The organism is Bacteroides sp. L10-4, assembly GCF_013373675.1.
Lineage (GTDB): Bacteria > Bacteroidota > Bacteroidia > Bacteroidales > Bacteroidaceae > Bacteroides > Bacteroides muris.
Genome location: NZ_JABXJH010000024.1, coordinates 1 through 57,671, shown reverse-complemented (window position 1 = coordinate 57,671; position 57,671 = coordinate 1). Strand labels below are relative to the sequence as shown.

Here is a 57,671-nt window from a genome sequence, read left to right as displayed (position 1 = left end):
ATCATTTTCCAGGCTAATTCAGAGTTTCGTTTTCCGTTTTCATCTGTACTGTACAAATCTTTATTAACTTGTACTGCAAAATATTTATTGACTAATCCACTGGAAACAGTCACGTCATAGAAGGCATCCCTACGCAATGTATATGAAATAGCCTTTCGTTTATCTGTTGCATAAATTTTGGTTTCTAATGTAACGTAGCCTTCCTGCTCGCATTTCACAACTATAAATCCATCTTTTTTCTTTACATTAGCAGTCGTTACTCCGTCACCCACATAGTTCCCGTCAATGTAAATTTTAGCTGTAGAAGGTGTGACGGTGATTTTCACATCCTTAGCCTCCGTCACTCCAATAGAGAGAAGCAGTAAGGAGAACAAACTAAAGAGCAATTTTTGTCTCATATTTAATCAAAGTACCCTGACTGCCCACAAGGTCATTAGCTGTTTATAATCAGGCGCAAGAGCAGTACCAAGATGGTTTGCACCTTTTCTGCAATAAAGTATGTGCTAACCGTTCCCTGAGGAAGCATGGGCTGAATAAAGAACATATAAAAAGAGGCGTGGGAACATTGAATACTACCTTATTTGAGGCTCTCGACTGCCCTTGATTGAGTAATAAACAATGCCCACGCCAAACGATATATAGACTGCCTCTGATAAGAGGTAGGTATATAACATCAGCGTGAGCGTCTCTGTCTATTATCTTCAATCAATGAAACTGTCGAGATTTCAAATAAGAGATAATATCTTAAACGCTCTTTTACTATAAATATGTCTGCTTCCCGAACTCAGAAAGCACCGCAAAGGTATAGAAAAGGTGTTGGAACTCAAAAGAAAATACCTTGAATTTTACGAGAGTAGGTTGTAGAGCATATTTTAGGGAATATATGAATCCCCAAAGCAATCTCTTGGTATCTGTACGAGTAGCGAGCCTACAGAAGCCGAATAGGGGCGATTTCCGAACAGTTTTCAGCATTGACTATAAATGGTTACAGAGAAACAGAACTGCCTAAATCGGGCGAGAGTCAAGGGGTGGGAGAGGTTTCTTATGGCTGATTTGGAGTGAGGATGTTACGAAATCCATAGAGGCAATTAGAGGCGATTTCCGAGCTGTTTATTGGGGCGATGAAACTTTCTCAAGGCTGCTGTTTTTTTGCTACAAGGGCAAAGAAATATAGCTTGGTGATTGGGTATGCTTTATTAATAATATGCAAATCTGTGCTGTTGCCGGATGTGGTATATCTGAGGGTATGATATATATTCATATCTCAGGTAAACTGTATCAGCTAATATTTGCAAATATATTATTGTTGGTAACAAAAGAATATGTATCTTTGCATCAAAGAAAGCAGCGATAAGGTGTTTATTAATGTACCTTTTGTTACTGGTTTGTTACCAAAGACTTCTAACAATGCTGTAATCTTTTAAATTTCAGACCGTTATAAAGTCATGGGGTTGACTGGATTTGACAGCGGGCAGAAATGGTAGGTAAGCATGCAGTGCGTCGTTGATTTGCACTTTAATCTCAGTCCTCAAAATTTTATCTGGCGAAACTCGTTACGCTCTCGCTGCTTAATCGAAGTATAGTAGATTGAAGCTTAATCTCGGCACCAGGTGCTGGGACGTGACATCACTCGGAAGCTGTTGCTCCGAAGCATTCCGATAAAGTGGTGCAGTCAAATCGGGGATAGTTCGTGCCAGCCTCGTGGCGCGGATGAAACTTTAGAGGATAAGGCAACGGTTGATGGCTTTGGTTCTGCCGCTGCACGAAAATTTAGGCAAAGATAAGCATGTAGAAAGCTTATGATTTCCTCGTTTGGACGAGGGTTCGATTCCCTCCAGCTCCACTTGCTACTACGGACACTCTGTAGACTAAATCAGACAAACCGCAGACTATCAATTAGTTCTGCGGTTTTTTCGTGTCTAATCCTTTCGATTCAGGACCGAAATCAGACCAAGAAAAGACCGTTACAGACATAGTTTCGTTACTAACTCGTTACTAAAATTTTGGAAAATGAAATAGTAACGATTTAGTAACGATTACCACGATAAGATTTTAATATACACATAGTTACAAAGACGCAACTTAGTCGTAAGTCGGAAAATATCGGACATCAAACAGGTCTAATCCAACACTAAATCCGACTATAACTGCTACTATTTCAATCGAGTATTGCTGCCACCTATCAGACAAGATTGGCTTGCACCAATAAATATCGTTGTGAATCAACGAATTATCTTGTCCGATATACGTCTTTTTGTTTCTGAAAAGCGACCAATCCCACTAATTGTTTAACTCGTTTTCATATCGAAGCCGGTCAACGGCAAAGATTGATAACACAACTCTTAGAAAGGATGAAAAAGAACACATTCAAAGTCTTGTTCTACATCCGTGGTAATCAAATCAACAAGGAGGGCAAGGCTCCCATCATGATACGAATTACCATTGACGGAGAGGTAGAACAGCTCAACTCGAAGCTCACCATCGAGCCTCAGCTATGGGATGTCGCAGCATCCAAAGCAAAGGGTCGGTCAGCCAAAATACTTGAACTTAACAGTCGCCTGAATGACATTCAAGTGATAATGAAAGATCACTACTATGATATTCAGCGTCGTCATGGCTATGTTACCGCAGAGATGGTGAAAAACGCCTATATGGGTATTACAGCCCGCGAAGAATCATTGCTGAAACTTTACGAACAGCATCTTGAAGACACCAAAAAACTTGTGGGATTAAGCAAGGCGGATCCCACCTATCAGAAATACGAGCGTATGTACCGCCGTGTGGTGGAGTTCATGAAGATGAAATACAACATCACGGATATTCCGCTCCGCGAGATTAAGCTCTCCTTCATCACCGATCTGGAATTTTTCCTGCGCACGGAATACAAGTACAGCCAAAACACCACCTACAAGTGTATGAAATTCTTTAAGCAGGTAATCAACAAGGCTATCCGGGCAGGACTGATTTTTGTAGATCCCTTCAACGGCTACAAAATCTCAACAGAGCGTGTTGACCGAGGTTTTCTCACCGAAGACGAACTTGAGAAAATGATGTCAAAGAATTTCGCGTCCGCACGGCTCAATCAGGTACGCGACATCTTCATCTTCGCCTGCTTCACCGGATTGGCATATATCGACCTCGCCCACCTTCGTGTTGACAACATTCAAAAGATGTTTGACGGTCGCTGGTGGATAGTGACCCACCGACAAAAGACCAATACAAAGGTGATGGTGCCACTGCTGCCGCCTGCGATGAAGATACTCAAAAAGTATGAGGGAGAGTTTACCGATGGGAAACTGCTACCTATCATCACTAACCAGAAGCTCAACTGCTATCTGAAGGAGATTGCCGATATATGCGGCATCAACAAGAACATAACTTTCCATCTGGCAAGGCACACATTCGCAACGACCATGACACTCGGTAAGGGTGTGCCAATCGAATCTGTGTCGAAGATGCTGGGCCATACCAACATTCAGACGACACAAATCTACGCCAGAATCACAAACGACAAAATCAGTAAGGATATGGAGATTTTATCTCACAATCTCGGAGTTTTAGATTTTAATTGATATACAGGCTAACTATCTGACAAAGTGCTGGCTATATATCAATGGCCGGCACTTTGTGTCTTTTTGAAAATGTTAACGCAGGTTAAAGTCGTGGAATGTTCCATGGAACGTCCCGAATGAGCCTTTGCACGATTGCCGAACTTTGCAAGCGTAACACTAAATCCAAAAATGATTATGGAAATAACTCTTGAAACGCTTCACGATAATCAAGAAGCTCTCCGGGAACTTGTTTCTTCGGTTCTCACCCTTCTTAATAAAGAGAAAGGGAAAACAGGTCGGCAGAAAGAAGAAAAGGACAATCAGCCGACCATGCCACCAATCCCCAATTCGGTAGCGGCAGCATTGCTCCGGATTTCAACGCGCCAATTACAGCGCATAAGAAAGCAGTACAATCTTAAATGGCTCAAACGCGGACGCGAGGTGCTATACTTTCTTGGCCCACTTATCGAAGCCATCAACGTGTATCATCTTCCGTGGGATCCTGACGTGTTTGATAAAATCCGAACAAACTACAAAAACCGTCCGCGCTTATGAATGCCTACGAACTGAAACAGGTGTCGGCGATGATAAAGAGCCTTGAAAACACCTTTATGGAGCGTCTTCGCCAAATGGAGCGGTCATATCTTGATGCTCTGAAAGGCTTCGGAATCATTGACGATGAGAAGATGTGGACTGAAAAGCAGGTTTGCGAAAAGTACGGCATCGACCGCAAGACTATGTATAATTACCGCAAAATGGAACTGATTCCATTCACCCGTAAGGGAGAGCGCGGCAAAATCTATTATCTGCCCGCAGATGTAAGGGCTTTCTTTGCTGACCTGTAACCCGCATAAAATACGCACAACACACATACACCAAAATAACCGCACCGCTTGTCGGTGCAAAGTCAAACAACAAAATTTTTATTTCTATGGAACAAGACCAGACCCAAGAAAAAGATCAGGTGCTGATTGCCCGTGACAACGAAAGCGGGAAAATCGGCGCAGTGACCGGCATGAACGATGACGGCACACCCAAGATGTCCGATGTAAAATCGGCCAAGCTCTCCGACCTTGTGAAATTCAACATCCGGCAGAATCCGCTGGAAGCCTTTATGTCGAATTTCCTGCGTCAGTGCAAGAATCCCTCGATGTTCAGCTTTTTCAAGGTTGCCGCCGACAACTACGAAAAAGAGGCGCCAGTAATGGGCGAAATGCTCAAAGACCCCGAAACGCACAAGTCGATGCTTGAAGACCGCGAGGTAAAGCCGTCCGATGAAATCAGCGAAACACAGAAGAACAAGCCCGTTGACGAAAGCAAGATTGACTGGGCGGAGCTGAAAGAACGCTGGGGCGTTGACAAAGAACAGCTTGAAAAGTCGGGCGACCTGCGCGAAATGCTGTTCAACCGCAAATCAGCGCTTGTCACCATCACCACCGATGTTGGCGGCAAGGTTCAGCAGGTGGACGCCCGCCTGTCATTCCAGACCGATGAGCAGGGCAAAGTCAACCTCGTGCCCCACCTTATCCGTAAGTATCCCAATCTCAACGAGGAATACAACGGATACAAGTTCACCGACGAGGATAAGGAGAACCTGCGCACGACAGGCAACCTCGGAAAAGTCGTTGACCTTGTGGACAAATCCACCGGAGAGGTTATCCCGTCATATGTCAGCATCGACCGCTACACCCATGAAATGTATCATTTTCCTGCCTCGACGCTTGAAATCAATGATACCATCGGAAAAACGAAACTCTCCAATCAGGAGATAGAATTTCTGAAAACCGGAATGGCTATCCCCAACAAGGAGATTATCGGCAAGAACGGCAAGACCTACCATGCCACTCTCCAAGTGAGCGCAGAACGCCGCGGCGTGGAGTTTGTGCCCAAGCAGCGCACACAGAAGACCACGCAGAAAAATGAGAACAAGCAGGAGCAGAAGGCCGGTGATGGCGAAAAAACCGAAAAACGCTCCACATGGATTACCAAAGACGGCGGCATAAAGCGGCTGAAACAGTGGAACAAGATTCCGCTTACCGAACAGCAGCAGAATGACTACGTTTCAGGCAATGTCGCCAAGCTCGACCAGATGGTTGACGACAAGGGAAAGCCCTGCACCGTGTATCTCTATTTCAACAAAGAGAAGCAGCGACCCGAAACATCGTTTGACGATCCCCGCCTCGCAACCAAAATCACACCGTCAAACGAAAGCAAGACACAGCTTGCTGTCAATAATGACGGTAAGACGCAGGAAGCGACAAAATGCGTGAAAGAACCGCTCGACAAGGGTCAGACGGAACCCAAGAACGATGAGCAACAGAAACAGCAGCGTAAGCCTAAAGGCCCGAAGCTGTAATTCCGCCCCACACCACTGAATCCACGTTGAAACAGACTGCGGTTTTCTGAACCGTATCCCTCCCGGTAAAGACGCAAGGAGGTCCGGAACTCCCTGCGCCTTACCTCACCACTGAATCCATCCAAGAATTACAAACCACCAAATTCATGTCAAATATGAAAACTGAAAAGATAATCACCATAGTCGCCGACAGCCATCTTATGGCAGACAACATCGCAAGAGCAATCGGCGCAACACCCGCAGGAGAATACCACTATGCAAAGGAAGGCTATGCCGTCACATGGACGAACGGCAGCATCGTCGAGGCAAGCTACAACCCCAAGCAGCCCTTCATTCTCTCCGACACCATGACACCCCAGCAGGTGTACGCCCACAATTTCGATTTCGCCGTGCGCGACTACGACAAGGTTGTGGGTTACGACAAGAAAGCGGAAGACCTCGCCCGGCTCGACGCTATAAAGGCGCTGTTCAAAAACAGCAGCCTTGTAATCAACGCCACTATGCCGACGCCTTACTGCGACCTCGTTTTCTGGAACCTCTACTGGTATCTCGCCGTGCCGGTCAAGACCTGCCGTGCGTGGCTCCCAGTGCTGACTAACCGCGCCATCCGCGGGGCAATCTACAATCCCCGCATCGACGATGAACGCTACAAGCAATACATCAGCAAAGTCATCTACGACAAATTCCTTGAAGAAGATGAGATCTGGCGTGAAGCCGAGGCCGAGGAGCAGGCACAACAGGCTCTAAAAGCGACCGAAGGCAAAGAGGACGACGAAGAAAAGCCGGTAATCTATAACGGTCAGGAGGTCAAGTTGGTCGATTACCCTGTGTTACCCAGTTTTCTCTCGCTGCTCGTCACCGCATCCGCCGAGTTCGGTTATAACCACGACGAAACAGCCGATGCCGTGCTGCGCCTCTACCTGAAGAAACTGATTTCGTTCCCGTCCGATATTCAGAGCGGCGTACCTTACAGCGTATGGCGCAACATGAAACGCAATATGCGTATGCTACGTTACAACTCACGCTGGGGCGAACAGGCGAAAGCCCTCAAAAAGCTCAGCCGACACTGCGTAATCAAAGGTGTGCCCGAGGGTGCGTATGAAACATACGGCATAGTTACCACCGGGCTGCACCCCACTGACCTCACAGGAAAAGAGCGCATAATCTACGACCATATTGTGAAACAGGTCATCGACGCCTTTACCCCATTTGAGGGTGAATGACAGGAAAAAGCCGGATACCGATACCTCCCGTTTGCGAAAAAATTCGTAACTTCGCCACTGATTCATCGTCATAAATTGTTTTCAAATCATTTTTGACATGGATTTAGTGGTTGGACATCGGGAGGGATCCCGGTGTCCTTTTTCTTGCCTATTCCGAAAAACACCATTACAGACCCACTAAATCCATACATATTATGAAACCCAACGATGAATATTCGGAGTTGAACTATTATATAGTCTATCTCCAAGCACATCTTTCCGCCCATTATTTCCCGCAGAGCGTTGACCGCAGGTTTATCGCAGAACGGGCCGACAACGCACTCGACACTTATGTTACACTGTTCCTTCAGGGCAAGCCACAGCATATAGCCCATGAGCTTGCCATGCGCGAACTGCTTAAAGGTTTGTATGTATCGCGCTACGACGTGGTGCATACAATCATCGAGGAAGACTGTTGGCTCCGTATCCCGTCCGATGAAATGGAGGTAAAGGCGTTGTATATGCTTACCAAGCCGGTAATCCATTCCATTCTCGACCGCCACGAGGTGAACGGGGATTTTCTCACAAGAGAGGATTACCCGCCATTGCGCTATGAACTGCTTGCCGCCATAAACGAAATACTGGACGGCGATGAGTTATAACCGCAAGGAGAAACTGCGCGGCAACATCGAGGCGATACGCACGGCGTTTCAGCTTGATGTTGAGCGTAGGCCGCCTACCGACGCCGAGTGGGAACGGCTGTCAAAATATGCCGGATTCGGTGGCTTGAAATGTATATTGCAGGACGCCAACGAAATTTCCGACGCCGCAAAATGGAATAAGAGCGACCTTGAACTGTTCGCTCCCACCGTGGAGTTGCGGCAGCTTATCCACGATTTTTCAAAGGACGACAGGGAGTTTGCCCGCTATATGGATTCCTTGAAATCGTCGGTGCTGTCGGCGTTCTACACGCCGAAGCCTGTGGTTGAAGCCATATCGCAGAGCCTCCAGTTTGCCGGAGTGTCGCCCAAGCGATTTCTTGACCCCAGTGCAGGGTCGGGAGCGTTTGTCGATGCCTTCACATGGGTTGACCCGCACGCGGAGATAACAGCGTTTGAGAAAGACCTGCTGACAGGCAAAATATTGTCGAAACTCTATCCGGACTGCCATGTGAACATAGAGGGATTTGAAAAACTCGACAAATCACAGAACGGGTATTTCGATGTCGTTTCGTCAAACATCCCGTTTGGAGATTTTGCGGTATCAGATCCGGTATATGCGACAAGCAGAATAGGCGTTTACCGTCAGTCGGTGAAAATGATACACAATTATTTCTTCCTGAAAGGGCTGGAAGCGGCCCGTGACGGCGGCATTGTGGCGTTCATAACCTCGCAGGGGCTTATGAACGGCAACAACGCATTGCTCCGTGGCGCACTTGTTAACCAAGCCGATTTACTCTGCGCACTGCGTCTGCCCAACAACACATTCACCGATTCTGCCAATACCGAGGTGGGCAGCGATGTCATTGTGTTGCAGAAAAATACCGGAAAGAAAGGATTGAGCAAGTTGGAAGAAGCCTTTGTTGTCGCTGAAAAAGATGCGAGTACGGGTGTCAGCACCAACCGCTATTTCATCGACAATCCCCAGCATATCATCTGCACTGATTCCAAGCTCGACACCGACCCTTACGGAAAGCCGGCTTATGTCTATAAACATGGCGGTGGCGTAGATGGCATAGGTGACGATATGCGCAGTGCATTGGAAATGGCGTTTTCGCTCAACCTGAACATAGAGTTGTATCAGGGCAAACAGCAGACCATACATATTATAAATGATGTGACGGTTGAAAAGAAACCGGAACAGGAGCCATTGCCGCCTGAACAGCCGCAGATTGAAGATGTGGAGGCGGAGGAAATCCGGTCCGACACACCGCAGCCCTCGTCCATAAGTGACCCCGCCGAAATAGAAACCTACCAAGCCCCGACGCCGGATTATACACATAATCCCAACCCGAAAGTGATGATGTATAATCTTTTCGGTGAATTGGTGGAGATACCCGGTGCGAAGAAACGCCACAATCAACGGCAAAAAGCACAAGGGCAGAAGCCAAAAGCGGCGTCACATCCAAATCAGCCCCAATCTCCGGCCAAAAAGGGAACGATGTTGGAAACAACTGTTTCCGGCAGCAGCAACCGTAAACTCACCGACGAGGAACTGAAATTCTACGGCTCGTTGAATTGGGAGGATAACCAGCCCATCAACGGTTTTTATGAAACCATGATGTCTATCGCCCAGCGACAGCTTGAAGAAAAGAGGTTGCAGGAAGAAGCGGATAAAGCCGCGCAGCAGGCAAATTCCGATGCTCCCTATATCGAAATGACCGAAGGCGATTTCATTCCGGGTGTGCATACCGGTGTGCGGAAAACCACCGTTATCCCGCTTGAAGAAATTGAGCCGGAACCGGATCTTTCGCCGCGCCCCTTCTCCGAGGACTTGCAGACCTACCATAAGGAAGGTGCTATGGTGTGCGACAAGGGGCAGGTAGGTTTTCTTTCCGATGTCAATAAGAATGGAGCGACATTCACGCCGCTCCAGCTAAAACCGGAACAGATGAAACGTGCGTTGCTCTACATTACCCTGTCCGACACATACCAGCAGCTATATGACTACGAGGCGAAGACGCATGAGCCGAGTGAACATCTGCGCGAATACCTCAATCAGTATTATGACGAGTATGTTAAGCGTTACGGCTACCTCAATGAGAAGGCGAATGTGAAATTTATCCGCATGGACGCAAACGGCTGTGACGCACTCGCATTGGAGCGCGGTGAAAACGGAATGTTTGTCAAAGCGGATATTTTCGACCACCCGGTATCTTTCTCTATTGACGAGCTTACCTCGGTGGATTCCCCCATAGAGGCGTTATCTGCATCGCTCAACAAGTTCGGGGCCGTTGACCTCGGCTACATGAGCCGCCTTGTGGATATGACGGGAGATGAACTGGTTGATAACCTGAAAGGACGTATATTCTATAATCCGCTTGTCAACAATTATGAAATCTCCGACAAGTTCATAGCCGGAAACGTGATAGCCAAAGCGGAACAGATCGAGCGGTGGATAGCCGACCATGAGGCCGACGACACCCGCATAAATGAATCTCTTGCCGCACTCAAGGAGGCATATCCCGAACCGATACGCTTTGAGCAGCTTGATTTCAACTTCGGCGAGCGCTGGATACCGACGGGTATATATGCAAAGTACATGAGCTATCTTTATGAAACCGACATCAAGATAGCCTACTCACCGTCGCTTGATGAGTATTCCGTAACCAATGCGTCATACACCACCAAGATTACCGATGAGTTCAAGGTAAGGGGCCAATACCGCACATACGACGGTATGCACCTGTTGAAACACGCCTTGCAGAACACCGTGCCGGATATTACAAAGTCAATCGGCAAAGACGACAAGGGCAACGACATCAAGGTGCCCGATGCCGAGGCTATCCAGCTTGCCCATACCAAGATTGATGAGATACGCAACGGTTTTACCGAGTGGCTTGAACAGCAGACGGACGATTTCAAGGATAAACTTGTGGCATTGTATAACCGCAAGTTCAACTGTTTCGTGCGCCCGCACTACGACGGCTCACATCAGACGTTTCCTGACCTCAACATGAAAATGTTGGGAGAACAGTTCGGTATCAGCTCAATATATCAGTCGCAGAAAGACTGTGTATGGATGCTGAAACAGAACGGCGGAGGGATATGCGACCACGAGGTGGGTACGGGTAAAACGCTGATTATGTGTATAACAGCACATGAAATGAAACGTCTTGGCATGGCAAACAAACCGATGATTATCGGCATGAAAGCCAATGTTGCGGAAATTGCCCAGACTTATCAGGCAGCCTATCCCAATGCCCGCATACTTTATGCCGATGAAAAGTCATTCTCTATGGAGAACCGTCAGCGTTTCTTCCGCAGTATCCAGAACAATGACTATGACTGCGTGATAATGTCGCACGATCAGTTTGGCAAAATACCGCAGTCAGAGGAATTGCAGGAGCGTATATTGCAGGAGGAACTTGACACCGTGGAAGAAAACCTTGAAGTCGTGCGTCAGCAAGGAAAGGATATATCGGTGGGTATGCTGAAAGGTCTGGAAGCAAGAAAGAAAAATCTTGAATCAAGGCTGGAAACAGTGCGCTACCGTCTTGAAAGGCAGCGTGATGATGTGGTCGATTTCAAAAGCATGGGCATCGACCATATACTGGTTGATGAAAGCCACCGTTTCAAAAACCTCACGTTCAATACCCGTCACAACCGCGTAGCGGGATTGGGCAACTCCGAGGGCAGCAACCGTGCGCTTAATCTGCTGTTCGCAATCCGAACCATTCAGGAGCGTACAGGCAAAGACCTCGGCGCCACATTCCTTTCCGGAACCACAATCTCCAACTCGCTGACGGAGTTGTATCTGCTGTTCAAATACCTGCGCCCCAAAGCGCTTGAAATGCAGGATATAAGGTGTTTCGACGCATGGGCGGCGATTTTCGCCAAGAAAACCACCGACTTTGAATTTTCCGTGACAAACAACATCATTCAGAAGGAGCGTTTCCGCTATTTCATCAAGGTGCCCGAACTTGCGGCGTTCTACAATGAGATAACGGATTACCGAACCGCCGCCGATGTCGGTGTTGACCGCCCGGAAAAACAGGAGATACTGCGCAAGATACCGCCTACACCCAATCAGGAGGATTTTATTCCCAAACTGATGGCGTTTGCCAAAGACGGCGATGCCACGATACTCGGTCGTGAACCGCTGTCGGAAACGGAGGAAAAGGCGAAGATGCTGATTGCCACTGACTATGCCCGCAAAATGGCGATGGATATGCGACTTATAGACCCCGCCTATGGCGACGACCCCGGCAACAAGGCGTCGGAATGTGCAAAATGGATAGCCGACTACTATCGCCGCTTTGAGCAATACCAAGCCACGCAGTTTGTGTTCAGCGATTTAAGTACATTCCAGCCGGGGCAATGGAACGTCTATGCCGAAATCAAACGCAAGTTGATTGAGGATTACGGTATTCCGGCACATGAAATACGTTTCATTCAGGAAACGAAGACGCAGAAGGCGAAGAAAGCGGTGATTGACGCGATGCGCGAGGGTAATATCCGAGTGCTGTTCGGCTCCACTGAAATGCTCGGCACGGGTGTCAACGCCCAGAAACGTGCCATTGCAGTGCATCATCTTGATTGCCCGTGGCGACCGTCTGACCTCGACCAGCGCGAGGGCCGCGCAGTCCGCACAGGCAATATCGTTGCCAAATTCCACAACGCCAACCGTGTAGATGTCAATATATACGCTGTTGAGCGCACGTTGGACGCCTACAAGTTCAATCTTCTCCAATGGAAGCAGACTTTTATTTCCCAGCTAAAAAAGGGAGCGTTGGGAGCGCGAACCATTGACGAGGGTGCGATGGACGAAAAGACTGGCATGAGCTATTCCGAATACTCCGCCATTCTTTCGGGCAACACGGATCTTCTTGAAAAAGCCAAACTTGAAAAGAAGATTGCGGCGCTTGAAAGTGAACGGCGCTCGTTCAACAAAGGCAAAGGCGATACCAATTTCAAACTGCGCTCCATCACCGATGAGATTGAGAAAACCGAAATCATCATCGGCAAGATGGAGGCAGACCTCGCGCGGTATATGGCTGCTGTCAGGAAGGACAGTGACGGAAATCCGGTCAATGCCCTGACGCTTGACAAATGCGATGCTGCCGACGAAGAAGGAATGGGCAAGCATCTCCAAAACCTTGCAAGAACCGTCAATACCCACGGCGAATATGTGCGTGTCGGTGAAATCTACGGCTTTCCGATTTGCATAACATCGGAAAAGGCGGTTGTTGACGGCGTGGAATCCGTACAGAACCGTTTTGTTGTGGAGGGCAATTATAAATATAAGTACAACAACGGCTTTATAGCTATGGCCGACACCCATGCCGCCTGTACCAACTTTATAAAAGCCCTCGAACATCTGCCCGAAATAATCAAGCAACACCAAGAGCGCAACGAGAAGGCGAAGAAAGATGTTCCGGCGCTGCAAGCCATTGTTGCGAAGACATGGAGCAAGGAAGATGAGTTGAAAGCCCTAAAAGCGCAGCTCCTCGAACTTGAACACAAAATCGCCGCCGACCTCGCCCCGAAGCACGAGCAGCCAAAGCAAGCGGAAGATGTTGAGCAAGACACACCGCAACATCAGCCCGTAACAGTCGTAGAACCACCCGGCCAAGCGACCGACGACAAAAAGTCAATGGTGGCAGAGCCGACAACTCCCTATCGGAGTATTGATTATTTCACCAGAATCACACCTCGTTCAATCGGATTATGATTATAAATGGCAACGAATGATTTTTATTTCATTGGTTGCCATTTTTTATTTATAGATATTATACGCTTGAACATTAGTTATTTACGATATTATATCAATGTTTTGCAGTTAATTTTTTCACACATAATTTAATTTTTTACTTGTGTAGCTAAAAAATTAGCTGTATATTTGCAGCGTAACTCCAAACTAATATTGTTATGAAGAAACTTTCCGAACGTGAAGAAGAAATCATGAGCATTCTTTGGAATGATGGTAATCCACTATTTATCCGCGAGATAATAGACAGGATGGCTTCTGATGGGCAAAACCGTCCAAACTTCAGCACAATCGCCACTTTTGTGAGGGGCTTGGAAACTAAAGGATGGTTGGCACATGAGATGATAGGAAACTGCAATCGCTATTATCCAGTAAAGAGCCTTGCAGAATACCGAGCAAATTCTCTTAAGAGCATGGTAAGCCGCTTTTTTGGCGGTTCATACCTAAACCTTGTTTCTACTCTTATCGGCAACGAAAAAATTTCCTCTGATGATATGGAAAAAATCTTGGGGGAAATAGAAAGACAACGAAAGGAGGATGAATCATGATGCAGTATTTAGTTAATTATTCTTTGAATGCCGGATTGATTATCATGATATTATGGGCTGGTTATCAATTCGCGCTCTCTCGCAATACTAATTTCAAGACAAGCCGTGCAGCTCTACTTTCTATTTATCTCCTTGCTGCGCTTCTCCCATTTATGCCCATAATTTCGTTTATTCCTTCCGAGATAGCCTTGGTTGGGGGAAATGTTGAAGTGGGTAAAATCGAGGCTTCCAATAACCCAACAGTAAGCGGTATTCAATTCAATCGTATTATTGGGTTGATTTATGCTGCTGGATGTCTTGTCGTTACATTTTTTCTACTTATCGGTTGGTATAAAATAATCCGCATTATCACAAATGCCAATAAAGAAGAAAGAATCGGCTATACTTTGGCAATCAGTCCACTCTCCTCGACTGCTCCATTTAATTGTTGGAGATATATTGTTGTCAATGAGAAAGACGCATACAATGAAACAATCCTTGCACATGAATCAAAACATGTATTTTACGGTCATACTTTTGATTTGATATTAGGTCAATTTGTACTTGTATTACAGTGGTGGAATCCCGCAGCTTGGTTGATGTTCCGCAGCTTACGCACACTACATGAATACCAAGCAGATGAAGGCGTCCTGAGAGAAGGATATTCCCGGTGTGAATATGAATTACTGATGCTTAATAGAGCCATTGAAAAGCAGAACTTCTTTTTGGCTAATACATTTAGCTCCGGAAGTCTCAATGCTCGTATCACGATGATGGGCAAGCGTAGAAAACAGTCATCGAAATTAAGTTATCTGGTACTTATTCCTGTGATTTTATTGGCTGCCTTATTTCCAAAAATCCCGTTTGCCCAGACCCCAATAGAACCTACTCAAAATTTAGTTTTTGTGGAGGGTTCTGAAACGATGCCTGAATACCCCGGTGGGGAACAAGCAATGATGAGTGCTATTCTTTGGGAGGTGAAATATCCGCATGATCTACTCGAAAAGGGAGCCAGTGGTGTGGCACGTATTGGTTTTACTGTAAGTACTGACGGCTCTATGTCTGATTTCAAAGTAGTAAAATCATCGGGGTTTGATGAACTTGACAGTGAAGCTATCCGAGCTATCCAAAGTTCTCTGAAAGAATCTTGGATTTCCGGCACTGTTGATGGGAAAGCCGTAGCGAGTGCCGTTTCAATTCCTGTAACATTCTACATCGCACAATAAAACTCTATCTTAATATGTCCGCTCGTCTATACATACTTGTATTTTTTATTCTTTCGTTTGCTGTGCCAATGTCGGCACAGCAAGATGACGAGCGGCTTGACTCTTTAATCAGAACGCTCGAATTAAAAGAGGTTGTTGTCACGGCTAAAAAAATAAGACAATCGGGTGATACAATATCTTATGCTGCATCTTCATATATAAGCAAAAATGATAAGACATTAGAGGACTTACTCCGGAAAATGCCCGGTATTGAGGTAAAATCGGACGGACAAATTATATATAATGGACAATGGATTAATGAGTTCTATATCGAAGGGTTAGATATGCTTGGCTCTAACTATGGAGTAGCCACCAAAAATATAGATGCGCATGACATTGGGACTGTACAAATTCTTGAAGACCACCAAGATGTAAAAATGCTCCAAGGCGTAAGGCGCGGAGCCGCACCAGCAATGAATATACGCCTAAAGCAGAGCGCAAAGGGTATCTGGTCGTCCACTTTTGATGGTGCTATAGGAAGCCAGCCCAATATATCCTGGGACGCATCGGCCTCACTAATGAACTTCAGGCGTAATGCTCAAAATATATCGGTTTATAAAACCAATAACATCGGTGTTGATTTACGACCTGAAATCAACGCTCCATCTACATACACATCATCTTACGGAACTGGGATATTATATCCTGAAACTCCATCTTTATCTAACAAGTACACTTATAGAAACACCTCTCATAGCCTTTCAGTGAACCAGTTGCTGAAACTTAGTGAAGATAAAACATTTACGTTTAATCTAAATTATCTTTTCGACAAAGAAAAGCGTAATTCAAATGATGAAACAACGTATTTGTCTGACAGTGTGGCAAGGTATATCATCAAGGAATCTAATTCTTCTGATATACATCAGCATTTTGTTGGGACCCATGCTGTTTATAAACTTAATGGGAAGAAAATATACCTCAAAAATACTCTTTCCGCCAATGCGTCTTTTCCAAAAGGAGAAGGACTAATTAATGATTTAATTCTCCAAAAATTTTCAGCTCACTCAATAAAAATTGATGATGAATTGAAACTTAACTATAAGAAACATAATGGGGGAATTGCAGATGCTTCATTTCATATATCCTATAATGACAAGAAGGGATTATTGAATCTGCCTAATAATGATTTTTGTCAGATGGTGGATCAACGTAGCTTTAATATTGACGGGAGTGGCTCCTTGATTGCTCTTTCAATACCACACTTCATGTTTAATCTGAATGGAGAAGTAGATGCATGTTGGCAACATGCTAATACCAATCTTGATATTGACAATCAGTCAATGCCTGATGATCAACAAACATGGCAGGTTGGTGCAAGGGTTACGCCAAAAATATTTTGGCATTATGGGCAAAAATTTCAATGGCTTATATATGTGCCTGCAGGTTTTATGTATTATAAGTCTGACAATCAAACTTGGAATTATAATAAAACATTCTTCTCGATAAGACCATATTCGAACATAACATATAAACCATCAGACCGGCTTTCGTTCTCACTTACCACAATAGGTGAAGAATCCTTACCTTCTGCCATATCCCTTATGGTTCAAAAACGATTTATAGACTATCGCACAACCATCTCTAACCCGGGACATATTGAAGCGACAATGAACCGGACTCTAAAAACGGCATTCAATGCGAGCTATACAAATGTGTTGGATATGCTATTTGGTAGCCTTGCATTAACGTATGTTCAATCGCGTTATGGCAATAGTTCCGGATATGACATAACTGACGATATTATTAATTATATAAGATTGCCATATTCTACAAATAGCCGGATATGGCAACTTGATCAAACATTTTCAAAAGGCTTTTTCCGATGGAACTCAAAGGTAAGTGAGTCATTTAGTATAGGCATGAATAATAGTGAATATTATATCAATGATGAAATTCATGAAGGCAAAAGCAAGTATCTTCGGGCTAAACTTTCATATAATGCGGCGTTTACTAAATGGCTGTCTTTTGAGACCTCAAATGAATATACCCTATCCAAGAGCTTTACAGATGGCAAAGCTAATGATGGCACGAAACATACCTTTACCAATGCCACGTCCATTATACTGTCGCCGTTTAAGCAACTGAATGTATCGCCATCTGTGATGTTCTATAATAATAACTACTCTACATCATATCGAAATAATGTGTTCCTGAATTGCAATATTGAATATACTCTCGGAAACACCATATTGTCACTGCAATGCAGCAACTTGTTAAACAATAATGTTTTTCGAAGGTATAACGACAATGGAATCATTAGATACTCAAGCGAGTATCATTTGCGAGGACGCACTATTATGGTAGGCATTAGAATACGAATAACATAAATATACACCCATGAGAATTTTGATTGCACTTTTAGCATCCTTAATGATGCTTGCCGGGCCTGCGGCTATAGCACAGGTTACCGTATCGTATGCTATGGATACGCCTACGTTTACCCTCGCTCACGAGGATACTGATAAGTATGAGACATTAGATACTTGCTATCTTAACGTTTCATACCAGTTCAAGTATCGCAATTCAGAGAAAGACGATTCTTTGAGCTTCGATGACATCATGGACTTGCAAATGGGGAAAGACTACAATGCTTTCTTTAGCCGTGATTTGCGAGCTCTTGATACACAAAACACAAAAGAACTTAAATCTACAATGCAGTTCTCTACTATTCCTGAGAATTACGTTGGGTTCGACCTCCTGTTCAATCATAAGGACGCCCTGACTACAGTCACCAATCGTCTTCCATACACTTCTCAAGTCATTGAATACAGTGAATCCTCAGAATCACCTGAATGGACGTATATACCAGATGAGATTGCTACTGTCATGGACTATCATTGTCATGTCGCAACATGCAATTATGGAGGAAGAAATTGGAAAGTGTATTATACAAATGACATTCCTGTTCCTTATGGACCGTGGAAGCTGAACGGAGTAAAAGGATTAGTCCTTAAGGCTGAAGACTCTGAAAACAACTTTATTTTTGAAGCTGTAGGTTTGACACAAAAGCCACAACCTATCATTCGCTATGACTGGAGTAGAAAGAAAATGAAGAAAGAAGATTGGAAAAAATTTGAGCAGGAGATGTATAAAAACGCTGGGGCATTCGTCCGAAACACCGGGGCACGCATCCTTATTATGGATAACAGTGAACAAGGTTTTCATCGTCTCAATGAAGATTGGTCTCAATACTACAATCCATTAGAAAGATAATAAACAAACAGTTTTTTCAAAACGTAGATTATCAAGTTATACTGTGAACTCCGCCCTCGGCATAAAATGTCGGGGGCTACTCTTAACGATAATAACTCAATGTATTCATCATATTTTATAACCAGAGCAATGAACAAGATTCTCATTGTAGATGCGTCCGCATCAGACGGGAGAATTATGGCAGGCTTGTTGACACGGGCCGGTTATGATCCTGTCGTTACGGATTGCATCGAGGCCGGAAAAATTGAGGCGGCAAAGCTGCCTCCCGGCGCGGTTATCGTCACGTCAATGCGATTGTCGGACGGTACCGCAAAAGAGTTTATTAACTGGCTGAAGACCGAGGGATACAAATTCCCTGTCATAGCCATAGTGGATAACCTGCACACTGACGCTGTTGATGTGATGCGTGGCGGTGGAGCTGTCGATGTGGTTCAGCGGCTTGCGCTTGACAAGCAACTTGTGGAAACGGTTGAGAAATATGCAAAACCGGAACACGTCGTGCTGACACTGGGCAATCAACTGTTACCGCGCAAAAGCGAGGTATGGCAGAAGATTGAGGAAAAGATAACGGCTATTGCCGCTACCAACGCCAACGCAATCATCTTCGGAGAGTGCGGTTCGGGCAAGGAACAGGTGGCACACCAAATCTACCTCAACAGTTCACGGGAACAGAAACCGATAACTATCGTCGATGCCGGAGGCGCAGCTCTCGTAGGTCGGCACAATCCGGAAAATGAGCGTAGTGAAATCTACAACCGCATAGAGGGATATTTTCAAAAGTCGGCCGGAGGCACAATCATCATAAAGAATGTGCATCTGCTGACCTTTGAGAAACAATCGGTGTTACTGCACATCCTCGAAACTGAACATCCCGACGTGCGTGTAATCTGCACCGCAGAGCCGGAGTTGTTGAAGATGGTAACGGAAAAGACATTCCGCCCCAATCTGTTCTTCATACTCCGACAATCAGACATCGCTGTGCCGTCGCTGAAAGAAACGACCGAGGACATTCCAGAAATTGCCGATTTCTTTCTCAAACGCTATGCCGCCAAGACAGGCAAACAACGAAAGCACCTCGACGCATCGGCAATCAAGGCATTGAAACTCTACCCGTGGCCCGGCAACGTGCGCGAGTTGAAAGACATCGTTCTTTTCGCTGCCTTCCATGCCAAAGGCGATACCATATCCGAGGCTGACATCAATTTCAATCTCTCGGAGCCGAGGGTTGACGATGATTTAAGCCTGCGCAATCCGCAACGTGAACGTGAGAAAATACTCGAAGCGTATCGTCGCGGAGGCAGTTGGAGCGAGGCTGCAAAGCTGTTAGGCATAACCGAAAAAACGCTTTTCAATCTTCGCAATAAGTACAGAATTGAGCGAAACGGTGAAAATCAGCCTTGACATACTCGCTAAAAATGACTAACTTTGCAGTGTAAAACTGCAAAACATACGGCTGGAGAGCCAGCCCTACATACTTTTTACATATCATAACACCGCATTGTGTTCAGTGAAAAATCTGGTAAATTTTAACTGTTAGAGCAAAATGCGTGATGCTTATGCTATGCACTTGCATAGCGTGTCGTCACGTTCTCTAACAAAGGTCCTACCAGATACCTACACTGAAAGCGTGTGCGACACGCTTTTTTGTTTGGCTATAAAACAGCCTCAATTCTGATAATCTTTACCGATAGCCCGGTAATAATTACCGATGACCTTTATCAACACGCTGAATCACCTTCATTATTATATCTTTTATTTTCAGCGGAATACACACTTTTAGCCTTGCGCTGTAATCCGATTGTAACATTCGCTGGTTCTATATCCGTGATTTGAAAACAATGTAAAACGAATTAGAAACAGCCGATAAATGGATTTATTTTCACTTACCGAAACCGAGTTCTTCCAGAAGCTGACCGAGGGGAAGAACGACAACCTGCACATCGCCTACAAGGATTTTGTGCTTCAAGTCAGCGAAATGTGCAGCAAAAGCACTCACAAGGGATATGTGATAACCGCACTGCTCTATGCCGAGGTAGAGATACAGCATTTGCAGACAGCCCGTCAACGTGACGAGGTGAATCAGGAGCTTGCTGCCTTCATCAACAAGGCTCTCCATTTCGTTCATCACACCCTCAACCATTACAAGGAAATGGAAATCGCAATGATTCCGACCGATGACTGTTTCGACAGCATCAACCTTGAATGGAACGCCGACAAAACAGACTTTATGGAACTGTGCTATGCCCTGAAGATTGGCAAATGCCTCAATTCAGATGCCACAGTGACCGATATAATGAAAGCTCTTGCAAAGGCTTTCAACCTCAACGTGAACCCCAACTATCTCCACAAGAGATTCACAGAACTTAAATCGCGGGGCAAGAAAAGCCGCACGGCATTTCTCGATGTGCTCCAGCACCGCTTTAACCGTTTCCTTCACGGCTCCGACACCGGAGAATGGGAAAGTACTTGATAAAGCACCGATGTCCGACCACTAATCCACTTTATTATATATTTTCATTTGGGAGTTGAATTTACAACCAATGGGGAAAGCCCGACTGTCCGCGATGGATAGCCGGGCTTTGTCGTGTCAATGGAGCCGATTATTTGAGGTGAAGAAGATGGCGCAGAGAGGGGTCAGCCGCAATGCGCTGCTTCTCTTTTTCCACAATCTCAATTACCTCCCGCTTGATGCGGTCGTAGTTTGCCTGTATCGCTGCCTTCATGCCTTTCCGTTCAGGCGTGGGGTCTTTGAAATCAGTGATTACAGGCAGCGGTTTATAGGCTTTTGTTTCCGCCGCCACACGCTTGTTGTCAACAACAATCTCGGCGTGGAAAATCTTCTGGTCTATCCGTTCATCAAAGTTATCCGACACCGCTCCGACAAATATGCCCTGCGTCAGCGTGGATATTTTGCTCGGCGGTATCAGCGAATCCATCTGTGTGTTGAACGAGGTTGAAACATCCTGACGGTTGATAGAGATTGACTGCCGTTTCTGCAACACCTTGCCGAAACGCTCCGACAGCGACTTGGCCGTTTCGCCTACTACTTGACCTGCGAAAATATTGCCGACGGTGTTCATCACAACCGATGCCTCCTTGTCGCCATAATCGCGTTTTAGCTGGGAGAAATCCTGAAATCCGAGGCACACCGCAACCTTGTTGCTGCGGGCTGTGGCAATAAGATTGTCCAGCCCCTTAAAATATATGGTCGGCAATTCATCTATGATAACGCCGGATTTAAGCATACCTTTCTTGTTTATCAACTTGACAATTCGGCTGTTATACAGACCGAGTGCCGCGCCGTAGATATTCTGGCGGTCGGGATTGTTGCCGACGCAAAGAATCTTCGGCTCTTTGGGATTATTGATGTCGAGTGTGAAATCATCGCCCGTCATAACCCAATACAACTGCGGTGAAATCATACGGGAAAGCGGGATTTTAGCCGATGCAATCTGCCCGGCAAGCTGTTCGGCAGCCCCGCCCAACCATGCGTCCATAAACGGCGACAGATAGTTTTCAAGCTGCGGATAGCTGGTAAGTATTGGAAAAATATCCTCGTAACGACGGTTAAGGAATTCAATCGCATGAGGAAAAGTACAGTATTTTCCATTCTCGTAAATTTTGAGATACCAGATTATTGCAGCGAACAATACAATCGGGGATTCAACAAAGAAATCGCCCTGTTTCTGCACCCACGAGCGGTTCAAGTTGAGCATTATTGTATAGGCCGATTCATAGGCGTCGGCAATATCCGACATAAAATCGGGGTGTATCGGATTGCAACGGTGCGAGTGTTCCGGATCATCAAAATTTATCACATAGAAAGAGGGCGGATTATCGCCGTAACCTTTCTGATGTGTCAGCATGTGATTGTAGGCAATCATCGTCAGATCCGGGAATTTGTAGTCATACAGATATAGCCCGAAGCCCTTTTCAATCTGCTGCTTAATGAAATTATTGATGATGGCGTATGACTTGCCCGAACCGGGAGTGCCGAGGACTATCGAGGCGCGGAACGGGTTAACCACATTTATCCACCCTTTGTTCCACCGTTTCTTGTAGTAGAAACGTGTCGGCAGATTTATGGAATACTCGTTAGTCAAAAGGCGTGTTTCCTGCTGAAAACTTTCATTCTCGTTGTTGAAAACATCGTCCATCATATTATTTTTGAGCAAGCGGCTTATCCATGTTCCAGCCATAAGGATACAGGCGAAACCGCACCCGGAGGTAATGATGTAAGATGATGTGCGGAACGTGCTTGCGGTGTCGGCAGGTATCCACCAATTAAGGAAGAACAGCGCAAGCCCGACGCCGAGGAAAATCCAGATTGTTTTCCATTCCACGCCTTCATTCTTCACGCCTTTTGTGCCCAGACAAGAGAGAGCCAGCAACAGCAGGGCAAAGAGTTTGGAATTGTGGATACTGTGGTACAAGCCCGATGTGCGGTCAAATCCGTGCAGGATTTTATCGACCACACCGATGGTTGTACCCCATTGTTCAAAAGTGCTGTGGCAGAACCAATAGACATTGGTAACCACAAGTATTATGCTTATGGCACGGAGAAAATCCATGATTTTCGCCAGTGCCCTGAGGTCATCTTCCTGTTGTGACATAATAGTAGGGAATTGTTTTTGAGTTTATAATTTAGGTCTGCGACCCTTCTTTTTCTTACGGCGCATAGCTCGGTAGAACGCATCTTCCTGCGCATCATATCCGGGCCCGACATGGAACAGGTAAAGACCTGGCAATTCGGGCATGTCGTTGTCTGAATGATGCTCCGCAGGCTGCGGTGTAGGATTCTGCGTCTGCGATGTGCCTTCGGGAGCCGATGATGTTGTATCATTCGGAGTGGAGGTGTCAGCGTCCGGAGTTTGAGTATCTGTGACCGGAATAACCACGGGCATATCAGGCTGCGTTTGCTCACCATTGAACCGTCGTTCAAATGCGTTGGCCGAATAGTCTTTGCCGAGGCGAGAACCATTAAGTACCGTCATAGTGTTGTGGTCTATGAAAGTGACACCGTAGATGCGTCCTTCCTCCGTGTATCTGAAAAGCACATCTATCCTCGCCGCTTTGAGCCGAGCGATAAATTCCTCCTTATTGGAGGATTGGGCAAGCGCATCGGCGACGATTGTTCTTGTCGGGTTTACATCAATCCTGTCTTTCGCCCGCACAAACCTGTTGTCAATGGCGGTACGGCTGGCGAACTTGCCGAGTCGTGAAGCCTTGAACGGACTGGCGACAACATTGCCGCTGTCATCGGTAGCGAAATATACCAATCCGTGATACTCACGGCCGTTAACCCGTCCGTCGGTCTGCTCCGCCTTTACATTATATAATGACAGTATGGCGTTGAACTCACCAAGCGTCTGGAATTTGTAGCGCATACCGACCATTTTCACGGTATTGGCAACCTGCCGTTTCATATCGCCGGAAATGTCAATCTTCCTAATCGGAGTATCGGGCGAAATCTTCTCACGTTCCGACGGGCGAAGATTGTATTTCTTCTCCAACTCCCGGCAAATATCCTTACTGCGGTAAAAGTTGTTGCGGTCGGAAATACAGGTGCCGTCCGTCTTGACACGCAGAGCCACGATGTGAACGTGGTGCCGCTCAATATCCTCGTGCTTGAAAATTAAGAAAGGCATATCGCCAAATCCCATTTTCTCCATATATTCACGAGCAATCTGCGTCAGCTCCGCATCGGTCGGGTGATCGTCGGGGTGCGGATTGAGGGATATATGAACCATCGGTTTCTCGGTGCGGGTTGCCGTGGGCATCCACCTCTTGAAATCCTCGTGGGCCTTATGGATATTTACAGAGCCGCTGCCGTCGTTGTAAATCTTGTTGGTATCGAGCAGCCGCCCTTTCTCCTTGTTTATCTTTTCCGCATTGTAGGCCAGAGCGCCGTAAATGGAATTTCCTAACGATATTTTTGCGACCATTGCTCGTCAAATTTCCGTGCGAGTGCCACAATCTCCCTGTTCAGTTTCACCAGCTCCACGGTAAGCTGTTCAAGTTTGTAGAGAGCAGCCATAGCCTTCTTTTCGGTGAAATTCTCCCGGAGTGTCTTTACCAGAAGGTCGTAATCCACTCCCAAAGTACGGTAAAGAGAATTGAGGGAGGACAGCTTGTCAATGAAAACACGGGTGTTTTCATCGACGATGAACACCTTGAACGGCTTTCCGAATATGAGATTTTTGATGAAAGATGCTTTGTTAAGGGCCTGCGCCTTGTCGAACATCGCAAGGAAAGCGGAGTTTTCAGCCGCGTCAAACCGCACGACATAGCGGTACACAGCCGGATTCAGTTTAGGCGGTCGCCCGCCATGGTTGAAATTTTCTTTCATAATAAAATGGATTTAGTGGATTTGTATTACTGCCGGAAGCAGTTTTTATCTTTGGCACACCGACTTTGGAGGTGTGACCTGCTCCATGCACATGGCAAGGGTTTATAGGCACAATGTCAGTTGTGAGTGCCGATAAACATACCTTGCTATGTCAATGTTGACATTCAATTTATAAGTAAATGGAATACAGAGCGATGCAGGAACGGTATCCTTCAAAAACAGTACACCGTCAGTACATCTCGACCAAAAACAGGACTGCCCGGTGCCGGTTCTTACCGATGCAGCCGAGTTTTCAGGTCTGAAACAGCGTCACATCCGCAGTAGATGTGCAAGTGCGTGAAGCAATATTATAACAATGTAAGGCAGTGGTTAAGTTCCTGAAATAATTATTGTTGGGGAATGTTGGGGAAAGTCTGCGGAATCTTGGGGAATAACGCGGTGGTGATAATCTTTTTTCATTCAGCCGTCGTTTCATTTGCAAAGACGGTCAGACAGATGACTGAATGAAACGAGCGATGAGCCGACAGACATTCACAGGCTCAATCAACCATTCATAAACCTGAATATCTGTCCGAACTTTCAGTTGTAACAATGTGCTTACGCACGTTCATTCATCTGCTTGCAGGTATGTATGAATGAACAGATGAACAAGTGAACAGATGAATGTCTTAACGTGTGAATGATTAAATGAATGTTCATACAGATGAAAGAGTGTATGTGTGAATAGATGAATGAACATTCCTGCAATCAGCCATACAGACGGATATATTGATGCTCACACGTCCATTCCGCTGACTACACATATATAATAAGACCGGTTGAACGTAGTCAGGAAAACGCCGCCGCTGACTTATCCATAACAGCACGGCACGGGTATCATGTGTGCCCGAAAAAAACAATTTGTCAAACCCAAATCCCCAAGATTTATGAGCGAACCGAAATTCGTCGCTTTCGCTACCCAGAAGGGTGGCGTGGGCAAGTCAACTCTGACCACACTTGTGGCGAGTTACCTCTACTACAACGAGGGGATAGAGATTCTCGCTGTTGACTGCGACCATCCGCAGCACACGCTTGACACCTACCGGAAACATGACTTTACGGTGGTGGCGGAGAATCCCTATCTGAAAAAACTGACACACTCCTTTTTCCAGAAATTCAAGAGAAAGCTATATCGCATACTCTTGACACCGCCGGAAGATGCGGTGCAGGTGGCGAAGGATTATATTGCCGAAGGGCATGAGCCGGCAGTGGTGTTTTTTGACATCACAGGTACAATCAACAACCGTCACATAGTGGGCCTGTTGGCGCAGATGGATTATATCTTCGTGCCGATCACGACTGAAACGGGAGAAATGACAAGCTCCCTGACATTCGCAAACCATGTGCAGAACAAGATGCTCACCACCGGAAACACCCGGCTTAAAGCCGTGAACCTCGTCTGGAACAAAATTCCGTCAAGGGAGAAGACAAAACTGTGTGAAACCATAGACAGGTACGCCGCCACATTAGGGCTGCACTCCCTCGACACAGTGATGGTGAACAGCACAAAGTTTGCAAAGGACGGTCAGCAGGTCGGGCGGACGGGTATGTTCCGTTCCACGATGCTACCACCTGACAAACGGCTGATGAAAGGCACCAACCTTGAAGCCCTCGTCTCAGAAATAAGGAACATAATCAAAGTTTAGTCTATGGCAAAGAAAGAGGAAAACTTTAACGCCGATGATTTTATAGAATCATTCCGCGAAGATGCCATGCCGACATTCCATTCTGTCAAGAAACCCATGCAGGAAAATGACAGTGACGACAGCAAGACCGAAAATGTGACAGACGGAGAAAAGGTGTCGAAAATGGAAATTGCAAAAGAGATTATCGACCTTGATTTATCCACGGCGGAAGAAAAATTTATCCGCACTTTCGTAGCCGACAGCGAATATACATCGGTCGCAAAGCGAGGTCGCCAAATCTCCGTATGCAACGAGCATCGCCGCAAGATCCAGAAGATGCTGATACTGTTCAGCGAGGATACCACCATTGCCGGATACATATACAATGTGCTTGAAGAGCATTTCAAGACATTCGATGATGTGATCCAGAGCCTATATAAAAAAGTAGCAAACACCAAACTCTGACAGACAATGACAAAGACAAGATTCTGCGACCTCCATGTATGTGCCCGGCACATGGGCGAGGTCAACACCAAGACCAACAATCCCGAAGAAACCGAAATCGAACAGTATTCATCCGAATACCTTGTGCCGGCAGTTGTCGGTTGCCGCAAAGGTATCTTCGTACCCCGTGAGCTGGTTGACAAGCTCGCCAAAATCGTGGCACTTTTTGATGTGCCGGATTTGACGATAGGCGCTTTCGTCACCAACGTGCTGGTCGATCATCTGATGACTAACCGCGATGTAATCAACGAACTCACCAACCGGGGCAACATCAAGACCGCGTTATGACAACACTCGTATCAATCATAGTGGGAGCGGTGGCATTGTCAAACATCGGCGCGGTGCTGTATCTTGTGGTATCCAACAACCGCATGATGCACCGCAACTCCGACAGTGCAGCTCCGCCCGAACCGTCACAGCCGCCCGAAGATGAAGAACCTGAAAATGAAGCACCGCAGGCCGGAATAGGCAGGAGCAAACTTGACTATTCGCAGATTGAGGCAGCGGTACAGGCGGCAATTGCAAAAGCGGTGCCCATAGCATTGCAGGCCGTTATCGGAGAGGTGCAGCCTGAACACGTTGTGTTCGCCGAAGATGAGGAAGAAAACGCCGCCGAGGAACAAACACCAGCTGAAAAGGAGGAAAAGGAGAAAAAATCCCCCACGCTCGAAGGCAACGAGGTTGACGAGGCGTTTCAGGACGACCGTATAGATGATGCCGATCCCGACATAGTGTCACCGCAGGGAGCGAAATGCGCCACGATGCACGAAATCGAAGATTCCGTGAATACGGCGATGAACCCCGACGCAACCCCGGAGCAACAGGCGAAAGCCGGAAAGATACTCGATGAGGTAAGGGATACCGAACTTATGGAGCGTCTTATGACCGACAAGGATATAGAACGCGGCGTAATGCGCTGTATCAAGGAAAGTTTTCGCGCTGAACTGGCTCAACATGGCAAAAGCGTTCCCAAGCGTAAGACCCCCGCGCCCAAAACTGCGCCAGTACCCAAACCGGCTACTGCGGCAAAGAAAACGGAAAAGCCGTTTACCATCGCCGATGATCTGGCAAGTTTCAATCCTGAAGACCTAATCTAAAACTTCAAATGACAAAATTTGACTATGGCTGACACCGTTGGCCGACCCTCCCGAAACACACTTACCACTGAATCCATCCAAAAATCCGTGGCGGGGCAATTTTGCTCCGCCACACAAAAACAAGACAAATTATGACAAAGAGAAAAATTCTTTTCGCGCTGTTCGTAGCAGCAACCGTAATCAATTCATTTGCCGCCGGTAACGGTATGGCAGGTATCAACGAAGCCACCTCTATGGTGAGTGGATATTTTGACCCCGGCACCAAACTGGTGTATGCCATCGGCGCTGTCGTCGGACTTATCGGCGGTATCAAGGTTTATTCCAAGTTCAGCTCCGGCGACCCCGACACGAGCAAAACCGCCGCATCGTGGTTCGGCGCCTGCATCTTCCTTATCGTGGCCGCGACAATTCTCCGTTCCTTCTTCCTCTGATCCCCGTCGTCATGGAATACTCCATTAACAAGGGGATTGGCGAAACGGTGGAATACAAAGGGCTTAAAGCGCAGTATCTGTTTATCTCCGCCGCCGGACTGCTGGCATTGTTCGTGCTTTTCGTGGTGATGTATATGTGCGGAATTCCGCAATGGGTCTGCATAGGCTTCGGTGCCGTGTCAGCCACGGCATTGGTGGCGCTGACATTCAGGCTCAATGCCAGATACGGAAGATACGGGCTTATGAAAGTCGCCGCCGTCAAATACCATCCCCGCTACATCATAAACCGGCGTCGGCTCACCCGCATTGTGGGCCGACGCAGAAAGGAGGTGCAAAATGAGAAACACGCTTAAAGCCACAACACTTGAAAGCAAGCTGCCCATACTCTCGGTTGAGAATGGCTGTCTGATTTCCAAAGACGCAGACATTACCGTAGCCTTCGAGGTAACTCTGCCCGAACTGTTCACGGTCACATCCGCTGAATATGAGGCTATGCACTCGGCATGGTGCAAGGCGATGAAGGTGCTGCCAAATTTCAGCGTCGTGCATAAGCAGGATTGGTTCGTTACGGAGAGATATTCGCCTGAACTTGCAAAGGAGAATCTATCCTTTCTCGACCGCTCTTTTGAACGGCATTTCAACGAGCGTCCGTATATGGCACACCGCTGTTATCTGTTCCTCACAAAAACCACAAGGGAGCGTATGCGACAGCAATCCAATTTCTCCACGCTCTGCCGCGGACGTATCATACCGAAAGAGGTTAACCGCGAAACGGTCACCAAGTTTATGGAAGCTGTGGAGCAGTTCGAGCGGATTATCAACGACACCGGACTTATACGGCTTGCCCGTATGCCGGACGATGATATTCTCGGCACCGATACCCGGTCGGGGCTGCTGGAAAAGTACCTTTCACTGTCAATGGAAGATGTGACCTGCCTTGAAGATATTGATTTGTCGGCGAAATCAATGCGCGTGGGCGACAAGTTGCTGTGTCTTCACACATTGTCAGACACCGATGATCTTCCGGCAAAGGTTGCTACCGACAGCCGATTTGAAAGGCTCTCCACCGACCGTTCAGATTGTCGCCTGTCATTCGCCTCTCCCGTCGGGTTGCTCCTGCCTTGCAACCACATTTACAACCAATATGTGCTGATTGATGACAGCGAGGAAAACCTCCAGCGGTTTGAAAAGACCGCGCGAAATATGGTGTCGCTGTCGCGCTACTCCCGTGGCAACGCCATAAATGCCGAGTGGATAGACCGCTATCTGAACGAGGCCCGTTCATACGGACTTATTTCAGTAAGGGCACATTTCAATGTGATAGCATGGAGCGAAGATGCCGATGAACTGCGCAGGGTCAAGAACGATGTCGGGAGCCAGCTTGCGGTAATGGGGTGTATGCCACGGCACAACACCATAGACTGCCCGACACTCTACTGGGCGGCGATACCGGGCAATGAGGCTGATTTTCCTGCCGAGGAAAGTTTCTACACATTTCTTGAACCTGCTATCTGCTTCTTCACGGCGGAAACTAACTACCGTTCCTCCTTGTCGCCATTCGGCATAAAGATGGTTGACAGGCTTACGGGTAAGCCGCTGCACCTTGACATATCCGATGAGCCTATGAAACGTGGTATAACTACAAACCGCAACAAATTCATTCTTGGCCCGTCGGGTAGCGGAAAATCCTTTTTCACCAACCACATGGTAAGGCAGTATTATGAACAGGGCACCCACATAGTGCTGATTGACACCGGCAATTCCTACGAAGGACTGTGCGGACTTATCAACCGCAAGACCCGTGGCAAAGACGGCATATATCTGACTTACGATGAGAACGATCCGATTTCATTCAATCCGTTCTATACCGAAGACGGGGTGTTTGACATCGAAAAGAAAGAGAGTATCAAGACGCTCCTTCTAACACTCTGGAAGAAAGGCAACGAGGAGGCGTCCCGTGGCGAGGAAAATGCCATCTCCACAGCTCTGTCGCTGTTCATTGACCGAATGAAAGCCGATGAATCCGTTGTGCCGTCGTTCAACTCTTTCTATGAATATGTGCGCGGCGATTACCGCCGGATACTTGCCGAAAAAAAGTATCGTGAAAAGGACTTTGACATTGACAGTTTCCTGAACGTGCTTGAGCCGTATTACAAAGGCGGCGAATATGACTACCTGCTGAACTCCGATAAGCAGATAGACCTGCTCAACCGCCGTTTTATCGTCTTTGAGATTGACAAGCTGAAAGACCACCCGATTCTGTTCCCGGTGACTACAATCATAATCATGGAGCTTTTCATCAACAAAATGCGCCGTCTGAAAGGTGTGCGCAAGATGATTCTGATTGAGGAAGCGTGGAAAGCCATAGCATCATCGAATATGGCTTCCTATGTGAAATACCTCTACAAGACCGTCCGCAAGTATTTCGGCGAGGCCGTGGTTGTGACACAGGAGGTTGACGACATAATATCGTCGCCCATTGTCAAGGATTCAATCATAAACAACTCCGACTGCAAGATACTGCTCGACCAGCGAAAGTATATGAACAAGTTCGACCAGATCCAGTCGTTGCTCGGACTTACCGATAAGGAAAAGGCACAGATACTGTCCATCAACCTCGCCAACAATCCCAACCGCCTTTATAAAGAGGTATGGATCGGACTTGGCGGTACACAGTCTGCCGTCTATGCCACGGAGGTATCTCCGCAGGAGTATCTTGCCTATACCACCGAGGAAACGGAGAAGATCGAGGTGCTGCGCCTTGCCGATACCCTGGGCGGAGATATTGAAACGGCAATCAAGAGGCTTGCGGAAGAAAGGAACAACAAACAGTAATAAGAAAATGAAATGCCTGAAACAGATTCTGAAAATCATCATGGGCGTGATATTCGCGGTTCTCCTTGTCTATTACGCCGTGGCGAAGATGATAATCACATTCGCCAGAAGCATACGATAAAACCATAACGACCACAAAATCCAAAATAAAATGACTGAAAAAAGAAACAAAACCAGATGGCTGCTGCCGCTTTTCCTCCTTTGCCTGATGCTCGGCACCGGAAAAGCAAAAGCGCAATGGACGGTAATTGACCCGTCAAACATCGCGCAGAGCATCGTAAACAACTCAAAATCACTCGTGCAGGAATCGCAGACGGCCACGCACATGGTGAAAAACTTTCAGGAAACCGTCAAGATTTACCAGCAGGCGAAGAAATATTACGATGCTCTCCAATCGGTGAACAACCTCGTCCGCGATGCCCGCAAGGTGCAGCAGACAATCCTGATGCTCGGCAATATTTCCGGCTACTATGTGAACAACTTTCAGAAGATGCTCACTGACCCCAATTTCACCTCGGCTGAACTGTCGGCCATCGCCTCCGGCTATACCCGTATTCTTGAAGAAGCCAACGGTGTATTGGGCGAATTGAAGAATGTGGTGAACATAACCACCCTGTCGATGACCGACAAAGACCGCATGGACGTGGTGGACGATTGCTACAAGGAGATGAAACGCTTGAAGAATCTCACCGCCTACTACACCAATAAGAATATAAGTGTGTCATATCTCCGTGCGCAGAAGAAAGCCGACACCAAGCGGGTGGTGGCTCTCTACGGTGACGGAAGTGAAAAGTATTGGTGATGCCTATGCTCTGTTCAATAGATTTCAACAACCTGCACACCATACTGCGGTCGCTCTACGATGAGATGATGCCGCTGTGCGAGAATATGTCGGGTGTGGCGCAGGGGATAGCCGGATTAGGCGCCCTGTTCTTCGTTGCCTACCGTATATGGCAAGCGCTGGCACGGGCCGAGCCTATTGATGTGTTCCCGCTGTTGCGTCCTTTCGTGATAGGATTCTGCATAATGTTTTTCCCGACGGTAGTTCTGGGCACAATCAATTCCGTAATGTCACCGATTGTGCAAGGAACGGCAAGTATGCTCGAAGGGCAGACGCTCGACATGCAGAAATACCGCGAGGAAAAAGACCGTCTGGAATATGAGGCCATGATGCGCGACCCGTCAACAGCCTACCTTGTTGACGATGCCGAGTTTGACAGGCAGATTGATGAGTTGGGCGTTACCGAGGTAGGCACCGCCGCCGGAATGTATATCGAGCGTGGAATGTACAAAATGAAAAAGGCGATTTCCAACTTTTTCCGTGAGCTGCTTGAAATGCTGTTCCAAGCCGCATCGCTCACAATCGACACCATACGCACATTCTTCCTTATAGTGCTGGCGATACTCGGCCCCATAAGTTTTGCGATCTCCGTCTGGGACGGATTCCAGAATACCCTCGTACAATGGATATGCCGTTACATTCAGACTTACCTGTGGCTCCCGGTCGCAGACCTTTTCAGCACGATACTCGCCAAGATACAGGTTCTGATGTTGCAGAACGACATTTCAGAGCTGACAAACAACCCGAATGTCAATCTTGACAGCTCAAATACCTGCTATATACTATTTATGATAATCGGCATTGTGGGGTATTTCACAATCCCCACGGTATCCAACTGGATTATTCAGGCCGGAGGCATGGGCAGCTATAACCGTGCGGTCAACAATACTGCGATGCAGGCCGGGTCATTGGCCGGCAGTGTCGGCGGAGCGGTAGCCGGAAATGTAGCAGGCAGAGCCGGAAAGTTATTGAAATGACAATTAAACACTGATTAAATGGAGTTCAAATCATTAAAGAATATCGAAACATCATTCCGGCAGATAAGGCTGTTCGGAATAGTCATGGTGAGCCTTTGCTCACTGGTGGCAATATTATCGGTGGTTTTCTCGCTGCGGTTTGCAGAGAAACAGCGTGAAAAGATTTATGTCCTTGACAACGGCAAGTCGCTTATGCTTGCCCTGTCGCAGGATATGAGCCAGAACCGTCCGGCAGAGGCACGGGAGCATGTCAGACGCTTTCACGAACTGTTCTTTACACTCTCACCCGACAAATCGGCAATAGAGCATAACATCAACCGCGCCCTGATTCTCGCCGATAAGAGCGCCTACAACTATTATTCCGATTTTACCGAAAAGGGATATTATAACCGAGTGATAGCCGGAAACATCAACCAAGTCGCGCAGGTTGACAGCGTGGTATGCGATTTCAACCAATACCCGTACATCGCCAAGACATACGCACGTCAGTTGATTATACGCCAAAGCAATGTGACGGAACGTACATTGGTGACAGTGTGCAAGCTGCTCAACTCGTCGCGCTCCGATGACAATCCCAACGGATTCACGATAGAAGGTTTCACTATCCTTGAAAACAAGGATATAAGAACCGTAAAACGATAAATCACTAAATCCAAGTCATAATGAGAAAAATGAAAATTATTCCCGACGGTGTGCGCCATGCCTTGAACGAAGCGGTGCATATCCCCAAGAGCCGCATGAAAGTGTGGCTAAAAAACAAGTGTGACGCACTCGACCGGAAGCAGCGTTTTCGCGTGGTGGCTGTCGCATTTACCGTCTTCATGCTGACGACGCTCTACATTTTCGGCAACGCCTGTTACCGTATTGGCAAGGGCGATGCGGCGAAATACAGGATTGAGCATATAAAAACGCTTGACATTCCGCAAAGTGTAAAATCCGACAACCTAACACCGATAGCCGATGAACTTTGATTTTTTTAAGCGAGGGAGCAGCGCAGAGCGCAAACCCTTGACGGAAGCGCAGAAACAATGGCGCAAGAAATATCTGATTGTGTTTCCGGCATTGTTCATTTCATTTCTCGGCTGTCTGTGGCTTATCTTCGGCGGCGCACTTTCGGAAGAAAGCACCGATACGGGTAAGGCCAATATGGAGCTGCCCGACGGATCCAGCGACGGTATAGAAGGCAACAAGACAAAACTGATGGAGGAACAGGCGGCACAGGACGCCAAGCAACGGCAGAACGTGAATATATCGCTGTTCGATTCAGCCAACGGCCAATCGTCCGACCTGAACCTTGCCGTCCAGCCCGATACGGTTGCTCCCGACAATCAAGCCATACAAACATCAGCAACCACCTACCAAGAGGTGCAGGCGTCACTCGATGATTTCTTTATTCCGGAGAATACCGAGGCATCACAGATGGCAGAGTTACAGGCGAGGATTGACGAGCTTGAAGCGCAGAACGCTATGGCACAGCAACCGCAGCAGCCGGATCAGATGGAAATGCTTGAACGCTCCTATCAACTTGCCGCGCAATATATGGGCAATGGCAGTGGTGGCGGTCATCAGACGCCGCCACAACCGGAGGAAAAAGGTAAACGCAATGTCCAACCCGTGGCACAAGTCAGCCGCAATGTGGTGTCCTCGCTCAATTCTTCTTCCGCCGGCCGTGGTTTCAATACCTCGGTAGGAGTTAAATCGGTAGCAACCAAAAACACAATTTCCGCAGTCGTCGCCGGAAATCAAAGCGTGATTGACGGTGAAAGTGTAAAATTGAGGACTACCGAGCCGATGTGGATTGGCAACCGCCTTATCCCACGCAATACCACTATCGTGGGGAGTGGTCGTGTTCAGGGAGAACGCCTTGAAATTGAGATAACATCAATCAAGTGCGAAGGCTCAATCTACGATGTCGAGTTGCAGGTATATGATTCCGACGGTCAGGAGGGTATCAATATCCCTCAGTCAATGGAGAGTGACGCTCTACATGAGATAGGGGCAAATATGGGCAACACTATGGGCAGTTCAATCAACATTTCCATCAATACAGGAGCGCAGATAGCATCCGATGTCGGGCGCGGACTGATAAACGGCGTGTCACAATACCTCACAAAGAAGATGCGAACCGTCAAAGTACACCTCAAAGCCGGATACCGCGTGATGCTCCACCAGCCGGAAGATCAATAATAACATCAACAACAAACCCACTAAATCCAAATTAAAGATGAAATTGAAAACAGTTATTCTTTCCGCCATTGCCGTAATAGGTATGGCAATCCCGGCTTTTGCCAAAGGCAAGACAGCCAAAAACACCGATAACAACGTGTCGTCTGACACTGAAACGGTCGCCGAACACGACATGAACGTGTACGGTGCGAACTACACCGACGGCGACAAATTTGACGGTCTTACCCGTAAAGTCGGCTTTGACCGCATGATACCGCCTCACGCACTGGAAGTTGCGTATGAGAAAACGACGCACATCATCTTCCCTTCGGAGGTTGTCTATGTTGACCTCGGCAATGAGAACCTCGTCGCCGGACTTGCCGACGGTGCAAAGAACGTGCTGCGTGTCAAATCGGCTTTCAAGTCGTTCAAGACTGAAACAAACCTTTCGGTAATTACCGAAGATGGCAGCTACTATTCATTCAACGTGAAATTCGCCAAAGAGCCGCTGTTGCTCAACATCGAGATGACCGACTTTCTCCATGACGGTGAGGCAGTGAACCGCCCCAACAACGCGCAGGAGATCTATCTGGAAAAACTCGGTCAGGAGTCGCCTATGCTTGTAAAGCTGATTATGAAATCTATCTACAAGCAGAACAAGCGCGAAATCAAGCATATCGGCAGCAAGCGTTTCGGTGTCCAGTTCCTTCTCAAATCAATCTACACCAACAATGGTTTGCTCTATTTCCACACCGAACTGAAGAACACATCAAACATCGCTTTCGACATTGATTTTGTGTCGTTCAAGATTGTGGACAAGAAAGTTATCAAACGGACAGCCATGCAGGAACAGGTACTTGAACCGCTCCGCGCCCAGAACTATGTGACTGTCGTACACGGCAAATCATCTGAAAGAACCGTGTTCGCTTTGGAGAAATTCACAATTCCTGACGACAAGCAGCTCGTTATAGAGGTCGCCGAAAAGGAAGGCGGTCGCCACCAGTCTTTCGTGGTGGAGAACGAGGATATTGTGAGAGCCAATGTAATTGACGAACTTTCAATCCAGTAACCAATGAGAAAAGCGATAATTCTTTTCGCTGCCATGCTTGCCCTTTTCACAGGACAGGCAATGGCCCAGCGATGCCTCCCCGGAATGTCAGCCGTGGAAATAAAGGCGAATATGGCAGACGGTTTTTATACCGGCAACTCCCGCAACTGCGGCTATTCTTTCGGAGTATATTACTCCGTGTTCAAGGGTAACGCCAACACATGGACTTTCGGCGGAGAGTATCTCCAGACTTACAAACCATACGGAGATAAAGGTCGTATCCCCGTGGCGGAGTTCACCGGCGAGGTCGGCTACAACCTACACCTGTTGAGCGACTACTCGCAGACTTTCCACCTCTATGGTGGCGTGTCGGCTCTCGGTGGATATGAAACGGTAAACTGGGGAAAGTCGGTATTGTCCGACGGATCCACGCTCCACAACGGCGATGCCTTCATATATGGCGGCGCACTCACAGTTCAGGCAGACTTCTACCTCTCCGATAAAATAGCCTTGACTGCCAATGTGAAGGAGCGGTTTGTGTTCGGTAATTCAACGGGCCATTTCCATACACAGTATGGTGTCGGTGTCAAATTCATAATCGAATGAGCCTATGCCGATGATAATTGACCTTGACCCCAAGAAAGTGCCGTTAACGGAGTTTATGAAAGCTCTTGGTTATGACAGCCCGGTGGCGGCAGACGGTGTGTTGAGAACATATAATGCGCCCTACGATGACCGGCATGAGCCTACAATGGTTATCAATATTGAAACAAACCTTTGGCGCGATACAAAATCAGGCGCCAGCGGTGGAATCTATGACCTTGCTTATGAAATGACAGGTTCGTGCAACCGTTCAGAACTGCTGCTGTATATAGCAACGCAGCTGTCGGCTACACGCAAAATCAATGTGCGCCATGAGCCAGACCCGCCGATGCGCCAGTTGCCGCCATTACCAAAGGCAACGCCGGATAAGCCCAAACGCAGGTTCAAACTCTTTTAGCTATGGATATATCCGAACTGAAAGCTATCCCAATCGCTGAATTTCTTCAGCGGTTGGGGCATACTCCGGCGGCGAAACGTGGACACGAATGGACTTATTTCGCCCCATACCGTCAGGAACATAAGCCATCTTTCCGGCTGAACACCGAAAAGAATCTGTTCTATGATTTCGGCACGGGTGTCGGTGGCGATATTTTCACCCTTGCCGGAGAAATAATCGGCACAAGCGATTTCAAGCAGCAGGCAAAATACATCGCTGACAATGCTGATGTTCAGATGCCGATGGTTGAGCATCCGGTTTTCCGCTCAATTCCTGATGAGCCTGTATTTGAAGATGTGGAGGTACGTGAACTGACAAACCGATTTCTGCTCGGCTATCTCAAATCCCGTGGTATCAGCGAGGAAAACGCGAAAGCGCACTGTGATGAGATTGGCTATTACCTTCACGGTAAGCCATATTACGCAGTCGGCTTTCCTAATATCTCCGGCGGCTTTGAGATACGCAACAAGTTTTTCAAGGGGTGCATACCTCCAAAAGATGTAAGCCTTGTGGCGGGCAATCCCGCTATATGCTGTATCTATGAAGGGTTTATAGACTGCCTTTCAGCGATACAGCTCGGTGAACAGCGTGAAGAAACGGCGCTGGTTCTCAATTCCGTGTCAAACATTCATCGTGCATACCGTCATCTTGACAGCTTCGCAACAATACGATGCTATCTTGATAATGACGAGGCCGGACGCAATGCGTTAGGCAAGCTGCGTGATAGATATGGAGATAGAATATCCGACCGTTCAACGCTTTATGCCGGGTACAACGATGTGAACGATTACCTGCAATCTTTCCAACTAAAGAAAACCACTAAATCCAAACTCAAACTTTGATACAATTATGACTACAATTTTCAATAAGATTGGCGCAATGCGCCTTACTCCCCGCCGATTCTTTCTCGATGCCTCGAAAGCGTTTCGCGATAACTTCGGCTTTATGGCTCTCGTTGCCGCAATCCTCACCGCCGTTTGTTTTTCGTCGTGTTCTGACGATCTCGATGTGCAACAGTCTTACCCCTTCACGGTGGAGGTAATGCCTTACGCTGAAAAGATAGTCAAGGGGCAGACCGTTGAATTGCGCTTTGAGATCCAGCCGGAAGGCAACTACACCAACACCCTCTACACAATCCGCTATTTCCAGTATGACGGTGAGGGAACCCTCAAACTCGTTGACAGCCCGGTGCTGGTTAACAATGACCGAGTGTTGCTCGAAAGCAAGACATTCCGCCTGAACTACACAGCAAAATCTTCCGATGCACATAAATTCCTCGTGGTCGTGGAAGATAATTTCGGCACAACCCCGTGGGAGCAGACCTTTGAGTTCAACGGGAAAAGCGAAAGCGACGATGACGGCGGGGTTACAATCCAGCCCATCAATCCCGGAACATTAACCCCGATTGTACGATGAAAAAGCTGCTGTTCTTCTTTGTGGCGTTGCTGACCCTTGTGGCAGCAACGCCCGCCCATGCCGCAAAGCGTAGCATTATGGAGTTGCCGTTATTTGAGCGGGCAGTATTGATAATCAAGAAATTTGAAACGATGCACCACCCGAAACATTGGCCCTACATCGGCTACGGTCATTGCGTACAGCCGGGAGAGCCATATCGCCGAGGTGTGCAACTGACCGAGGCACAAGCCGACGCACTACTGCGCAAAGACCTCCGCAAATTCTGCGCCCTTTACTCCCAATATGGCAAAGACAGTGTATTGTTAGGAGCATTAGCCTATAACTGCGGCCCCGGAGTTGTCAATAAATCCTCAATCCTGAAAAAACTCCGCCGAGGCGACCGAAACATCTTCAAGGAATACACCGCCCACTGCCGATACAAAGGTAAATTCCACAAGCAACTCCACCAACGCCGAATGACAGAGATTACCTTATTATTTATTAAGTAATGGAATGAAACATAACATAGCCGATATTTCATAACAATATCGGCTACGTTAATTATTGTTGTATCATTAAATTTTTGTAACTTTGTAATATATCTGCTTCAATTTATGGTAAAACACTTCACATATAGGAATATGCAAAAGGTCACCCCAAAGGGTGACCAGTGCTGTAAGTATCCTTGTAGTGTTTCCGGAAAGCAGGATACTATGTCCTTCAGGACGATATTTTGTGAGAGGTTGCCGAAGCTGAATTTTGGACTTAAAGTCCGTCCAAGTTCAATGCCCTTGTCCGTCCTCTATTCCGTAGGTTTGAAGACCCCATATTTGGTTCCTTCAGACCAAATTCATTATTTAACGTCGCTATCCTCCTTAGTTCGACGGTATTGCAAAGTTAGTGAATATGCGTGAATTAAAAAAGCCATTAACTGAATTTCTTCAGGGGAAAAATCTCTTGAAGGTTACATCGATAAATTTACAAGGAGAAAATCTCTCTGCCATACCGGACATTGTATTTAAGTGCAAGAATTTAAGGAAGTTAAATCTATCAAACAATCAACTCGTTACAATTCCACAAGAGATTACATGCCTAAAGAAACTCAAAGTGTTGAATTTGAGATCCAATCGCATAACCCAAATACATGCGTGGATTGGAAAAATGAAAGCTCTAAAGACATTAGATGTTAGTCATAATCAAATTAAAACTTTACCTCAACAAATTCAGTTTATAAATTTAGAAAGACTTATAGCATCACATAATTTAATTACTACAATAGATGGAATAGTCATTCCATCTATAAAATATTTGGTTATCTCTCACAACAAAATTGAGAAACTATCACTCCACCCTTTGTTTATCAATCTGTCGCATTTATGGATAAACGGAAATCCTTGTGAGACGCAGATTCGTTCAATTATGAGCAATATTCGTTCTATAAGAAAGGTTTATCCGAAAGTGAGTGTAATTCAAGAAGATAAAACTCAAAACATAAGTAATGATATGCAGAAGCATAGAATCTTTATCAGCTATTCTCATGAAGATAAAAAATGGCTTGATACAGTAACTCTTTCTCTAAAAACAATATCGAATACTATTGGAGGAATTGATGTATGGGCGGACACCAGAATTAAAACTGGCGATAAGTGGAAAGATGAGATTGAAGCTGCGTTACAAAGTTGTGGTGTCGCAATACTGTTGGTTTCACCCAATTTTGTAGCATCTGACTTTATAATTAATAACGAATTGCCACCTATTTTGAAAAAGGCAGCTGCTAATGGTACACACATATTTCCAATATGCGTGCGAAAAATTAGCAATGTTGTTTTTAGAAATTCTAAACTCAGTGATTTTCAGTTCCTTAATTCACCAACTCAGCCATTAAATAATTGCGCTGAAGCTGAAATAGATAATTATATGTGTAAATTATTAGATGAAATCAGCGATAAATTGGGATTATCAGAATAATATGAACTCCAGCCGCCTGTGGCGGCCGAAATTTTAACAAAATCAGTGGCGCAACTCTATCACAGGGTCGCGCCACTTGTCATATTACAATGATTCGGTAAAAATTACCGAAGTAGGTGAAACTTAAGTTAATATGTCGAATTATCAAATACAAATGAATCGCCAAAGCGTTCATTATAAAAATCTTAGCGTATGAACGTATTGGCGATTCTCAAAGACTTCACCTTTCGGTGTAAGTCGGCATTTGAAAATACTACAACCAAGATGAGCAAAAGGTTCCTCAACTGGCTGATTTTAACAATACGCACTGTAGCGTTGATTCCGGGCAAAGTCAATTTTACCCGGCTGTCGCGCTATGGCGGTCGTACAGCCAAGACCTTTGCTTCCAATTTCAAAACATCCGTAGACTGGATGAAAGTCAACATAGGTATGGCGCAGGATTGTTTTGGGCCGGCCGATGACATGGCAGTGGCAATCGATCCGTCGTTCATTTCAAAAGCAGGCAGACTGACGTATGGCATAGGCCGTTTCTGGTCAGGGGTGGCACAACGTGTGAAACGCGGTCTGGAGATAATGGCAATTGGGGCAATAAGTCTGAGTAAACATACATGCGTGATGCTCGGTGCTGTCCAGTCTCCGAACTTCAGGACTCTTGAATCCGAGAAACAAATGTCAATGCTTGACTGGTATGTGGCACTTGTCAGGTCAAAGGCGGCAGAGCTGCTCTCACTGACGGATATTCTGGTTGCCGATGCCTTTTTCTCCAAATATGAGTTTGTAAATGAGGTGATTGGCATGGGATTCCGGTTTGTCGGGAGATTACGTGCCAATTCATATCTCAGGTATCTGGCCATACCGGATTCCTCCGCCCCGCGAAGACGCGGCAGAAAGAAAAAGTATGGAGAGAAAGTGGATTTCTCAACTCTTGATATGTCCGTGTTCACTTCATTCATATATGAGGATTCCAAAGGAATCAAAACCCGATGTCACACGGCGGTCGTACATTCGAGGGCATTGAAACGCGACATCCGTATCGTGGTCTGTCCGGTTGAAAACGGAGAGCCTCTTCTTTACTTCTCTACCGACACCGACATGAGGCCTGAAAAGATCATCGGTTTCTACCGCACCCGCTTTCAGATTGAGTTCGGTATACGCGATGCCAAGCAGTTTACCGGACTTCAGTCACAGCAGACCCGCGACAGGAAGCGGCTTGACTTTGCGTTCAATCTTTCCTTCACAGCCCTCAATGTCTGCAAAGAGGTCATAAGGAAGGATTATCCGGATCTTTCGGTAGCGCAGTTCAAACGGCTTATGTTTGAATCTTATCTCGCCTCAACAATTATTTCGACTTGCGGAAAATCTCCGCATATCAAAATAATTCAGAAAATAAATCATCGGTTGGCTCAGTTAGCGGCTTAGCCAAGGATGAACAACCTCAAATTTTACCGAATCATTGATATTACGATTTGGCAAATAATGTTTTTATATATAAAGGTGCATACCGGTTACATCTGAAAAGATGTCCTCAAGCATATCGCAATAGACACCTTCATAGGTCTTGATGTCCTTGATTTTGACCTCAAATGTCTTTCGGCTGAACGATTGGCGGTAGAACCGCATATTGTAGAGGTCTGCGCCTGCGTCATAGATGATTTCAAGGCGATTAGCCGATGTCTTGTTACGGCTAAGGCTCATTCTCAATCCGTTGCCGAGATTGATAAAGTCGTGACTTCCGGTCATTACCACAAACCGCTTTCCTCCGATTTGTTGGAGTATGGTTGCTGCTATCTGATTGTCCATAGTGCTTTATTTTTGAGTGTTATGTTTTTTGTTAAGCCATTCATCACGCTTGCGTCTGCACTCGGCGAGTGTGGGAGCTACACAAGAGAACAGCCCGTTGTCGGTATCTCGGTAGTCGTACATCACACGGCTTATCCGCTTGCCACGATGGGCAGAGTAGAAAGTTTCGTATTGTTCAGTACCGGGAGCTGTGGTTGTACTCACTCCGTTGGCCATCATTTTCGTTGCCATATTCATTAGTGTTTTAGAAATTTACAATCATCATTCGTTGGTCGAAGGTCTTGGCGGTATTGCTGACAAGGCGTTGTTTTACCCAAAAGTGGTGTTTGCCATAACCATATAGGAAATACTTGTTGAGGTCGGTACGCTCGGCGCATACGGCTACGGTTTCCCTCAATTCGGTTTCATTGCGTGTCAGCAATATGCGGTTTATGAGGTCTAACACAACCGCTCTTATCTTATCGTCAAAGTCAAAAATCAGACTTTCTATTATCACGTTCATTTCTTGTGGGGTTTTGTGACCTGCGCCATTACTGACGCAGGTCGGATTAAACATTTAGGCGGTCATTCTCTCACGGATTAACTTGGCGTTGCTGTTGACAAGGTTGATAATGCGGTCGTGGTATTCAGTGTCCTTGTTGTATTTGCCGTGGCACTGCACCACTTTGAGGGTACGCAAGTCAATCTCAACAGTTTCAACTATCTGTCCGTCAATTCTTGCTGAAAGTATTAGAGTGTTTTCCTTGCGGTAATATCCCGCTCCAAACACGCAGATGTCCTGCTGTTTCCCTTCTTCATAGTATTCTTCTATGCTTTCAAGCACCTTTATTGTCAACTCGTTGTCGGTTATTACTAATCCGAAGAACTTGGATTTTAAGGCAATGAACGTATCTTCATTTTCCTTTTCTTTGAGTAACCTCTGTTGCTCACGTTCACGCCTTTCTATTTCGTTTTGTCGCATTCTTTCTGCGACTTCCTTTGCTCGTTTGGCATTGATGCGTCGTGTTATCACATCGTGCGCGCCTTTGAGGTCTTGGGGACAGATGTTTTTGGGATTGCGAATATCCTCACCCAAATCGTTTAGCATACGGATATAGTCACACCACATTGAAATGTTGTTGAGAGTATATCCGTGACGCTTTGCAATTTTGTAGGAGTTCCAACAGATGTCACAGGTGCGCGGATTGGTGAGAAAGTATTTCATTATATCAACATCTCCAGCCTTCATCATAGTTTCAGCCATTGGATTGGAGAGTAACACGGCAATAAGACGGATTGGGTTGATGTCATAAAACTTGCCATCAAAGCCGTTGCGGATTACTTGCGGTAGCACTTTGTAACGGGGATACATCAACGCTTGTGCGCTCACATAGTCGTATGTGTCGGAGTTTGAGCGTACCTCCAGAGAGCTATCCCATACCCAAAGGTCGTAATACATAAATCCCATACCCCTGCGGAGTGCCACGACTGTAGATGTTCCATTTGGTGCTATCCATTGCTGCATAACCTCCAAAAGATAGAAACGGCAGGGTTCTCCCTTACGGCTCTCAAACTTAGCCATAGCCACACGATATAATTGATAACCTCGGCATGTAGTAAGATAACCGATATATGAAATTCGCTTGTAGGTGCGCTTGCGTGTTTCCTCTACTTTGAGTTCCGCTCCGCAGTGCGGACAATGGCAACCGAAAAGTGTGTCGGAAATTGTGCTGTCATCGCTGTGCCATTCGTGACCGCAATCGGGGCAGGTAATATTACCTTTCTTGGTGCGATAGGCGATATGTTCCATACCATTCTTATATGCCCATTCTGTTTGAGCCGGAGTAAGTTTGGGCAGAGTTGCTGATAGTTTTGCAACCTCTTTCTGTATCTTGGTCTTGGGTTTCATAGCAGTGCGGTGTTAAAAGTCAAAAAGACTGGGTTGAACATCTTGGGGTTTCTTTTCGGTGGCTTTCTTGGGTTGGATAGGCTTGCGCAGTTTTGCCATTTCTTCCTGTCGCAGACGCTCTATTGCGTCCTGTCGTGCCTGTTCCTTTTCTTCCTCGGTCAACTCTACCGTATGGTTTACCACCATTTGGCAGTTGATAGGTTTGCCCACCTCTATTTCATTTTCCTCGTAGTAGTGGATAGCCATTCCGAATATTTCATCATCGGCAAAGCCGTTGCAACCGCTTTTCTGCACCTCGTTGATTATGTAGGTCACGCAGTCTTCCACCGATTTTGAGGGATTGGAGAATTTGACAGCGAAAAGTGCGTCATTCTCTGCACGTTTTTCAAGATACTCGCGGATAGTGTCCTCAAATGCCACTGACCCTTTGTTTTGTCTGTTGCTTGCCATAGTCGTAATATTTTAGATGTGTATCAGAATGTTGCCAATATGATTTCCTCTCGGTAGGCGTTATGTTCCTCTGCGAACAGCCAACTTATGAACAGCTTGCGCCCTGCGGGTTTCAGCTCTCGGTATAGCTGACGGAAAAAAGAGATGTTGCCGTTGAGATAGGTTTCCACCATATACTCAAATATGTTGTCAACTCCGTAATACTTGGATTGCTGAACGAATGTCTTGCCGTGTCTTTTAGTTGTTGCCATAATCGTATGTTTTAGAGAGTTAGTAACCAATAGAGTGCTGCAAAGAGAGTGAGGATAGCAATGAGCCAGCCTACACCTCGGTATATGGGTTTGAACACCGCCCACATCAGCAGACCTATTATTGCCCCGATGATGATTGCAACCACTTTCGCCACCTTTGCAACGCCCTTGATTATGCGGTATTGATAGGAGGTTTGGTGAGCTTTGCCTCGACTAAAAATATTTTTATGTTGTCTTTTGGCTTTCATATCGGTGGGTGCTTTTTTTTAACTATCATGCGTCTAATGACAGTGTGGTAGTTTGAGTTGCTCGACGCTAAAAAGGCGTGTGTCGGCACAGGGAGCTGTTCGGGGCAGGACGGAACAAATACTACATCGCAGATGTGGAGATTTTTCCGGCATGGCACGAATGGCACCCAGACACACGTTAACACTGGCGAGCAACTCCAACTTTACCCACTGCCCAAAGGCGTATGAATAAAAAATGGCACCCCCGATATATCAGGAAAGCCAAACGACAACATCTAAATCCCCCTTGCCATTCCGTTGTGAATGGCAACAGTATTAGAAAAGAAAATGATGTGCAACTACAAGAAGAATGGTGCGGCACTTGCTGACGCACGTTTCTTCCAACTGTTGCACCTGCAATCGGAAAGTGTTACGGCGGTGAAAGTCAATACAGGCAAAGGCGTTGAGAAATCGGGTGAAAGCAGGTCAGTCGGGAGGAACTAACGGCCGTCACCGGGCGAAGATCCTTACGGCGCCGCAGAGAACCGAATTTCAGCCTTTGCCCATAGCCGTACAGCGGTCAATGGACATCAGGCGCAGCCCGTTGTCTTTTGACGGCTATACGGCGACAACTCCCGCCGCCGTAACTCTTTCCGATACCCCATAAATAGCCGGCAGAATTAAATATTTGAGAATTTTTCTCACATAACAAACTCTGGATGAAATTTTATTGTTATCTTTGCAGAAAATCACGATAGAGTATGTTAGTCAACTTTACATTCAAAAATTTCAGATCATTCAGAGATGAAATGACTTTAAGCATGGAGGCTGCTTCAATTCAGGAGCTGTCCGAAGCCGTAGTAAAGTCTTGTGATGAGGAATTGCTCCCTGTCGCCGTGATGTACGGGGCAAACTCAAGCGGTAAAAGCAATGTGTTGAAAGCATTGAAAGCTATGCGTGATGTGCTTCTCAACTCGGTCAAACTCAATCCTAAGGATAAACTTGATGCAGAACCATTCTGCCTTGACCTCACATCGGCGGAACAACCCACATCCTTTGAAATTCAGTTCACTCTGAACGGCTCCAAATTCAGATATGGCTTTGATTATACCGCCAATGAAATCCTTGCCGAATGGCTTTATGAAAAGCGTGTGGGCGAAAGAGAATTTGAACTGTTTTTGAGAAGCGGAAATGAGTTCAAAATCTCCAAGACACGTTTTGCAGAAGGTAACGGCAAACAAGATGCTACGCCTTCAAACCGTTTGTTCGTGTCGCTCGTGGCACAACTTAACGGAAAACTGTCGCAATCAATTCTTGATTGGTTTTCGAGCATCGAGTATATTTCCGGAATGGACGGAAAAGAATATGCCGGCAAAACATTGGAAATGTTGTTCCTGAACCAGCAAGGAGCAACCGAGATCAAACAACTTTTCACTGAAACAAACTTAGGATTCAATGAACTGGATATAGAGTTGGATGATTCAGTTGCTATGAAGATGAAGGCAGAAAGTGTCCATAATCTTTATGATGCAGACGGGACAATGGTAGGTGTCCGGACTTTCTCCACCGACAAGATGGAATCAGAAGGCACAAAGAAGATGATTGAAATTGCAGGACCACTTGTCGATGCAATTCTTTCAGGTAAAATCCTTGTGGTTGACGAGCTTGATGCAAAACTCCACCCGTTCCTTACACGCAAAATCATCGGGCTGTTCATGGACAGGGAGATTAACCGCAACGGAGCGCAACTTATCTTTGCGACACACGACACAAATCTGCTCAATCTCCAATATCTGCGCCGCGATCAGATCTGGTTTACCGAAAAGGATAAAACCGATTCAACTGAATTGTATTCACTGGTTGAATTCCGTGATGATGCCGGAAACAAGGTGCGCAATGACCGCAATATTGAAAAGGATTATATCAATGGACGATACGGTGCAATACCTTTTATGAGTTGAGAATATGGGACAGCCGCCAAAATCAAAAATCGAGCAACTCAAAAGGGAGAAGCGCGAGGCAAAGGCCGCCAAAAAGCGTAAAATTGCCACGAGAGATAAGATTGTGCGTTTCCTTGTAGTCTGCGAGGGAGAACGCACCGAACCTAATTATTTCAAGGAGCTTGTTAAAGACCGCTATTCAGAGGTACGTTCCGAAGAAATTGTAGGCGAAGGTCGTTCAACCTGCGCACTGGTAAAACGTGCTGCCGACATCAAGACACAGCTTGAACGCCAAAGGCAACTACCTTTCGACCGCGTTTGGGTAGTGTTTGACAAAGACGACTTTAATGATTTCAATGAAGCCATTCAGCTTGCATCAAGAAAAGGGATTTATCCGGCGTGGACTAACGAGGCGTTTGAGCTGTGGTATCTGTTGCATTTTGTCTATCTTGATGCCGCAATCTCCCGTGCAGACTACATAACCAAACTCGAAAACGAGATCCGTAAACATGACGGATATGCGAATTTCAAATACACGAAGAATGACCCTGGAATATATGCTTTGCTCCAAGCAATCGGCAATGAGAATCAGGCAAAGATAAACGCACAGAAATTGCGTAAATTCTTTGAACACTCTTTTGATTACAAAAGTCACAAGCCATGCACTACTGTTGATGTATTGGTTGATGAGCTTGAACACCCCGAAAGCATATTGCCCACGTTAGAATAGTCGGCTTAACGTAGATTTAACTATTGTGGTTAAATTTCTTAAAATGAACCTTTAAGGTTGGAATAGTGCCAAATATTCACTAATTTTGTAATAGGGTTTGGAAGCGTCCAAATCAGAGCAAGAAGAACAGTGTGCGCAGCAGTGCCAACATTCGTTACTAACTCGTTACTATTAAAATTTCGTCAATTATAACTAATTGATATAGCTATATTTGGAGCGTCAGGAACAAGTCCCTCCAGCTCCACAGTTAACGCTGATAACTAGCGTATTATACAAGAAACATCCAATTTTACATCCATAAATGTAAGATTGGGTATTGCTTTTTTCTTGTGGGTCTAAGGTCAAATTGAGAAAGACAAAAGGGAAAAAGAAGGGAAGAAATTTTATTTTCCCTTTCGTTCTTTTCCCTTAAAGCCTAACCAACATCGGCTCACAACTACTTCGGTTTAGTGCCGTATATATAAGGTACGGAGCTAAAGCGGAGCGACTATTTGCCGAAGATTTCCCGAAGTGCGTCAGCAAAGGTTTTGTTGCTTTCGCTTGGCATGTCGCTTATCGGCTGACGGTATTTCGAGCGGTAGAAGCTCATTTTGATGTCGAGGTTCGCAAGTATGCCATTAAGCCACTGTTCACGCTGAGGTGATTCAAGGGTATCAGCAAGACGACTGATAAGGTAGCACACCCGGACTTTCTCTCCATTGTTGATTTGGATTGGGTGTAAATTTGAGTGTAAATTGATGGCGTGGAAAAAATCAATGCTGTCCGTCTCAGCGAACTGCTCCCCATTGCAAACTTCATGTATATTAGCGATGAGACTTAAAGGGAAATAAGAAATCGCTTCCGGCTCTTCTTTCTTTGCGTCCTGCTCCTTTTGAGAATCCGAGTCAACATAATTTTCAACAACGGCAAGAAGCTGATTACATTTGAGGCTGATTCGTTCAAAAATATCGTTGCCGATATTTGACGTCATATTAATGATTGTCTTTCGTTCCTCGTTGATGGCATCCAATCTAACCTTTTCCTTGTCATATTCAGCTTTGAGCCTGTAATATCTTCGTTCAAGTACCGATATTTCACTTGGAGACATACTATTAAACGGTGTCATCTCATAGGAGTTGGAAGTCTCTATCAGATCTTTGTCTATTTTACGGAGTTTATATAGCTGTTCTTCTAATCTACATTCCACGCTTTGAAGGTCGTAGTCCCATAGCTGCGATAGCTTCATATCGTCAAGCAAGATATGATATGTTTTATAAGTGCCGATAACATTCTTCAAGCCAAATGATAGGCTATTGAGCATCAATGAGAATTTTTCGTGAGGTAAGTTCAGTATCGCAGAAATAGTCTCGTGCTCTATCGTTGTGCCATTAGGTATGGTGTCTCTAAACTCCACAAGAATATTCACATCTTCTTTGGATATACCTCTTCCTGCCACAATATTTGAGAATATCCGGCTAACACTCCCAACCTTGGGGATAATATGAGTCAGTGTTTCAAACTCGTTCATTTCATCTACGTTCTATATAAGTGTATAACGCTTCCAATCTCATAATGGTGCATTAATGCCCCCAAGAAAAGTCCATTATGGCACAAATCCTTCGGTGAAACTCAAAAGCACCTTCAAAGACAAATAAAATCACTCAAAGATAAGGGATTATCAAAGATAAATTAGTAATTTTGCAATTGAATATGGGGCAACCCATATCCAAGACATAGATAATCAGAAGCGTTATGCTTATCTTGTAAGTGAAAACGTAGGAAGTTTTCGACCGAGCAAGGATAGCATAGTGGTTCTCACGCATACAGCGTGGGCTACTATTGTTACATCTGCTCAAATGGTTTCCTACGACCTTCACTTAAGACGTGGCATAGTTGGCTCACGTTTCTGCATTATAAATCAATCTCTCTATTGAGCCATACGAGAAAGGAAGAAGTATGAAGCAAATAACCACAATTATTCTGTTGATTGCCTTGGTGTTCATTTCAAGTTGCAATAAGGATGAGCCAAAGTTTTCATCATCTGAAATTCAAAGAGCTCTTTTTGAAATGAAAGGCACGTATCATGGCGAAATGAGAGTTTCCTACTATCATGGTGAAACAATATCAGTAGGTAATGCGTGCAAGGCGGTTTCAAAAGATTCCTTGACAGTCAACATGGACTTGTCCTTAATGGCACAGTCTATTACAGATGAAGGGATTGCATCCCGACTTCGTGACATCGGAATAGTTCAAGTAAAAGCAGCTTATGAATTTTATCAAATGGATGAGCAAATATATAATTTCGTGTTGCATCCTAATGATGTGGTTTGTCCCGGTGGAGATGGTGCGCTCGAAACGGTAAAAATCGCTTTCGCTCAAAATTTTGGTGGCGATGCCGATTACTTTAATCATAGCATAATGTTCAATCTGTCTCCAACTGAGCTATGGGTAGGCGATAAGAAATACGAACAGTTTAAACAGCTTGTATATCATTTTGGAGGAACTTACGAATAACAAACACCATTTTCCATATGAAATCGCATTTTCTTAAGCTTCAATTCATCTTACTTGTCTCTCTTTTAATGTGTGCTTGCACTGACGATAACGAAGAAGGGAAAAAAGTAACTGATTATAGCGAATACACGCTCACGGTAGCATCTGTGAAACTACCCGGTGTTTTGACATCGAGTGGCAATAATATATTTGCTAACGTATATGCTGTTAAAAAAGATAACTCCAACGAGTGGGAAGCTCATGGCGATATTGCCAAGTTTGAATACGAAGAAGGATATGAATACCTAATACGTATCAGTAAAACGAGTTATCTGGATTATAGCATGGGAGACCCGGCATGGACTGAATACGAGCTATTGGAAGTTATATCGAAAGAACACAAGGACTCTGAGAATTTGCCTCCTCATTTCATCCCGAATTGGTATTTTGAAAAACATTGTTCGTATATTAATCCGGAATTTGCCTATGCCATTGACGCTGATAAAAAGGAGGACATTGAGAACGACCTTAAAACCGATGGTACATATAAATTTGGGGGATTGCGTTATTATATTACTATTTCCAATGTGAACAAATGGTTCTTGTTGGATGACGATATGCACACCGTTGGGCATGGCATTCTGATTAGGAAAAGTAAGGAACCAATGGAATTCCCTGAAACATATAAACTACTTCCGCCTGAAAGCAAGATTGCCGGATATGGAGAGTTCGTTTTTGTAAACGATGATACGGAAGACCCAATAATGCAATATGATGTGTTTATATCTGCTAACTCCCGAATGTATCAAACTATGGGTGTATGGTTATACAAAGATCTCACTGCATATTACCAAAGCAAATATCCGGAAGCCAACGTTAAGGCTGTTGCGATTCGCTACACTACGAAAATTGGTTCATAACGCATACCCTCGCCCTCTCTCAATCTTCCAATCATACCGACCTTCTGCAACATCGCCAACCTCATTGAGTGTATGGCGATGTTTTATTTCGTCAAATGGTTGCAAATGCTCCGCATAGTCACAGAGCCATGCACCTATTGCTTTCTGCTGCTCGGTGGTTTCTCCATAGGTCTGCATCACGTTCTTGATGTCGGCGGCTTCGGAGGGGGAAAAGAGTGACTTGTGCCTGTACGTTGCGAAATGAATAATTGCGTCAATGGCCCGCCTGAACACCTCGCTTGCCTTGTAGAGAATATCCGCGCACTAAAACAAAGGAAAAGAAAAATATCCCTCACACGCTCAAGATACTGTTTGGATTGAGGTATTGACAATGTGCGTATCCTTGTCAATTCATCGGTCGTCAGGAATATTACTTTCTTCTGCGTGTTCTTCATCTTTGGTTTGAAAGAGTCGAAAGCGAGATTGGAGTGATAGCCTTTTTTGACCGCCCACCGCAGATACCATTTCAGGAATGATATTTGCTTCCCGACAGTGAGGTTTCTCAAATCCGCAACCTCTCGCAAAAAGTCAACATAGTCATTTAGCCCATTTTCCGAGAAAAATTCAAAAGACAGTTCAACGTTATTGTTGGTTTGAAAATCGGTCAAATGATTTTTGACAGTCTTGAATTTTTGATGAGTGGCGTGTGTCCAGTTGTTCAATCGACCGTTTTCTTTGACAAATTCATCATATAGCTCCCAAAACGAGAGTTTGGCTTCAACGGTTTCAGTTGGTTTTTCCTCAGAGGTGTGAGCTTTTGTCCTCTCGCTGAAAGCTGATTTTATTTGCCCCGGAGTCGGCATGGTTTCAGCGACCTCAAACTCTTTGAATATATTTTGTACTATGGTGTAGAGATTGAGCAAATCCGCATTAATCTCTGCCGAGCTTTGTTTCAGCTTGTTCGTACATCCATTCTTTACACGCTGCTTGTCAGCATCCCATTTGGCGACATCAATACGGTAGCCAGTAGAAAAGTCTATGCGTTTGCCACCGAAGATGACACGCATACGGATTGGGACATTCTCAACGATTGTCACACCGTCTTTCTTTCTACATTCGGGAGAGAAAATGATATTTCGTTTGATATTCATGTTTGGGTGTGCTTGATTTTTACACCCAAAATTACACCCAATTTTTGATATATGCAAATACCATCCTTGAAATCGCATTTTAATTACCTATTGTATTAACCTATTAATCAATAGCAATTTGATAAATAATGAACATCTGTGATTATATAGATTAAAGAGCCTCCAGCTCCACAGCTAAATTTGAAAACCGCTGATTTTCAGCGGTATTTGATTTTGTAAAATCAAATACTCCCCCTTTTACTCCCCCTGTTTTTATATTCATTTAACTAGTTCCTGTTAAATACCATAAAAAATGAACTTATTTCTTGATTAGATTGGGACTTGATGCTTTTATTATTATGTGTAGATTACTTGTTTCATAAACAAAAAGAGGAACCATACGTAATCTATTGTATAGTTCCTCCTAAATACGATGTAAAAAGTTTATATTATAGTTTTTCAATCTCTTCTTTAGACAATCCAGTAGCTCCAATAATTAATTCCATTGCGGTTCCTGATGACTTTAGATAACGGGCGACTTTGATAGCCTTCTTTCTTTCTCCTTCTTCAATCCCTTCCGCTCTTCCTTCTTCACGTTCAGTATTGATATTATCACGAAGGATTACAATATTATCCAGATGACGGTAATAGGCAGCAAGCTCATTCTTAGTCATGCTATCCAGTTTCAACCTTTCACGAGCCTCCTCAAGACCGGGAGCTGTAGCAGTGGAAGGAATTTCTCCTGTGTTAAGATAGTAGATCCATTCTTCCAGGGGACTTTTCGCTACCTGATTGAAACCGTTTACCTTCAGGATATAGTATTCGGGATATAACTGGCTTACCGTATCCACCTTGAATGTCTGCTTCTGGAATGGAGTGAGTTCTAGAAGATCGTTGGTGTGGATGCCTCTGAATTCCGTCTTCCCATGATAAACAAAATCAGTTCCATGTCCCAGAGAGAAATAGACTATATTGACGCTATATACCTTACAGACCTTGTCATAGCTTTCTCCCCTATTGATATACTCGGTCACCAGCTTGGAAGTACCGAACAACATACGCTGGAAGTAGGCGTATTCATTATTGTTCTGCACCTCTATCAACACCAGTTCACCCTTGGAATTCTCGGCAAGCATATCAACACGGTTATACTTGTCATACTCATCCTCCTGATTGCTTTCACTTTCCAGGAGTCGCTGAATAATAATTTTCTCACCCAATAACGTAGTGAGCAGACCTTCAAGGACACTGAAGTTCGCCTTGTTCCTGAGCAGACGTTTCATAGCCCAGTCAAAACGGATTATCTGATTCTTATTGTTGCTATTCATAATTGTCTAATATATTGGTTACTACAAAGGTAAACAAAAAGATTCAGAGTACCAAAAAGCAGACCCATTCTCTTCCATTCCCTATCCTGTCATTCAGGTTTTTGACTGAGCAGTTGGATGGATTCTGTAAATTCAGCTATAATCTCCGTCAAATCAGGATTGTCATTACGGAGAATTATCGTTGCAAAGTTTACGACACCTTCTTCATCAACAATCGAAGATGAAATCATTGTAAACAGAGCCTTCCGATTATAAGTGGAAAACCAATACTCAAACAACCGGTTACGCATACTTTGCCTGCTGTCACCAGTCTCGCAGATATAGAGCAATGTTGAGTTGTTATTTCTGAAAAATTCATCAACGATGGCAATAATGGTATCGCGTCCTTTACGGTCACGGGGAGACTTATGGTTATTGATATTGGCTATAATCAATTGATATGAGTTCCGTGACAGTAAAATATCATCTTCCATAAAACCTACGGGATAATGTACTTCTTCATCCGTAAAGAACTGATAAAATCCATCTTCTCCAGCAGTTTCTACCGGATATGAAGAATTTTCGTTAATGTGTTTCAGTGAAAGAAGCTGTTTCATAATGCAAAAAAAGTATCTGCTTCCTTACCGGTACGTTTTTTATAGGTCTCCTTCATTGATTTTTCCAATTTAGCGAGACAAACACGTTTTTTTTCTCTTGCTGCCTGAAATTTGGCTAAAGTCTCTTCTTTCGTTGCTTTTGTTTTTACCATAACATCTGTCCTTTCCTTCTGCAAAGATAATACTTTTTATTGAGAATCAGAGGCTTTTACAGAGTCTTATCTAATCTATACTTTCTCCATTTTCAATCCCCTCAAATCCTTATATATGATAAAAAGCTTGGAGCATTATTCAGCACTGCAATGAAGAGTGCGTTAGCTTCAAGCATTAATGAAAATAAATAATTACCGGGTTAACTCTAATTTCAGATAATGGTTAGAAATTTAATTCGATGGCTAGGAAATCGGGAGTAGTTGTAGCAGCTTTAGTCTCTATATACAAAACCGAACGGAATAGCGGAAAGTCAAGTCAGAGCGAGGAACTGTGACGACGGCTTTTCATTTTTTTTCTTCTCCCCCTTCCTTGATTTCCCTTCAAAGCCTTATATATGAGAAAAGTATATAAGAGAAATAGAGAATAGAAACATAATTACTAACAATTTAAAACTAAGAGACATGGGAAATTTAATTGAAGGATTGAAGGTCGCAGCTTATGTGGCCGAAATTATCGTGGCAGGTTCCGTAGTAATTGAGCTTGCAGAAAAGTATGGTGGCAAATTCGGAAAAAAGAAGATTGCCACGGGTGAGGTCAAGGCCGTTGATGCTGCGACTGAAAACTGATAGAACGTCTGTGAATGGATTATGACAAGAAAGCGGACGTGATAATAACAATATTGGAGGTAGCAACTTCAATACTCAAAGGAATAAAGAAGCTAAGAGGTATATTCATAAAAGCAAAGAAATGACACCTCTTGGCTTTTTGTTTTTTCACCGCATTTTATTAACCGACTAAAAAATAGCAAGAGTATGGAAACAATGACTAATGAACTTACTGTCATTCCAAGAACAATCGGAATGGTAACAAGAATGATGGATGCAGTTAATATCGAAGATGCTGTAATCGTATCTGAAGAAGAACAGAAAGAGCATCCTAATTTTATTGAGAGTAACACTTCGGGCATTACACTTGAAGAACTTGAAAGGAACTGTATTGTACCCAGCTTCGGAGACAACCGGCTAACAATCAGCCACCAGAAATTTATCCACCAGGTAGAAGATGCCGCAAGAATGTATTTTACCGGTGAGAACTTTGGAAACACAGAAATCAGAGTTTCACATAAAATTTTGGGCAGAGTACCAAGTGCATTGACCAAGAGGAAGGAGGAACTTAAACCTGAAGACGAGACCATCTACTACCAGAGAATGGTCTTCTGTTTTCATATCCGTTCCATGAGCAGAATGATGAACGGAGAGGAAGTCCATTTATGTATCGGAGGTGTAAGAAGCCTGAACGAGGAAAACTTATACGCCCGAAAATCCCCCGAGAAATTCAAGATCTTTATCGGATGGAGAGTAAAGGTTTGCAGTAATATGATGTTGACAAATGATGGCTTGACCGGACGACTGGAAGTGATGAGTGATGCAGATATATACAGTTCAGCACTCAGACTATTCCAGGATTTCAAACCGGATCAAAATTTGAGATTACTTGAAAACCTGGGAAGAACGAAGATTTCACAAGAGCGGTTCTGTCAGATCATCGGGCGTTTGAGATTGTATCAAGCTTTACCCGCTTCACAACTTAGAGAACTGCCGAAGGTAATCTTGGGTGATTCCAATGTCAATGCAGCTACGAAAGGCTACATAGAGAATCCTAATTTCGGGTTACGCGGCAGGGATAATATTTCATGCTGGAATCTGATGCAGCTTCTTAATGACGCCGCCAAACAATCCTACATAGACAAGTTCCTGGAGAGAAATCAGAATTGCACTGATTTTGCAGTTGGTATCCAGAAAGCCTTGAACGGTGAGGATACGGAGAACTACGGATGGTTTTTGAGTTAGACAACTCACAAGGGAGAAAGAACTAAAATATGGCAAACCGATTCTTTCTCCCTTTTTTGTTGAACCCTTTGACAGGTATATGATATGGAAGTGAATGATATTATGACATACATAGACAGATTGCTGCAAGGCTGTTCTGATAAAAGATGTGCCGAGATTCTAAAGGAAGTAACGGAGGAATGTCAGTCACGTATAGATGAATGTAAGAAAGGTGCTTATTCTAAATCATTGCAATAGGAATAATATATAAACAATAATGAATATCATGGAAAGATACGAATTGGAAAACAGCAGGGAATTCAAGGCTGCAAAAGAACTTGAACATGCCCTGAACGACTATGGGTGGAATGAGAAAAGGTTCGCCATTGCAGTTACCACATTCCACAGGACCCTGCAACAGACCTTATTCAGAAGTATGGTTGAAGTGATTAAGATTATGGGAAGTGAAGGTTACGGATATGACCTGAGGAACGGGGCTTCCCATGAGATATGTAAGAAGATAGTGGAATCAGGAGTTCTGGAGGACGAGACGATACCATTCATCTGAAACGGTTGAGACATACCGAACTAATATTCCGGGGAGGGATATTTCCGATAAAAAGGAAGTATCCCTCCTTTTTTATTTACCGACAATTTAAAATTCAGAAGATTATGTTATTCTATAATTTTTATGGTTATGAAGAATTCAAGGCCCGTTTCGGACTTGAAAAGAGAGGAAATGGTGTGGCATTGTTAATCTCACGGGCATAGACAATCTTCCCACCGATTTTATGGGTCGTATTACTTTTCACCAGTTGTTTGTCACTATCCCATTTTAAAGGATCAATAGTATAACCAACCGAGAAACCGACTTCATTCTTCTTGCTGTTCCATCTTACCCGAATCATTACCTGCCCGTTCTTCATTACATAGGCTCTTGTGCTAAAATTTGTCTTTTTCATACGTTTTATTTAATTTTACCGCGAATCTAAAGATAATAGTCCGTTAAAAATTCACCATATCGGCTAAGCGGCTTCTGCCACTATGCCAAAGAGTTCTTTGATAAGTTTAGTATTAAAAGTTCTGTTCGGTTTCAGACCGGACCTGCTAAAAATTCTTTT

57 protein-coding genes, 1 other RNA gene and 2 pseudogenes (1 of these 60 running past the window's edge) are annotated in these 57,671 nt (G+C 45.2%); 42 read left to right on the top strand and 18 right to left on the bottom strand.

Translation table 11 applies throughout. The annotated features are described in order from the left end of the window. On the bottom strand, nt 1-398 hold the 5' portion of the coding sequence (locus HU824_RS09620) for a PEGA domain-containing protein (protein WP_176468723.1). Its footprint begins 298 nt before the window's first position; the window shows 398 of its 696 coding nt (coding positions 1-398); its start codon is at nt 396-398; its stop codon lies beyond the left edge, outside the window. Between the two features lie 1,049 nt (nt 399-1,447). Between HU824_RS09620 and ssrA the strand changes: the two genes are divergently transcribed. The 14 genes from ssrA (at nt 1,448) to HU824_RS09550 (ending at nt 21,013) form a co-directional block, all read left to right on the top strand. Then, nucleotides 1,448-1,846, top strand: a transfer-messenger RNA (tmRNA) gene (ssrA, locus tag HU824_RS09615). A 505-nt stretch (nt 1,847-2,351) separates the two neighbouring features. After that, a complete protein-coding gene (locus HU824_RS09610) occupies nt 2,352-3,572 on the top strand; it encodes a site-specific integrase (protein WP_123612530.1) in 1,221 nt (406 codons plus the stop codon). A 174-nt stretch (nt 3,573-3,746) separates the two neighbouring features. Then, entirely contained in the window at nt 3,747-4,106 is a 360-nt protein-coding gene (locus HU824_RS09605; RefSeq protein ID WP_148463865.1) for a hypothetical protein, read from the top strand. Next, nucleotides 4,103-4,396, top strand: a complete 294-nt coding sequence (locus HU824_RS09600) for a helix-turn-helix domain-containing protein (RefSeq protein ID WP_121697890.1) — start codon at nt 4,103-4,105, stop codon at nt 4,394-4,396. Before HU824_RS09605 ends, HU824_RS09600 begins: the two co-directional genes overlap by 4 nt. 86 nt (nt 4,397-4,482) lie before the next feature. After that, nucleotides 4,483-5,907 carry a DUF4099 domain-containing protein gene (locus tag HU824_RS09595; RefSeq protein ID WP_176468722.1) on the top strand — a complete coding sequence of 475 codons (1,425 nt, stop codon included), beginning with the start codon at nt 4,483-4,485 and terminating at the stop codon, nt 5,905-5,907. A 155-nt stretch (nt 5,908-6,062) separates the two neighbouring features. Then, the gene (locus HU824_RS09590; RefSeq protein WP_176468721.1) at nt 6,063-7,130 is read left to right on the top strand and encodes a hypothetical protein; all 1,068 of its coding nucleotides are present in this window, start codon (nt 6,063-6,065) and stop codon (nt 7,128-7,130) included. 194 nt (nt 7,131-7,324) lie between these two features. After that, complete coding sequence (locus tag HU824_RS09585; RefSeq protein WP_160247929.1) at nt 7,325-7,771, top strand: DUF1896 family protein; 447 nt, start codon at nt 7,325-7,327, stop codon at nt 7,769-7,771. Continuing rightward, entirely contained in the window at nt 7,761-13,502 is a 5,742-nt protein-coding gene (locus tag HU824_RS09580) for a helicase-related protein (RefSeq protein WP_176468720.1), read from the top strand. Before HU824_RS09585 ends, HU824_RS09580 begins: the two co-directional genes overlap by 11 nt. Nucleotides 13,503-13,699: 197 nt before the next feature. Continuing rightward, nucleotides 13,700-14,086, top strand: a complete 387-nt coding sequence (locus HU824_RS09575) for a BlaI/MecI/CopY family transcriptional regulator (RefSeq protein WP_148463875.1) — start codon at nt 13,700-13,702, stop codon at nt 14,084-14,086. Then, a complete protein-coding gene (locus tag HU824_RS09570; RefSeq protein ID WP_160247677.1) occupies nt 14,083-15,291 on the top strand; it encodes a M56 family metallopeptidase in 1,209 nt (402 codons plus the stop codon). Before HU824_RS09575 ends, HU824_RS09570 begins: the two co-directional genes overlap by 4 nt. Before the next feature lie 14 nt (nt 15,292-15,305). Next, complete coding sequence (locus tag HU824_RS09565) at nt 15,306-17,657, top strand: Plug domain-containing protein (protein WP_160247676.1); 2,352 nt, start codon at nt 15,306-15,308, stop codon at nt 17,655-17,657. A 10-nt stretch (nt 17,658-17,667) separates the two neighbouring features. Continuing rightward, nucleotides 17,668-18,543, top strand: coding sequence for a GLPGLI family protein (locus HU824_RS09560; protein ID WP_121697898.1), 876 nt, complete (start codon nt 17,668-17,670; stop codon nt 18,541-18,543). A gap of 129 nt (nt 18,544-18,672) precedes the next feature. Continuing rightward, nucleotides 18,673-19,944, top strand: coding sequence for a sigma-54 dependent transcriptional regulator (locus tag HU824_RS09555; protein ID WP_176468719.1), 1,272 nt, complete (start codon nt 18,673-18,675; stop codon nt 19,942-19,944). Nucleotides 19,945-20,410: 466 nt separating this feature from the next. Next, the gene (locus HU824_RS09550) at nt 20,411-21,013 is read left to right on the top strand and encodes an RteC domain-containing protein (protein ID WP_148464499.1); all 603 of its coding nucleotides are present in this window, start codon (nt 20,411-20,413) and stop codon (nt 21,011-21,013) included. A gap of 130 nt (nt 21,014-21,143) precedes the next feature. On the opposite strand, the gene mobC is transcribed toward HU824_RS09550, so the two are convergent. The 3 genes from mobC to mobA are packed head-to-tail and all read right to left on the bottom strand — an operon-like array spanning nt 21,144 to nt 24,892. Continuing rightward, a complete protein-coding gene (gene mobC, locus HU824_RS09545) occupies nt 21,144-23,156 on the bottom strand; it encodes a conjugal transfer protein MobC (RefSeq protein ID WP_176468718.1) in 2,013 nt (670 codons plus the stop codon). Between the two features lie 24 nt (nt 23,157-23,180). Continuing rightward, nucleotides 23,181-24,488, bottom strand: coding sequence for a conjugal transfer protein MobB (gene mobB, locus HU824_RS09540; protein WP_176468717.1), 1,308 nt, complete (start codon nt 24,486-24,488; stop codon nt 23,181-23,183). Next, nucleotides 24,467-24,892 (bottom strand): conjugal transfer protein MobA, encoded by a 426-nt coding sequence (mobA, locus tag HU824_RS09535; RefSeq protein ID WP_176468716.1) that lies wholly within the window; start codon nt 24,890-24,892, stop codon nt 24,467-24,469. Before mobA ends, mobB begins: the two co-directional genes overlap by 22 nt. A 926-nt stretch (nt 24,893-25,818) precedes the next feature. Between mobA and HU824_RS09530 the strand changes: the two genes are divergently transcribed. The 20 genes from HU824_RS09530 (at nt 25,819) to HU824_RS09435 (ending at nt 42,276) form a co-directional block, all read left to right on the top strand. After that, nucleotides 25,819-26,577, top strand: a complete 759-nt coding sequence (locus tag HU824_RS09530) for a ParA family protein (protein ID WP_176468715.1) — start codon at nt 25,819-25,821, stop codon at nt 26,575-26,577. A gap of 3 nt (nt 26,578-26,580) precedes the next feature. Continuing rightward, nucleotides 26,581-27,021: a DUF3408 domain-containing protein gene (locus HU824_RS09525; RefSeq protein WP_176468714.1), complete on the top strand. Its 441-nt coding sequence runs from the start codon at nt 26,581-26,583 to the stop codon at nt 27,019-27,021. Between the two features lie 6 nt (nt 27,022-27,027). After that, entirely contained in the window at nt 27,028-27,348 is a 321-nt protein-coding gene (locus tag HU824_RS09520; RefSeq protein ID WP_176468713.1) for a DUF3408 domain-containing protein, read from the top strand. Beyond that, a complete protein-coding gene (locus HU824_RS09515; protein WP_176468712.1) occupies nt 27,345-28,157 on the top strand; it encodes a hypothetical protein in 813 nt (270 codons plus the stop codon). Before HU824_RS09520 ends, HU824_RS09515 begins: the two co-directional genes overlap by 4 nt. Nucleotides 28,158-28,288: 131 nt before the next feature. Further along, nucleotides 28,289-28,588: a DUF4134 domain-containing protein gene (locus HU824_RS09510; RefSeq protein WP_121697908.1), complete on the top strand. Its 300-nt coding sequence runs from the start codon at nt 28,289-28,291 to the stop codon at nt 28,586-28,588. Nucleotides 28,589-28,599: 11 nt separating this feature from the next. After that, a complete protein-coding gene (locus tag HU824_RS09505) occupies nt 28,600-28,941 on the top strand; it encodes a DUF4133 domain-containing protein (protein WP_172481980.1) in 342 nt (113 codons plus the stop codon). Beyond that, a complete protein-coding gene (locus tag HU824_RS09500; RefSeq protein WP_176468711.1) occupies nt 28,925-31,423 on the top strand; it encodes a TraG family conjugative transposon ATPase in 2,499 nt (832 codons plus the stop codon). Before HU824_RS09505 ends, HU824_RS09500 begins: the two co-directional genes overlap by 17 nt. A 151-nt stretch (nt 31,424-31,574) precedes the next feature. Then, a complete protein-coding gene (locus HU824_RS09495; RefSeq protein ID WP_121697911.1) occupies nt 31,575-32,225 on the top strand; it encodes a DUF4141 domain-containing protein in 651 nt (216 codons plus the stop codon). A gap of 17 nt (nt 32,226-32,242) precedes the next feature. Next, on the top strand, nt 32,243-33,241 hold the full coding sequence (gene traJ, locus HU824_RS09490; RefSeq protein WP_121697938.1) for a conjugative transposon protein TraJ: 999 nt from the start codon (nt 32,243-32,245) through the stop codon (nt 33,239-33,241). 18 nt (nt 33,242-33,259) lie between these two features. After that, the gene (gene traK / locus HU824_RS09485) at nt 33,260-33,883 is read left to right on the top strand and encodes a conjugative transposon protein TraK (protein WP_160247663.1); all 624 of its coding nucleotides are present in this window, start codon (nt 33,260-33,262) and stop codon (nt 33,881-33,883) included. Nucleotides 33,884-33,903: 20 nt separating this feature from the next. Then, the gene (locus HU824_RS09480) at nt 33,904-34,212 is read left to right on the top strand and encodes a TraL conjugative transposon family protein (RefSeq protein ID WP_176468710.1); all 309 of its coding nucleotides are present in this window, start codon (nt 33,904-33,906) and stop codon (nt 34,210-34,212) included. After that, a complete protein-coding gene (traM, locus tag HU824_RS09475; RefSeq protein WP_176468709.1) occupies nt 34,202-35,428 on the top strand; it encodes a conjugative transposon protein TraM in 1,227 nt (408 codons plus the stop codon). The genes HU824_RS09480 and traM overlap by 11 nt, the downstream gene beginning before the upstream one ends. 37 nt (nt 35,429-35,465) lie before the next feature. Further along, nucleotides 35,466-36,476: a conjugative transposon protein TraN gene (gene traN / locus HU824_RS09470; protein WP_255260494.1), complete on the top strand. Its 1,011-nt coding sequence runs from the start codon at nt 35,466-35,468 to the stop codon at nt 36,474-36,476. A 3-nt stretch (nt 36,477-36,479) separates the two neighbouring features. Beyond that, complete coding sequence (locus HU824_RS09465) at nt 36,480-37,061, top strand: conjugal transfer protein TraO (RefSeq protein ID WP_160247909.1); 582 nt, start codon at nt 36,480-36,482, stop codon at nt 37,059-37,061. 4 nt (nt 37,062-37,065) lie between these two features. Further along, nucleotides 37,066-37,455 carry a hypothetical protein gene (locus HU824_RS09460; protein WP_160247908.1) on the top strand — a complete coding sequence of 130 codons (390 nt, stop codon included), beginning with the start codon at nt 37,066-37,068 and terminating at the stop codon, nt 37,453-37,455. Nucleotides 37,456-37,457: 2 nt separating this feature from the next. Then, nucleotides 37,458-38,336, top strand: coding sequence for a toprim domain-containing protein (locus tag HU824_RS09455; RefSeq protein WP_160247907.1), 879 nt, complete (start codon nt 37,458-37,460; stop codon nt 38,334-38,336). A gap of 7 nt (nt 38,337-38,343) precedes the next feature. Beyond that, nucleotides 38,344-38,910, top strand: coding sequence for a DUF3872 domain-containing protein (locus tag HU824_RS09450; protein ID WP_255260493.1), 567 nt, complete (start codon nt 38,344-38,346; stop codon nt 38,908-38,910). After that, complete coding sequence (locus HU824_RS09445) at nt 38,907-39,398, top strand: glycoside hydrolase family protein (protein ID WP_176468708.1); 492 nt, start codon at nt 38,907-38,909, stop codon at nt 39,396-39,398. Before HU824_RS09450 ends, HU824_RS09445 begins: the two co-directional genes overlap by 4 nt. A 397-nt stretch (nt 39,399-39,795) precedes the next feature. Beyond that, a complete protein-coding gene (locus HU824_RS09440; RefSeq protein WP_160246482.1) occupies nt 39,796-40,857 on the top strand; it encodes a leucine-rich repeat domain-containing protein in 1,062 nt (353 codons plus the stop codon). 192 nt (nt 40,858-41,049) lie between these two features. Then, nucleotides 41,050-42,276 (top strand): transposase, encoded by a 1,227-nt coding sequence (locus HU824_RS09435; protein WP_176468707.1) that lies wholly within the window; start codon nt 41,050-41,052, stop codon nt 42,274-42,276. A 63-nt stretch (nt 42,277-42,339) separates the two neighbouring features. Here HU824_RS09435 and HU824_RS09430 read toward each other — a convergent pair whose 3' ends face one another. Genes HU824_RS09430 through HU824_RS09400 form a run of 7 tightly spaced genes read right to left on the bottom strand, consistent with a single transcriptional unit; the run spans nt 42,340 to nt 45,494 of the window. Beyond that, nucleotides 42,340-42,657 carry a hypothetical protein gene (locus tag HU824_RS09430; RefSeq protein ID WP_148464657.1) on the bottom strand — a complete coding sequence of 106 codons (318 nt, stop codon included), beginning with the start codon at nt 42,655-42,657 and terminating at the stop codon, nt 42,340-42,342. A gap of 6 nt (nt 42,658-42,663) precedes the next feature. Beyond that, a complete protein-coding gene (locus tag HU824_RS09425; protein WP_160246483.1) occupies nt 42,664-42,888 on the bottom strand; it encodes a DUF3873 domain-containing protein in 225 nt (74 codons plus the stop codon). 13 nt (nt 42,889-42,901) lie between these two features. Continuing rightward, nucleotides 42,902-43,159, bottom strand: coding sequence for a hypothetical protein (locus tag HU824_RS09420; protein ID WP_160246484.1), 258 nt, complete (start codon nt 43,157-43,159; stop codon nt 42,902-42,904). Between the two features lie 54 nt (nt 43,160-43,213). Beyond that, nucleotides 43,214-44,545: a PcfJ domain-containing protein gene (locus HU824_RS09415; RefSeq protein ID WP_160246485.1), complete on the bottom strand. Its 1,332-nt coding sequence runs from the start codon at nt 44,543-44,545 to the stop codon at nt 43,214-43,216. A 12-nt stretch (nt 44,546-44,557) separates the two neighbouring features. Beyond that, the gene (locus HU824_RS09410; protein WP_148464653.1) at nt 44,558-44,995 is read right to left on the bottom strand and encodes a PcfK-like family protein; all 438 of its coding nucleotides are present in this window, start codon (nt 44,993-44,995) and stop codon (nt 44,558-44,560) included. Between the two features lie 23 nt (nt 44,996-45,018). Further along, the gene (locus tag HU824_RS09405; protein WP_160246486.1) at nt 45,019-45,246 is read right to left on the bottom strand and encodes a hypothetical protein; all 228 of its coding nucleotides are present in this window, start codon (nt 45,244-45,246) and stop codon (nt 45,019-45,021) included. An 11-nt stretch (nt 45,247-45,257) separates the two neighbouring features. Then, entirely contained in the window at nt 45,258-45,494 is a 237-nt protein-coding gene (locus HU824_RS09400) for a hypothetical protein (RefSeq protein WP_148464651.1), read from the bottom strand. 303 nt (nt 45,495-45,797) lie between these two features. Between HU824_RS09400 and HU824_RS09395 the strand changes: the two genes are divergently transcribed. From HU824_RS09395 to HU824_RS09385, 3 genes are all read left to right on the top strand, one after another. Continuing rightward, nucleotides 45,798-45,977 (top strand): hypothetical protein, encoded by a 180-nt coding sequence (locus HU824_RS09395; protein WP_148464650.1) that lies wholly within the window; start codon nt 45,798-45,800, stop codon nt 45,975-45,977. A gap of 317 nt (nt 45,978-46,294) precedes the next feature. Next, the gene (locus HU824_RS09390; protein WP_369692698.1) at nt 46,295-47,434 is read left to right on the top strand and encodes an ATP/GTP-binding protein; all 1,140 of its coding nucleotides are present in this window, start codon (nt 46,295-46,297) and stop codon (nt 47,432-47,434) included. Nucleotides 47,435-47,438: 4 nt separating this feature from the next. Then, nucleotides 47,439-48,143, top strand: coding sequence for an RloB family protein (locus HU824_RS09385; RefSeq protein ID WP_068960217.1), 705 nt, complete (start codon nt 47,439-47,441; stop codon nt 48,141-48,143). Between the two features lie 487 nt (nt 48,144-48,630). Here HU824_RS09385 and HU824_RS09380 read toward each other — a convergent pair whose 3' ends face one another. After that, nucleotides 48,631-49,650 carry a hypothetical protein gene (locus HU824_RS09380; protein WP_176468706.1) on the bottom strand — a complete coding sequence of 340 codons (1,020 nt, stop codon included), beginning with the start codon at nt 49,648-49,650 and terminating at the stop codon, nt 48,631-48,633. Nucleotides 49,651-50,078: 428 nt separating this feature from the next. Here HU824_RS09380 and HU824_RS09375 point away from each other — a divergent pair, with 428 nt between their 5' ends. Together HU824_RS09375 and HU824_RS09370 are read left to right on the top strand one after the other, a co-directional pair. Beyond that, on the top strand, nt 50,079-50,636 hold the full coding sequence (locus tag HU824_RS09375; RefSeq protein WP_176468705.1) for a DUF4840 domain-containing protein: 558 nt from the start codon (nt 50,079-50,081) through the stop codon (nt 50,634-50,636). A 17-nt stretch (nt 50,637-50,653) separates the two neighbouring features. Continuing rightward, nucleotides 50,654-51,535: a DUF4377 domain-containing protein gene (locus HU824_RS09370; protein ID WP_176468704.1), complete on the top strand. Its 882-nt coding sequence runs from the start codon at nt 50,654-50,656 to the stop codon at nt 51,533-51,535. On the opposite strand, the pseudogene HU824_RS20035 reads toward HU824_RS09370, so the two are convergent. The 5 genes and pseudogenes from HU824_RS20035 to HU824_RS09350 form a co-directional block, all read right to left on the bottom strand. After that, nucleotides 51,530-51,835, bottom strand: a pseudogene (locus tag HU824_RS20035) (mobilization protein); the annotation flags it as partial. The gene HU824_RS09370 and the pseudogene HU824_RS20035 sit on opposite strands and share 6 nt — an antisense overlap. Nucleotides 51,836-51,840: 5 nt before the next feature. Next, a pseudogene (locus HU824_RS09365) lies at nt 51,841-52,665 on the bottom strand (phage integrase SAM-like domain-containing protein); the annotation flags it as partial. A gap of 428 nt (nt 52,666-53,093) precedes the next feature. Beyond that, nucleotides 53,094-53,972, bottom strand: a complete 879-nt coding sequence (locus tag HU824_RS09360; RefSeq protein WP_176468702.1) for a PD-(D/E)XK nuclease family transposase — start codon at nt 53,970-53,972, stop codon at nt 53,094-53,096. A gap of 89 nt (nt 53,973-54,061) precedes the next feature. After that, entirely contained in the window at nt 54,062-54,568 is a 507-nt protein-coding gene (locus tag HU824_RS09355; RefSeq protein ID WP_246866997.1) for a DUF6169 family protein, read from the bottom strand. Continuing rightward, the gene (locus HU824_RS09350) at nt 54,565-54,720 is read right to left on the bottom strand and encodes a hypothetical protein (RefSeq protein ID WP_168354386.1); all 156 of its coding nucleotides are present in this window, start codon (nt 54,718-54,720) and stop codon (nt 54,565-54,567) included. The genes HU824_RS09355 and HU824_RS09350 overlap by 4 nt, the downstream gene beginning before the upstream one ends. Before the next feature lie 462 nt (nt 54,721-55,182). Between HU824_RS09350 and HU824_RS09345 the strand changes: the two genes are divergently transcribed. The 3 genes from HU824_RS09345 (at nt 55,183) to HU824_RS09335 (ending at nt 57,118) form a co-directional block, all read left to right on the top strand. Next, nucleotides 55,183-55,347: a hypothetical protein gene (locus tag HU824_RS09345; protein ID WP_168354385.1), complete on the top strand. Its 165-nt coding sequence runs from the start codon at nt 55,183-55,185 to the stop codon at nt 55,345-55,347. Nucleotides 55,348-55,533: 186 nt separating this feature from the next. Further along, nucleotides 55,534-56,571: a DUF3871 family protein gene (locus tag HU824_RS09340; protein ID WP_176468701.1), complete on the top strand. Its 1,038-nt coding sequence runs from the start codon at nt 55,534-55,536 to the stop codon at nt 56,569-56,571. Between the two features lie 265 nt (nt 56,572-56,836). Beyond that, nucleotides 56,837-57,118 (top strand): hypothetical protein, encoded by a 282-nt coding sequence (locus HU824_RS09335; RefSeq protein WP_176468700.1) that lies wholly within the window; start codon nt 56,837-56,839, stop codon nt 57,116-57,118. Between the two features lie 127 nt (nt 57,119-57,245). On the opposite strand, the gene HU824_RS09330 is transcribed toward HU824_RS09335, so the two are convergent. Beyond that, on the bottom strand, nt 57,246-57,512 hold the full coding sequence (locus HU824_RS09330; protein ID WP_255260492.1) for a hypothetical protein: 267 nt from the start codon (nt 57,510-57,512) through the stop codon (nt 57,246-57,248). Nucleotides 57,513-57,671: the final 159 nt, after the last annotated feature.

Excerpts from the sequence above, each read along its gene's own strand:
- HU824_RS09505 (WP_172481980.1), top strand. The coding sequence starts at position 28,600 with ATGGAATACTCCATTAACAAGGGGATTGGCGAAACGGTGGAATACAAA.
- HU824_RS09410 (WP_148464653.1), bottom strand. The coding sequence starts at position 44,995 with ATGGCAAGCAACAGACAAAACAAAGGGTCAGTGGCATTTGAGGACACT.
- traN (WP_255260494.1), top strand. The coding sequence starts at position 35,466 with ATGAAATTGAAAACAGTTATTCTTTCCGCCATTGCCGTAATAGGTATG.
- HU824_RS09575 (WP_148463875.1), top strand. The coding sequence starts at position 13,700 with ATGAAGAAACTTTCCGAACGTGAAGAAGAAATCATGAGCATTCTTTGG.
- HU824_RS09455 (WP_160247907.1), top strand. The coding sequence starts at position 37,458 with ATGGATATATCCGAACTGAAAGCTATCCCAATCGCTGAATTTCTTCAG.
- HU824_RS09415 (WP_160246485.1), bottom strand. The coding sequence starts at position 44,545 with ATGAAACCCAAGACCAAGATACAGAAAGAGGTTGCAAAACTATCAGCA.
- HU824_RS09440 (WP_160246482.1), top strand. The coding sequence starts at position 39,796 with ATGCGTGAATTAAAAAAGCCATTAACTGAATTTCTTCAGGGGAAAAAT.
- HU824_RS09570 (WP_160247677.1), top strand. The coding sequence starts at position 14,083 with ATGATGCAGTATTTAGTTAATTATTCTTTGAATGCCGGATTGATTATC.
- HU824_RS09400 (WP_148464651.1), bottom strand. The coding sequence starts at position 45,494 with ATGAAAGCCAAAAGACAACATAAAAATATTTTTAGTCGAGGCAAAGCT.
- HU824_RS09610 (WP_123612530.1), top strand. The coding sequence starts at position 2,352 with ATGAAAAAGAACACATTCAAAGTCTTGTTCTACATCCGTGGTAATCAA.
- HU824_RS09515 (WP_176468712.1), top strand. The coding sequence starts at position 27,345 with ATGACAACACTCGTATCAATCATAGTGGGAGCGGTGGCATTGTCAAAC.
- HU824_RS09395 (WP_148464650.1), top strand. The coding sequence starts at position 45,798 with ATGGCAACAGTATTAGAAAAGAAAATGATGTGCAACTACAAGAAGAAT.
- HU824_RS09520 (WP_176468713.1), top strand. The coding sequence starts at position 27,028 with ATGACAAAGACAAGATTCTGCGACCTCCATGTATGTGCCCGGCACATG.
- HU824_RS09600 (WP_121697890.1), top strand. The coding sequence starts at position 4,103 with ATGAATGCCTACGAACTGAAACAGGTGTCGGCGATGATAAAGAGCCTT.
- HU824_RS09590 (WP_176468721.1), top strand. The coding sequence starts at position 6,063 with ATGAAAACTGAAAAGATAATCACCATAGTCGCCGACAGCCATCTTATG.
- HU824_RS09350 (WP_168354386.1), bottom strand. The coding sequence starts at position 54,720 with ATGGTAAAAACAAAAGCAACGAAAGAAGAGACTTTAGCCAAATTTCAG.
- HU824_RS09435 (WP_176468707.1), top strand. The coding sequence starts at position 41,050 with ATGAACGTATTGGCGATTCTCAAAGACTTCACCTTTCGGTGTAAGTCG.
- HU824_RS09555 (WP_176468719.1), top strand. The coding sequence starts at position 18,673 with ATGAACAAGATTCTCATTGTAGATGCGTCCGCATCAGACGGGAGAATT.
- HU824_RS09335 (WP_176468700.1), top strand. The coding sequence starts at position 56,837 with ATGGAAAGATACGAATTGGAAAACAGCAGGGAATTCAAGGCTGCAAAA.
- HU824_RS09465 (WP_160247909.1), top strand. The coding sequence starts at position 36,480 with ATGAGAAAAGCGATAATTCTTTTCGCTGCCATGCTTGCCCTTTTCACA.
- HU824_RS09605 (WP_148463865.1), top strand. The coding sequence starts at position 3,747 with ATGGAAATAACTCTTGAAACGCTTCACGATAATCAAGAAGCTCTCCGG.
- HU824_RS09425 (WP_160246483.1), bottom strand. The coding sequence starts at position 42,888 with ATGGCAACGAAAATGATGGCCAACGGAGTGAGTACAACCACAGCTCCC.
- HU824_RS09480 (WP_176468710.1), top strand. The coding sequence starts at position 33,904 with ATGAGAAAAATGAAAATTATTCCCGACGGTGTGCGCCATGCCTTGAAC.
- HU824_RS09500 (WP_176468711.1), top strand. The coding sequence starts at position 28,925 with ATGAGAAACACGCTTAAAGCCACAACACTTGAAAGCAAGCTGCCCATA.
- HU824_RS09405 (WP_160246486.1), bottom strand. The coding sequence starts at position 45,246 with ATGGCAACAACTAAAAGACACGGCAAGACATTCGTTCAGCAATCCAAG.
- HU824_RS09370 (WP_176468704.1), top strand. The coding sequence starts at position 50,654 with ATGAAATCGCATTTTCTTAAGCTTCAATTCATCTTACTTGTCTCTCTT.
- HU824_RS09345 (WP_168354385.1), top strand. The coding sequence starts at position 55,183 with ATGGGAAATTTAATTGAAGGATTGAAGGTCGCAGCTTATGTGGCCGAA.
- HU824_RS09525 (WP_176468714.1), top strand. The coding sequence starts at position 26,581 with ATGGCAAAGAAAGAGGAAAACTTTAACGCCGATGATTTTATAGAATCA.
- HU824_RS09430 (WP_148464657.1), bottom strand. The coding sequence starts at position 42,657 with ATGGACAATCAGATAGCAGCAACCATACTCCAACAAATCGGAGGAAAG.
- HU824_RS09385 (WP_068960217.1), top strand. The coding sequence starts at position 47,439 with ATGGGACAGCCGCCAAAATCAAAAATCGAGCAACTCAAAAGGGAGAAG.
- traM (WP_176468709.1), top strand. The coding sequence starts at position 34,202 with ATGAACTTTGATTTTTTTAAGCGAGGGAGCAGCGCAGAGCGCAAACCC.
- HU824_RS09595 (WP_176468722.1), top strand. The coding sequence starts at position 4,483 with ATGGAACAAGACCAGACCCAAGAAAAAGATCAGGTGCTGATTGCCCGT.
- HU824_RS09550 (WP_148464499.1), top strand. The coding sequence starts at position 20,411 with ATGGATTTATTTTCACTTACCGAAACCGAGTTCTTCCAGAAGCTGACC.
- HU824_RS09530 (WP_176468715.1), top strand. The coding sequence starts at position 25,819 with ATGAGCGAACCGAAATTCGTCGCTTTCGCTACCCAGAAGGGTGGCGTG.
- HU824_RS09495 (WP_121697911.1), top strand. The coding sequence starts at position 31,575 with ATGACTGAAAAAAGAAACAAAACCAGATGGCTGCTGCCGCTTTTCCTC.
- HU824_RS09420 (WP_160246484.1), bottom strand. The coding sequence starts at position 43,159 with ATGAACGTGATAATAGAAAGTCTGATTTTTGACTTTGACGATAAGATA.
- mobC (WP_176468718.1), bottom strand. The coding sequence starts at position 23,156 with ATGTCACAACAGGAAGATGACCTCAGGGCACTGGCGAAAATCATGGAT.
- HU824_RS09460 (WP_160247908.1), top strand. The coding sequence starts at position 37,066 with ATGCCGATGATAATTGACCTTGACCCCAAGAAAGTGCCGTTAACGGAG.
- HU824_RS09330 (WP_255260492.1), bottom strand. The coding sequence starts at position 57,512 with ATGAAAAAGACAAATTTTAGCACAAGAGCCTATGTAATGAAGAACGGG.
- HU824_RS09585 (WP_160247929.1), top strand. The coding sequence starts at position 7,325 with ATGAAACCCAACGATGAATATTCGGAGTTGAACTATTATATAGTCTAT.
- HU824_RS09390 (WP_369692698.1), top strand. The coding sequence starts at position 46,295 with ATGGAGGCTGCTTCAATTCAGGAGCTGTCCGAAGCCGTAGTAAAGTCT.
- HU824_RS09565 (WP_160247676.1), top strand. The coding sequence starts at position 15,306 with ATGTCCGCTCGTCTATACATACTTGTATTTTTTATTCTTTCGTTTGCT.
- HU824_RS09445 (WP_176468708.1), top strand. The coding sequence starts at position 38,907 with ATGAAAAAGCTGCTGTTCTTCTTTGTGGCGTTGCTGACCCTTGTGGCA.
- HU824_RS09375 (WP_176468705.1), top strand. The coding sequence starts at position 50,079 with ATGAAGCAAATAACCACAATTATTCTGTTGATTGCCTTGGTGTTCATT.
- HU824_RS09510 (WP_121697908.1), top strand. The coding sequence starts at position 28,289 with ATGACAAAGAGAAAAATTCTTTTCGCGCTGTTCGTAGCAGCAACCGTA.
- mobA (WP_176468716.1), bottom strand. The coding sequence starts at position 24,892 with ATGAAAGAAAATTTCAACCATGGCGGGCGACCGCCTAAACTGAATCCG.
- HU824_RS09450 (WP_255260493.1), top strand. The coding sequence starts at position 38,344 with ATGACTACAATTTTCAATAAGATTGGCGCAATGCGCCTTACTCCCCGC.
- HU824_RS09340 (WP_176468701.1), top strand. The coding sequence starts at position 55,534 with ATGGAAACAATGACTAATGAACTTACTGTCATTCCAAGAACAATCGGA.
- HU824_RS09355 (WP_246866997.1), bottom strand. The coding sequence starts at position 54,568 with ATGAAACAGCTTCTTTCACTGAAACACATTAACGAAAATTCTTCATAT.
- HU824_RS09360 (WP_176468702.1), bottom strand. The coding sequence starts at position 53,972 with ATGAATAGCAACAATAAGAATCAGATAATCCGTTTTGACTGGGCTATG.
- HU824_RS09580 (WP_176468720.1), top strand. The coding sequence starts at position 7,761 with ATGAGTTATAACCGCAAGGAGAAACTGCGCGGCAACATCGAGGCGATA.
- mobB (WP_176468717.1), bottom strand. The coding sequence starts at position 24,488 with ATGGTCGCAAAAATATCGTTAGGAAATTCCATTTACGGCGCTCTGGCC.
- HU824_RS09380 (WP_176468706.1), bottom strand. The coding sequence starts at position 49,650 with ATGAACGAGTTTGAAACACTGACTCATATTATCCCCAAGGTTGGGAGT.
- HU824_RS09560 (WP_121697898.1), top strand. The coding sequence starts at position 17,668 with ATGAGAATTTTGATTGCACTTTTAGCATCCTTAATGATGCTTGCCGGG.
- traK (WP_160247663.1), top strand. The coding sequence starts at position 33,260 with ATGGAGTTCAAATCATTAAAGAATATCGAAACATCATTCCGGCAGATA.